At 55.4% G+C, this 57,671-nt stretch carries 39 protein-coding genes (1 of these 39 running past the window's edge); 10 read left to right on the forward strand and 29 right to left on the reverse strand.

The features are described from left to right. The 3 genes from EGT74_RS19470 to EGT74_RS19480 all read right to left on the reverse strand — a co-directional run. Positions 1–1,214, reverse strand: partial view of a Gfo/Idh/MocA family protein gene (locus EGT74_RS19470; RefSeq protein WP_123848232.1) — the 5' portion only. It extends 214 nt beyond the left edge of the window; the window shows 1,214 of its 1,428 coding nt (coding positions 1–1,214); its start codon is at positions 1,212–1,214; its stop codon lies off the left edge, out of view. A 268-nt stretch (positions 1,215–1,482) separates the two neighbouring features. After that, positions 1,483–2,592: an alkene reductase gene (locus tag EGT74_RS19475; protein WP_123848233.1), complete on the reverse strand. Its 1,110-nt coding sequence runs from the start codon at positions 2,590–2,592 to the stop codon at positions 1,483–1,485. 12 nt (positions 2,593–2,604) lie between these two features. Further along, positions 2,605–3,726, reverse strand: a complete 1,122-nt coding sequence (locus EGT74_RS19480; RefSeq protein ID WP_123848234.1) for an alkene reductase — start codon at positions 3,724–3,726, stop codon at positions 2,605–2,607. A 100-nt stretch (positions 3,727–3,826) separates the two neighbouring features. Here EGT74_RS19480 and EGT74_RS19485 point away from each other — a divergent pair, with 100 nt between their 5' ends. Both EGT74_RS19485 and EGT74_RS19490 read left to right on the forward strand, forming a co-directional pair. Further along, positions 3,827–4,726 (forward strand): LysR family transcriptional regulator, encoded by a 900-nt coding sequence (locus EGT74_RS19485; RefSeq protein WP_123848235.1) that lies wholly within the window; start codon positions 3,827–3,829, stop codon positions 4,724–4,726. 51 nt (positions 4,727–4,777) lie between these two features. Beyond that, complete coding sequence (locus tag EGT74_RS19490; RefSeq protein WP_123848236.1) at positions 4,778–5,794, forward strand: hypothetical protein; 1,017 nt, start codon at positions 4,778–4,780, stop codon at positions 5,792–5,794. A 44-nt stretch (positions 5,795–5,838) separates the two neighbouring features. Here EGT74_RS19490 and EGT74_RS19495 read toward each other — a convergent pair whose 3' ends face one another. The 8 genes from EGT74_RS19495 to EGT74_RS19530 all read right to left on the reverse strand — a co-directional run bounded on the left by EGT74_RS19495 (position 5,839) and on the right by EGT74_RS19530 (position 20,823). After that, positions 5,839–7,365: a DUF5689 domain-containing protein gene (locus EGT74_RS19495; protein WP_123848237.1), complete on the reverse strand. Its 1,527-nt coding sequence runs from the start codon at positions 7,363–7,365 to the stop codon at positions 5,839–5,841. 36 nt (positions 7,366–7,401) lie between these two features. Beyond that, complete coding sequence (locus tag EGT74_RS19500; RefSeq protein WP_123848238.1) at positions 7,402–8,922, reverse strand: SusD/RagB family nutrient-binding outer membrane lipoprotein; 1,521 nt, start codon at positions 8,920–8,922, stop codon at positions 7,402–7,404. A gap of 11 nt (positions 8,923–8,933) precedes the next feature. Next, entirely contained in the window at positions 8,934–12,200 is a 3,267-nt protein-coding gene (locus tag EGT74_RS19505) for a SusC/RagA family TonB-linked outer membrane protein (protein ID WP_123848239.1), read from the reverse strand. A 772-nt stretch (positions 12,201–12,972) separates the two neighbouring features. Then, on the reverse strand, positions 12,973–14,181 hold the full coding sequence (locus tag EGT74_RS19510) for a Gfo/Idh/MocA family protein (protein WP_123848240.1): 1,209 nt from the start codon (positions 14,179–14,181) through the stop codon (positions 12,973–12,975). Between the two features lie 357 nt (positions 14,182–14,538). After that, entirely contained in the window at positions 14,539–17,364 is a 2,826-nt protein-coding gene (locus EGT74_RS19515) for an FAD-binding and (Fe-S)-binding domain-containing protein (protein WP_123848241.1), read from the reverse strand. A 71-nt stretch (positions 17,365–17,435) separates the two neighbouring features. Beyond that, positions 17,436–18,203 (reverse strand): SDR family NAD(P)-dependent oxidoreductase, encoded by a 768-nt coding sequence (locus EGT74_RS19520; protein ID WP_123848242.1) that lies wholly within the window; start codon positions 18,201–18,203, stop codon positions 17,436–17,438. Between the two features lie 63 nt (positions 18,204–18,266). Further along, positions 18,267–19,979: an IlvD/Edd family dehydratase gene (locus EGT74_RS19525; protein ID WP_123848243.1), complete on the reverse strand. Its 1,713-nt coding sequence runs from the start codon at positions 19,977–19,979 to the stop codon at positions 18,267–18,269. A gap of 85 nt (positions 19,980–20,064) precedes the next feature. Beyond that, entirely contained in the window at positions 20,065–20,823 is a 759-nt protein-coding gene (locus EGT74_RS19530; RefSeq protein WP_123848244.1) for a bestrophin-like domain, read from the reverse strand. Positions 20,824–20,898: 75 nt separating this feature from the next. Between EGT74_RS19530 and EGT74_RS19535 the strand changes: the two genes are divergently transcribed. From EGT74_RS19535 to EGT74_RS19565, 7 genes are all read left to right on the forward strand, one after another. Further along, on the forward strand, positions 20,899–21,201 hold the full coding sequence (locus EGT74_RS19535) for a GNAT family N-acetyltransferase (RefSeq protein ID WP_123848245.1): 303 nt from the start codon (positions 20,899–20,901) through the stop codon (positions 21,199–21,201). Between the two features lie 159 nt (positions 21,202–21,360). Next, positions 21,361–21,972, forward strand: coding sequence for a sterol desaturase family protein (locus EGT74_RS19540; RefSeq protein WP_123848246.1), 612 nt, complete (start codon positions 21,361–21,363; stop codon positions 21,970–21,972). A 73-nt stretch (positions 21,973–22,045) separates the two neighbouring features. After that, positions 22,046–23,077: an adenylate/guanylate cyclase domain-containing protein gene (locus tag EGT74_RS19545; protein WP_123848247.1), complete on the forward strand. Its 1,032-nt coding sequence runs from the start codon at positions 22,046–22,048 to the stop codon at positions 23,075–23,077. A gap of 114 nt (positions 23,078–23,191) precedes the next feature. After that, complete coding sequence (locus EGT74_RS19550) at positions 23,192–25,558, forward strand: TonB-dependent receptor (protein ID WP_123848248.1); 2,367 nt, start codon at positions 23,192–23,194, stop codon at positions 25,556–25,558. 71 nt (positions 25,559–25,629) lie between these two features. After that, entirely contained in the window at positions 25,630–26,457 is an 828-nt protein-coding gene (locus EGT74_RS19555) for a helix-turn-helix domain-containing protein (protein WP_123848249.1), read from the forward strand. Between the two features lie 10 nt (positions 26,458–26,467). Next, positions 26,468–27,442: a metallophosphoesterase family protein gene (locus EGT74_RS19560; RefSeq protein ID WP_123848250.1), complete on the forward strand. Its 975-nt coding sequence runs from the start codon at positions 26,468–26,470 to the stop codon at positions 27,440–27,442. An 87-nt stretch (positions 27,443–27,529) separates the two neighbouring features. After that, positions 27,530–30,046 carry a phosphocholine-specific phospholipase C gene (locus EGT74_RS19565; RefSeq protein WP_123848251.1) on the forward strand — a complete coding sequence of 839 codons (2,517 nt, stop codon included), beginning with the start codon at positions 27,530–27,532 and terminating at the stop codon, positions 30,044–30,046. Positions 30,047–30,080: 34 nt separating this feature from the next. On the opposite strand, the gene EGT74_RS19570 is transcribed toward EGT74_RS19565, so the two are convergent. Continuing rightward, positions 30,081–31,034 carry a YeiH family protein gene (locus tag EGT74_RS19570; protein WP_123848252.1) on the reverse strand — a complete coding sequence of 318 codons (954 nt, stop codon included), beginning with the start codon at positions 31,032–31,034 and terminating at the stop codon, positions 30,081–30,083. 117 nt (positions 31,035–31,151) lie between these two features. Here EGT74_RS19570 and EGT74_RS19575 point away from each other — a divergent pair, with 117 nt between their 5' ends. Beyond that, entirely contained in the window at positions 31,152–32,039 is an 888-nt protein-coding gene (locus tag EGT74_RS19575) for a LysR substrate-binding domain-containing protein (protein ID WP_123848253.1), read from the forward strand. A 53-nt stretch (positions 32,040–32,092) separates the two neighbouring features. On the opposite strand, the gene EGT74_RS19580 is transcribed toward EGT74_RS19575, so the two are convergent. The 17 genes from EGT74_RS19580 to EGT74_RS19660 form a co-directional block, all read right to left on the reverse strand. Next, on the reverse strand, positions 32,093–33,448 hold the full coding sequence (locus EGT74_RS19580) for a PhoPQ-activated pathogenicity-related family protein (protein ID WP_123848254.1): 1,356 nt from the start codon (positions 33,446–33,448) through the stop codon (positions 32,093–32,095). A gap of 27 nt (positions 33,449–33,475) precedes the next feature. After that, positions 33,476–35,182, reverse strand: coding sequence for a SusD/RagB family nutrient-binding outer membrane lipoprotein (locus EGT74_RS19585; RefSeq protein ID WP_123848255.1), 1,707 nt, complete (start codon positions 35,180–35,182; stop codon positions 33,476–33,478). An 11-nt stretch (positions 35,183–35,193) separates the two neighbouring features. After that, complete coding sequence (locus EGT74_RS19590) at positions 35,194–38,640, reverse strand: SusC/RagA family TonB-linked outer membrane protein (protein ID WP_220392911.1); 3,447 nt, start codon at positions 38,638–38,640, stop codon at positions 35,194–35,196. Positions 38,641–38,716: 76 nt separating this feature from the next. Continuing rightward, the gene (locus tag EGT74_RS19595; protein WP_123848256.1) at positions 38,717–39,742 is read right to left on the reverse strand and encodes a FecR family protein; all 1,026 of its coding nucleotides are present in this window, start codon (positions 39,740–39,742) and stop codon (positions 38,717–38,719) included. A 14-nt stretch (positions 39,743–39,756) separates the two neighbouring features. Beyond that, positions 39,757–40,311, reverse strand: a complete 555-nt coding sequence (locus tag EGT74_RS19600; protein WP_123848257.1) for an RNA polymerase sigma factor — start codon at positions 40,309–40,311, stop codon at positions 39,757–39,759. A gap of 24 nt (positions 40,312–40,335) precedes the next feature. Beyond that, positions 40,336–40,845 (reverse strand): hypothetical protein, encoded by a 510-nt coding sequence (locus EGT74_RS19605; protein ID WP_123848258.1) that lies wholly within the window; start codon positions 40,843–40,845, stop codon positions 40,336–40,338. Positions 40,846–41,493: 648 nt separating this feature from the next. Beyond that, on the reverse strand, positions 41,494–42,159 hold the full coding sequence (locus tag EGT74_RS19610; RefSeq protein WP_123848259.1) for a (4Fe-4S)-binding protein: 666 nt from the start codon (positions 42,157–42,159) through the stop codon (positions 41,494–41,496). A gap of 11 nt (positions 42,160–42,170) precedes the next feature. Beyond that, entirely contained in the window at positions 42,171–42,476 is a 306-nt protein-coding gene (locus EGT74_RS19615) for a GNAT family N-acetyltransferase (protein WP_123848260.1), read from the reverse strand. Positions 42,477–42,579: 103 nt separating this feature from the next. Further along, on the reverse strand, positions 42,580–43,566 hold the full coding sequence (locus EGT74_RS19620) for an FAD:protein FMN transferase (RefSeq protein WP_123848261.1): 987 nt from the start codon (positions 43,564–43,566) through the stop codon (positions 42,580–42,582). Next, entirely contained in the window at positions 43,563–45,401 is a 1,839-nt protein-coding gene (locus EGT74_RS19625; protein ID WP_123848262.1) for an FAD-dependent oxidoreductase, read from the reverse strand. Before EGT74_RS19625 ends, EGT74_RS19620 begins: the two co-directional genes overlap by 4 nt. Position 45,402: 1 nt before the next feature. Further along, entirely contained in the window at positions 45,403–46,503 is a 1,101-nt protein-coding gene (locus EGT74_RS19630; protein WP_181954761.1) for a hypothetical protein, read from the reverse strand. Between the two features lie 12 nt (positions 46,504–46,515). Further along, entirely contained in the window at positions 46,516–48,975 is a 2,460-nt protein-coding gene (locus EGT74_RS19635; RefSeq protein ID WP_123848263.1) for a hypothetical protein, read from the reverse strand. Positions 48,976–48,977: 2 nt separating this feature from the next. Continuing rightward, entirely contained in the window at positions 48,978–50,666 is a 1,689-nt protein-coding gene (locus tag EGT74_RS19640) for a RagB/SusD family nutrient uptake outer membrane protein (protein ID WP_123848264.1), read from the reverse strand. Positions 50,667–50,677: 11 nt separating this feature from the next. Next, positions 50,678–54,013 (reverse strand): TonB-dependent receptor, encoded by a 3,336-nt coding sequence (locus EGT74_RS19645; protein ID WP_123848265.1) that lies wholly within the window; start codon positions 54,011–54,013, stop codon positions 50,678–50,680. Positions 54,014–54,503: 490 nt separating this feature from the next. Beyond that, complete coding sequence (locus EGT74_RS19650; protein WP_123848266.1) at positions 54,504–55,679, reverse strand: FecR family protein; 1,176 nt, start codon at positions 55,677–55,679, stop codon at positions 54,504–54,506. Between the two features lie 72 nt (positions 55,680–55,751). Further along, on the reverse strand, positions 55,752–56,342 hold the full coding sequence (locus EGT74_RS19655; protein ID WP_123848267.1) for an RNA polymerase sigma factor: 591 nt from the start codon (positions 56,340–56,342) through the stop codon (positions 55,752–55,754). Between the two features lie 92 nt (positions 56,343–56,434). Continuing rightward, positions 56,435–57,472 carry an amidohydrolase family protein gene (locus EGT74_RS19660; protein ID WP_246008258.1) on the reverse strand — a complete coding sequence of 346 codons (1,038 nt, stop codon included), beginning with the start codon at positions 57,470–57,472 and terminating at the stop codon, positions 56,435–56,437. Positions 57,473–57,671: the final 199 nt, after the last annotated feature.

A 57,671-nucleotide genomic window follows, 5' to 3' on the forward strand; every position in this document is an offset into this window, starting at 1 on the left:
AGGAAGTTCGCAAAGTGATTGGACGGGCTTTGGGGCACCTCAGGCAGCCTGGAAGCCATTTCCTTTCCTTTTTCTTCCGGGATGATAGACAGCGTACTGCCGTGTGAACCGCCTTTAAAAGTCAGATCCTTGCCGTAAATGATTTTACCCGGGTTGAGCTTGGCCGGTTTGATAGCGCCGGTGCTCGGCGGGGGGATGTTCGGGTCGAGGCCGGACACGCCATAGCCTGCCGGAATCGGCGGAAGGTTGTCCACACCATCGTACCACATCACCTCTACCGCCGGCAGCTTGCCGCGTTTCGGAAATTTGAAGGACAGCGTGGATGAAGTGGGATAGAAAAAGTTATTATGCCCCGTCAGTTTGACGGGCGTCACTTCCGAAGGCAGGCCCATATCGAGGAACTGGTGGGCAGTGTCGAGGATGTGTGCACCCCAGTCGCCCAGCGCGCCCATACCGAAATCGAACCAGCAGCGCCATTGGCCGTTCACAAAATCTTTGTTGTACTGGTGGTTGTTCGTGGCCATTTGCCAAACGTCCCAGTCGAGGGTAGCCGGCAGCTGCTCGGCCGGCGGAAAGGCTTTGATGTTCGTATCCCAGCCGTGCCAGCGGCGCGGAGAGTTCATGTGGGCGGTGATGCTGGTCACATCCTTGATGATGCCCGCGTCCACCCAAGCCTTGAACTGGAAATAATTAGCTTCGGAGTGCCCCTGGTTGCCCATCTGGGTTACCACCTTGTTATATTTTTTGGCGGCCTTCATCATCAGCTCCACTTCCTGGAAGGTGCGCGCCATGGGTTTTTCCACGTACACGTGTATGCCCAGGCCCATGGCCATCATGGTAATGGGAAAGTGGGAGAAGTCCGGCACGCCGATAGACACGGCGTCTATCTGTTTGCCCATTTTATCGAACATTTGCCGGAAGTCCTGGAACCGCGGCACGTTCGGGAATTGTTTCAGGATTTTTTGTGTATGCGGCGCACCCATATCCACATCGCACAATGCCACGATATTGGCCAGGCCGGTTTTGTAAAGCGCCTCGGTGATTTCCGCGCCGCGGTTGCCGATGCCGATGCAGGCCAGATTTACTTTCTCATTGGGCCCCAGTTTGCGGGGCGCCGGCATTCCCTTTGCCATCAGGAGCCCCGGTGTGGCTACGGCCGCAGACGCCAGCATGGCCTGCTTCAGGAACCGTCTCCTCGAATATTCGTTATTCATAACTCAGCGATTTATTAAAGCTTGAACGGCCAAAATACTAAAAAAATGCACTTTTTCCATCGATTGCAAAAAATTATGAAAGGGAGCCCGGAGGCTCCCGCTGGTGTTTTTTATCCTGTCTGACGGTAAGATGATTCTGTTGGTGGTAATTTGCTCGCCGCGACGTTTTCCGGCGGACGAGGACCGGGGCTCCCCGTTGGCGACTCCTGTCTGCCTCTATTTTGCCGGCGCCAGGGGCATTATCCGGGCGGGGCTCAATGCTGCCGTTTCATTTATCCGCCGTCGCACTTTCCCTGTACGTTTCATAATCTGTATAACCATGCGCTGCCCCACCGTAATGGAGGTTCCGCTGAGGAGGTGTGAGCGCCCAGCCGTAACGGAGCCGCTCGGGCAGGTCGGGGTTGGCGATGAAAGGCTCCCCAAAGCCGGCCAGGTCGATCAGGCCGTCGTTAATGTATTGTTCGGATTTGGTGCGGTCCATCCCTCCTGTCAGCAGCAGCACCCCATTGTACGCTTTGCGAAAACGGGCGATGAACCCGTCGGGCAACGCGAAGCTGCCGCGCGACTGCTGGTCCATGATATCGATGAACGCGATGTGGCGTTTTCCCAGTTCCCGCGCCAGGTACTGATAGGTGTCTTCCAGTTCCGGGTAATGCGGCATTTCATGAAGGCCACCGTACGGGGTGAGCCGGATGGCCACTTTCCCCGCCCCGACGCGCGCAATGCAGGCATCGATAGCCTCCAGTAAAAAGCGGCTGCGGTTGTGAATGGAGCCGCCATATTCATCGGAGCGGATATTCACGAAAGGATTCAGAAACTGCTCGATGAGGTAACCGTTGGCGCCATGCAGTTCCACCCCGTCGAAACCGGCCGCGATGGCATTGGCCGCGGCGTTGGCGAAGTCGTTCACCACCTGCGCGATTTCCGCTACCGGCAAAGCTCTCGGTTTGGAGCAGGGCACAAAGTTCTCTTTACCCTGCTCGTCGTATGCCCAGGCGCTGGAATGCAGCGCCTGCAGGTCGGAAGCACTGACCGGCGCAATGCCGCCCGGCTGGTTGGTGATGTGCGACACGCGGCCCACGTGCCAGAGCTGCGCGAATATTTTCGTGCCTTTTGCATGCACCGCCTCCGTCACCAGTTTCCATCCTGCCGTTTGCGCCACGGTGTACAACCCGGGTATATGCAGCACGCCCGATGCGGTGGGAGAGATCGCCACCCCTTCGGTAATGATGAGGCCGGCGCCGGCTCTCTGGCGGTAATACAGGGCGTTCATGTGGTTGGGAATACCGTCCGGGTTACGTGCGCGGGTCATGGGCGCCATCACGATGCGGTTTTTCAGTTCGAGCCCTCTCTGCTGAAATGGTTCAAATAGTTTCATTGTCCGGGTGGTTTATGCGTTCAGTGTTGATGCTTTCTGGTAAGTGGGATAATCGGTGTAGCCGGTTTGGGTGCCACCGAAAAAATGGGCCCTGTCGGGTTCGTTGAGTGCCAGGTTATGCTCCAGGCGGTACGGCAGATCGGGGTTGGCTATAAATGGCCGCCCGAAAGCCACCAGGTCTGCCCAGCCTTTCTGAACGGCCTCTTCCGCCCGTTCGCGCGTGTATTTGCCGGCGTAAATCAGCGTGCCGTCGAACGCCTCGCGGTAAGCCTCCTTGAAAGCCGCCGGCATCACCGGTGCGTTGTCCCAATCTGCTTCCGCGATATGGATGTAGGCGATACCGATGCGATTGAGTAATTGCGCCGCCGCGATATAGGTTTCTTCCGGATGATCGTCTACCGCGCCCATCAGCGTGGTCAGCGGCGCCTGGCGCACGCCCACTTTCTCTTTGCCGATGGCGTCTGCTACGGCCGACACCGCTTCGCGGAGAAAACGCAGCCGTTTTTCCAGCGTACCGCCGTATTCGTCGGTCCTGCGGTTGGTTTGTGAGTCGAGGAACTGCTCGATGAGGTACCCGTTGGCGCCGTGCAGCTCCACCCCGTCGAAGCCCGCCTGCATCGCATTTTCAGCGGCGCGGGCATAATCGCGGATAATACTATGGATTTCAGGGACAGTCAGCTCACGCGGCATGGAGTGCTGGAGCATTTGTCCCGCCCCACCGTCCGGGCCTTTGCCGTCCGGGTCCACGAATACTTTGACGCCTTCCGCGAGTATGGCGGACGGAGCTACGGGTGCCTCGCCGTTCCGCTGGAGACTGGTGTGCGACACGCGCCCCACATGCCAGAGCTGCGCGAAAATCTTCCCTCCTTTATCGTGTACGGCAGCCGTCACCTTCTTCCAGCCTTTCACCTGGTCCGGCGTATAGATGCCCGGCGTCCAGGCATATCCCTGTCCCTGGCGGCTGATTTGTGTGCCTTCCGTGATGATGAGGCCGGCAGTCGCCCGCTGGCTGTAATACCTGGCCATCAGGTCCGTCGCCACATCGCCTGTGGCTGCCCTGGAGCGGGTCATGGGGGGCATTACTATCCTGTTCCGTAAAGTATGAATGCCCATTTGATAGGGTGAGAAAAGCATATTGTGATGTTTTTGTTGTTGAACACCACAAAATTCCGCTAACTTAGACTATTATAAAAATAACTTAACTTTGATACTTGTATCACAAAACTGATATATCATGTTACTGAACCTGGAGTGGCTCCGCACTTTTAAAGCGATTTATGAACACGGCACCCTTACCGGCGCGGCACAGGCGCTGTATGTGTCCCAACCCGGGGTAAGCCTTCACCTCAATTCGCTGGAAGCGTTCACGGGATATAAACTGTTCGACCGCTCGGCAAAAAAAATGGTGCCGACGGAACGGGGAAAAGTGCTTTATAATTTTGTGCTGGAGCCCATGACGAAACTGGAGTCAGCGGAGCAGCTGTTTCACAGAAGCACGATAGCCGACCGGGCAACGATCAGTATCGGGATGTGTTTCGAAACATTCCAGTTCACGCTGGAAGAGCACGTGTCTACCCTCCCGTTCAATGCCATCATCAAATTCGGTGAGTACAAACAGATGATCCATGATCTGGACAAAGGGTTGCTCGATCTCATCATCACCCCGCAACGGAGCGACGATTCCAATCTTGAATACAAGGCCTTTGCGCGGGAACGCATCGTGCTGGTATGCGGCTCAAAAACGGATACTAAAGGGTTGCTCCCGCTGCTGAAAAAAAACAAACTGGCGGAAGCGCAGGAGTGGCTGAAGCAACAGATCTGGTATAGTACGGCGGCCGATATGGAACATCTAAGAAAATTCTGGCAGGTGAATTTCCGTCATCATATCGACTTCAAACCGAACTACATCGTACCCAACATCAGCTCCATCGTACGCTGCCTGAGCGGCGGCGAAGGTTTTTCCGTGGTGCCTGATTTCCTGTGCCGGGCCGAAATCGAAGCAGGCGGCCTGAAACTGGCATGGGAAGGAAACAACGTACTGGAGAACACGCTACATTTCGGCACGCGCAAAAAGACTATTTATGCCAACGAGATCAACCTCGTGAAAGAGATTTTTATGAAAAAGATGGTGTAATGGGCTAAATTGTATCTTATAACCTAAACCTTTAACCCACATCCCTTGCAGATGAAAACAACACCCATCTTAGCTGCGCTGATGTTTGCCGCAGCGGCAACTTCCGCCCAAAACACATTCCCCACTTCCGGTCCTGTTGGTATCGGCGCAACATCCCCGGATCATTCACTGACCGTAAGGGGCACCCACCATAATTCCAGCATTCATGTGAATTACGACCACTGGGGCGACGCCCTGTACTCCGCATCGCTTTTGTTATGGGCCAGCGAACCAGGCATTAGCTACACCGGCGCAGGCATCGGTAACAATATATATAACGGGCCTACCGGCATCACCCGCAAATCAACGGCGCGCGGCGGTTCCTATATCCGTTTGCTAGACGGGCAGGTGAAAATACATACCGTCGATGTCAACGGCACACATTCCAACCCGCTGCACATGAGTACCGACGGCAAGGTAGGCATCGGGACGGAATACCCATTTGAAAAACTCTCCGTGATCGGCAACATCATGACCTGTTCGCCCTATCCGGGCTCCGGCCTTACGCCGCAGGCTGCCTGGGTAGGCTCGTACGCCACCAATGCCAACAGCTCACAGGTGGGCTTTGCCGGCATGAAAGTGGAATACGGCCGCCTTGGAGACCTGGATTTTAGTTCAACGCTGAAGTTCCTGACTTGCCGCGACAATGAGCCGGTGGAACGGATGACGATCGATGCACAAGGCAACGTGGGCATCGGCAAAGCGGCACCTGCGAATTACAAACTGGCGGTAGAGGGCACCATAGGCGCCCGGCGCGTTAAAATAACGCAGGAAACATGGGCCGATCATGTATTCGACAAAAGTCATCAACGCCCCTCACTGGCCGCACTGGATCAATACATCACCGCGCACCGTCATCTCCCCGGCATACCCACTGCAGCAGAGGTCAAAGAAAATGGCGTTGATGTGGGTGATATGCAGGCGAAATTGCTCGAAAAGGTGGAAGAGTTGACCCTCTACCTGATCGAAGAGCGGAAGCGGAATGACGCGCTGGAGAAGCGGATACGGCAACTGGAAAAAAGAAAATAAAAAAGCGGGCTGCCCTGATAGAGCAGCCCGCTTTTTTATTGATCTTATGGCAATTTCAGTTTAGTAGTACCCTCTCCTTCGATCTCCGTCAGTGCGGACGTTTTAGTGAGCATCTTATTGTTCTGCGCCCGCAGTTTGGTCCACCTGCCGAGCGATACATTGTATTCACCGCCGAGCATGTACCATTGCCCTTCCGTCGAGTATCCAAGGTTGAGCGTGTTGGTGCCGCTTCTGTAAAACGGCTGATCTTCCTGCGTGATGGGATTCTTCAGATCGTACCAGTCTGTATTGGTAATGCGATAACCGATGGCCGGAGGGCCGGCAGCATACAAACTTCCGCCCGTTCCTACCCAGATCACGTCTACCGGGCGCGACGTACCGGTTACCGTTGTGCCTGTAAATACCGCGATGCCGGATGCGTTGCCGCTGTTTGCGAGCAGGTTGCTGGTTTTGGTGCCAAAACCTTCGCCATTCAACGCTACGTAATCAAATGCCTTTATCCAGTTGGCTTCGGCAATGCTCGTGGAAGCGTCTCCATTGATCATTTTACGGGTGCCGCCTACATAAAAGATGGACCCCTTCGTCACTTTGCCACTGGTCAGGTTCATTTTATAGCTGCGCACACCGCCGGTGGCCCATCCGTTGGGGAGGAAGCCGGTAGGCGTGGCCGCGTTGGCGTTGTTGGAGGTAACGATGGAAAACGGCGTTACGGCGAAATCAATATCTTTGGTTGCCATGAACTGCATGTACTCATAACCACCGTCGGTGATGATGGTGGGATCCGCCAGGAAACCGGTGATCAGGATGGGAGATACCTCAATGGTAGAGCTGAGCGCCACCATATCTGCTGCGCTGCGCATGCGTAATTCAGGCACCGCCTTACCGTCTGCCCCTTCGGTATAAAAAGCGATACCGTATACGTTGGCCAGCACCGGCAGCTGGGTATTGGCAAACGAAGCGCCGGCTTCGGTATGCACTTTAATATAATCAAAACCGTCGTTGAGCACTTTGTTGCCGCTTAACACGTCGCCCGGCTGCGGTAACGGATCAAACCCGCCTTTCACCACCACGAGCAGGGTGCTCTCATAAATTTGCGGGTTGGCCACCAGTTGGGCGGTAGTGACGCGGTTCAGCGGGAAAGTGATATTGCTGGCCGCCTTTTTAATGTCGTCTTTCTTGACACCGGTGATTTGCAGCATGCCGTTTACTTTTTTCAGCGTGGCGCCTTCCACCTTTATGACCAGCGAGTCACCGGCCACATAATTGGCGGCTTCTTCCGTCGCAATGGCGATACCACGCAGGATATTGAGCCGGCGGCGGTCCTGCACGATCAGCAGGCCGGGCACCATGTTGCCGGCTCTGAAATCGGAGATCACGGTCACGGCAATTTTGTCGGAACCGAACATGTTTTCTTTGGTCAGAACCACATCTTTCCCCTTGTACATATTCCGGATATCGAATAACGCGATATACGGGGCGACATCGCCGCCGGGGTATGTATCCAGTTTGGCGCATCCCCAGAAGAAGACCAGGGCGGGCAGCAGGAACAGGTATATTGCTGATTTTTTCATTGTGCGATTTTTAAGATAATACCATGCTTGTTGCAGTTATGGTTTTTGCCACCATACCTGTGTTGAAATCACATCCGGGCCCTGGACAGCTATTGCCTGCCGGTAGTGGGTGGCGTTGGTCGACTGTACATACACCGGATAGGTCATACGGGCAGGCATCACTCCGTTGTTACGAAGGCCGGCGCCTTTCGGCAGAATCGGGTGCCCGGTGCGGCGGTATTCAAACCATTGCTGCAAGTCTGTTAAAAACAGCGCATAGTATTTCTGCAGATGAATCAATTCCATCTTCTGGTCCAGCGTAAAACTTTCCGACCAGTCCATATCGGCGGCTGCGAGATATGTTACAATGTCTACCGTCCAGTTGGGCAACCACTGTTTGATACTGGCCTGCGCACCGTTATTGTAATAAGTACTGGCAGTTCCGGTAATCCATCCTTTGGCAGCTGCCTCCGCGAGGATCAACTGCACTTCCGCATAAGTCAGGATCATGCCTGTCTGCGCTTCGGTCATCAGGTTAAAAGCGGACGTGGTGGAATAGAAATAAGATTTTTTGACCGGTGTTTCTCCCGGCACATATCCACTGGGCACGCCGAGATAGGCCCCTGAATAAGGCGCGATACGCCACCTGTTAAAGGAGTTGTTGCCCCAGGTAGGAATATCGATACGGGGATCGTTCCAGGTAGTGAGGTTGTTGATGAAAAACTCTGCAATGCCGGGCGCCCTGAAGTCCTGCTCCCGCACGCCCATCAAAGGAGAAACGTAAGGGCCCGCACCTGTCCAGCGCAGTATGGCCGACTCTTCTATTTTAGAGATAAGCGGATAGGCGGTGGTCGTAGCGATCTGTTTGATTTTGTCGATACACTGCTGCGCTACCTCTGCTTTCCCGGAAATTCTCATCAGCAAACGCAGGTACAGGGAGTTGCCGAATCTGCGCCATTTGGCGATATCACCGGAAAATACAGGATCGCTGTCTGCTTTCATCGGGTAGGTAGTTGTATTTACCGTCGCAAGAATCGTGTTGGCTTCTTCGAGTTTTTTGAAAATATCCAGGTAAATCTCCTTTTGCGCATCGAAAGGCGGTTCCACGATGGCGGAATCTTTGGCGAGGTTCGATTTGAAGTAAGGTACATCTCCATAGGTATCCGTGAGCAGGGAATATACCCACGACTGACAGATCAATGAAACCGCCTGGTAGGTGGGCGTTTTCGTCAGCGGCTCGCCAGCAATCCGGTACATATCCTTGAAGTTGCTCAGTTCCGCATACCAGGCATTGTACAGGTAATCGGACCAGGTGGCGCGGTAATCGTAGCGGAACACTTTGCCGTCCGCATCGCTGATATCTACCGTCACCTGCATCAGTTCATTGTTAAAGTTCCGGTTACGCAGCAGGTTGGCGGTGAGCACGTTCACCAGCGCCGGCGCCATCAATTGGGCGGGCGTTGCCTCTGGCGAGTTGTTCGGGTCGGTGTTGGTTTTCGTGAAATCCTTGGTGCACGAAGGCAATAAAATGCCCAGCACCAAAACAACAACCGTGATTTTATATATGATCTTCTTCATTGTTTTTCAGATTAGAATCCAACAGTTAAGTTAACGCCCAGTGTACGGGTAGAAGGGAACTGCCCGATCTCGAAACCCTGTACGATGTCGGTGCCGTTGAGGGTACCGAATTCCGGATCAAATACCGGCCAGTCCGTCCACATAAAGAGGTTACGTCCGTACACACCAACGTTGAGCCGCTGCAGGCGCAATTTTTTGGCAAGCTTGGGGCTCAGCGTGTAATCGAGGCGCGCTTCACGGAACTTGATGAAGTCGGTGCTGAAGGTGCTGCCTTCCGCATTGTCCTGACCGAAGTGCGAACGGTAGTACTCGTCAATGTCTGTAGCAATGACATCATTGGGGCGGTATTTACCGTCTGTGCCCATAATCACGCCCTTGCCGATGATACCGTTGTACCTGCCGGGCAGCGTTTTGGTGAGCTTGCCCTGTTCGGACAGTTTATAATGTGTCAGGGAATGGCCAACGGCACCAAACTGGCCGTCGAACAGGATATTGAGACGCCATTGTTTGTAGGCGAACTCGTTGCTCCAGCCGAGCTTCCATTTGGGAATGGTATTGCCGAGATAGATCACGTCTTCGGTCAGTTTGGCCCAGCCGGTTTGTGCATCGTAAATCACCTGGCCGTCCGGCGCGCGCTGGTAGCCCCTGCCATAAAGGTCGCCCATGCTGCCGCCTACGGTGGCCACGATCTGGCCGCCGGCTACAGGGCCCGTCTGCAACACTACAAAGCTGTCTACCAGTTCTTTGATGCGGTTGCGGTTCGCGGAATAAACAACGTTGGTATTCCAGCTGAAACCGTTTTTGTTCTTCACCGGCGAGCCGTTGAGGGTTACCTCGATGCCCCTGTTGCTTACAACACCTGCGTTGATGTAAGCCCGGCCGTAACCGGACGAACGGTCGATGATGCGCTGGAGGATCTGGTCTTTTGTATTGGCGGTGTATACGGTCAGGTCGATGCCCACTCGGTTTTTATACATCTTGATAGCTGTACCCGCTTCGTAGGTAATGGTACGCAGCGGTTTCAGGTCGGGGTTGGCCAGGGTGGAAGGCAAACGCAGACCGCCATTATACAGGCTGCCGGCAGTGGGATAGCTGTACGAGGTGAGGTAAGGAATGGTACCGCCGCTGCCCACGCTTGCCACGGAGAAGCGCAGCTTGGCGAAACTGATGGAATTCGGCAGCCTGAATGCATCGGAAGCAACGAAACTCATGGCAGCCGACGGATAGAAGAAACCGGCGTTGGTGGTGCGGGACGGTGTGGCCAGCACACTGTTCCAGTCCTGGCGGGCGGTCACATCCAAAAAGAGATACCCTTTATACGCTCCGGAAATCAGACCGTAGAAACTGTTAACGGCATATTTACTTTTCCAGGGCATGGACACCAGCGGACCGGCGTTGTTAGACATGGAATATACGCCGGGGTAAGTGAGCGAGTCGGCCCGCACCTCATCCCGGTTGTAGGAGTTCCGCAGCAGACTGCCGCCGGCAGTGGCCGAGATATCGAAATCCTTGTTGATCTTTTTGCTATAGCGCAGCAGGAAGTCTGAACTGGCTTCCTGTGAAAAGATGTTCTGCGTGCGGTAGCTGCCTTTCTGGAACTTCGCACCGGCGTCGAACGGACGGCTTTGCGCGCGCTGGTCATAAGAGAAGTCCATCGAGGTGCGCACCTGCAGGCTCAGTTCTTTGGTGAAATTATAAGAAGCCTGGATGTTACCGGTAACGCCATGACGGTTGGTGCTGTTGATAAACTCATACGCCACCGCAAACGGGTTTTCCGGGAAAGTGCTGTACGGGTAGCTGAGCTTCAGGTTCTCCTGGCCAAGCTGCCAGTAATTGCGCAGCCAGTCGAGGCTTGCATTCGGCTGCCAGAATATGTACCAGTACATAATGGACTGGTTGCCGTATCCCGCACCCGGTAGGTTATCGCTTTGTTTGTTAGTATAGTTTATTTTGGAAGAAATCGTGAGTTTGTCGTTGATCTTCGAATTCACCGCCATTGCAACCGTATTCCGTTTATAGCCGGTATTCGGGATGATCCAGGTATTGTTCACGTTCGTTACGGAGAAGCGGGCCGTCGTTTTATCGGTGCCGCCGTCCACGCTCACGGAATTGGTGTAGGTTTCTCCCGGTCCGAAGAATTTATTCGCCCCATTCACATACGGTACCCATGGCGTTCTTTCCGCACCCTGTTTTTGCGTAACGGGGTCGTACTGGAAAAACTGCTGGCCGTCGAAACGCGGGCCGTAGGCGGAGCTGGTGCCGCTGGTGCTGCCCCCGTCGGCACTGGCGCCGTATGAGTAGTAGGGAGCCCCATCGGTGCCCTGTCCGTATTCAAATTGCAGGTCGGGCCAGCGGTTCACTTCTTCCCGCGATGCGTTGGAGTTGATCGTTACGCCGAGGCCTTTTCTTTTGGAACTGCCGGATTTGGTGGTGATGATGATCGCGCCGTTAGCGCCGCGCTGGCCGTACAATGCTGCCGCGCTGGGCCCTTTCAGGATGGTGAGCGATTCAATGTCTTCCGGGTTGATATCATTGAGCCCGCTGCCGTAATCCGCCGGCATGTTATCGCTGCCGGTGCCGTAGGCAGATTCACCGCTGATGGCGCTGCGGCGGCCGCTACCCTGGTTCACCACCACACCGTCTACCACAATCAGCGCCTCATTGTCGCCGGTGAGATTATTTTCCCCACGGAGAATGATTTTGTTTGATGCGGTGGGGCCGCTGCCGGAGCGCACGAGATTCACACCGGCCACTTTACCGGACAATGCGTCCGACCAGTTGGAGGGCAGCGCTTCAGTGAGCTGCTCACCGTTGATCACCGGCGCCGAATAACCCAGCGCTTTTTCGTCGCGCTTGATACCGAGCGCGGTGGTGATTTCCACCTGTTGCAGCATTTTAGAGTCGGGCAGCATCTGTACGTTGAGGCGTTGCGTTTGCTGAACGGTGATTTCACGCGGCAAATAACCGAGGAAAGAAAATACGAGTACGCTGCCGGGACCGGAAAGCGTAAGCTGGAAATTCCCGTCTTTATCACTGGCGGTGCCCCGGTTGCTGCCCTTCTGCCGGATGGTAACACCAATCAAAGGTTCCCCCTTTTCGTCAGTCACCTTCCCCCGCACCACTACCGCGGAGTCGGCGCGGGCGGCGGGTTGCAGGATACGTTCTTTAGTTGTGTTTGCTGGTTGTAAAATGGCTGGGTGCCTTTCTGCAGGCTTACCCAATGCGGTGCCAAGGGCACACAATTGGAGGCCGGTGATAAGTAGGAAAAAATGTTTCATTCAACAAATTTTAAGGTAATGAACCCCTTGATATAGATAAACTGATCGCAGCGCGCCTGAAGTGGGCTTATTTACATGCGGTATCCTTTTGCCTGGAAAAGCCCGCGCGCTCATGTCCGGTATGCCAATAATATTTCTGGATTTTTTTCACGCAACCCTCGCGGGTGCAGTAGCGGCACAGGCAAATTCAACATACGACGATGCTCCGGCGGTACGGCAGCACTTGAAAAAAACGGTCGCACCACATGGCATGCAACAACACAACATCCTTTTTTCATGATGTTTCTGATTTTGGTCAATACACAAAAAAGCGTCCCCTTTCCGATGTTTATGCAAAACACCGGAAGGGCCGGCCAGCGGCCAACCTGAAAACGTAAATGCTTTTTGAAAATGCAGATCACCGGCATCGCTCCGGAGACCTCTTCTGAAAAAACCTGGCTAATAATATACCCGGCTTACCGGCCGGATATCGGTGGAATCATCATCTGTTTCTCACAATCCTATGGAACTGCCGCTAAAGTAGAGAAAAAAAGAAATTCAACAAAATTTAATTAAAGGTAAATAATCGTAACCTAAATGAAATATAGTGAAAGAAGTGATTGGTTGAGCTTTTCGCAGGCTACACGACGATGAAATACCTTACTATAAAGCATTTAGACGAACACTCCACTCTCCTGCCCATATTCTACAGGGTATCCGAAGGTTTCAAAAAGAAAATCCCGCGTTTGCAATGGCAAAGCGGGATGTCGAAAAAATTATCTACAGGGAAAAATCAGCCGTTATACTCGGGTTTCCAGACCTGCTGTTGGTGCGTATCCGCCGCAGTATTGCCCATAATGATGGCCACGGACGCCATATGCGCGGTAGCCGCGCTGGATGCGGGCTTTTTCCCGTCGCGGATGCAGGCGGCAAAATCGGTCAGGGCATAGATGGTCGGCTCGGGATTGGCCTCTCCAGGCGCCCGGTATACCAGCTCCTCCCCCGCCACCGGCACTTTCACGGTAGCGTTGGTCACCCCGTCGATCGTTTCCCGTTTGACGGTCCTGGGTTCAGGGTAAATCAGTGCTTTGGTGCGGGAAATATCTATGGTGGCTCTCGTGCCGAGGATGCGGATGTTGTAATCGCGATAGGCGTTGGACAGCATGGATGATACACTGGCCTGCACCCCGCCGGGATATTCGTAGACCGTGCGGATGCTGTCGTAGGTGTCGCGGCCGTCTTTCCAGAAATTGATGCCACCGGTGCCCACCACGCTCACAGGGTGCGTGCCGAGGAAATAATGCACCATATCGATCTGGTGCGCACACAGTTCGGACAACGGCCCTCCGCAATACTCCCGGTACATTCTCCAGTTGATCTTCCGCTCCATGGCCGGATCATTGTTCGGCCGCCGCCAGTTGGAATTCTGGTGATACTGGCATTCAAAGCCCGTGATGGTGCCGAGCCACTGTTCGTCGATCGCCTGTTTCACGCGTTTATACAGATCATAATACCGGTACTGGAAACCCACCTGGAACACCAGTTTGCTGTCTTTCACTTTTTTCAGCAGCGCGAGCGATTGTGGAATATCGTAGGTCATGGATTTTTCGAGGTATACATGTTTCCCTGCGTCGAGCGCGGCGCTGGCAATTTCGAAATGCGTATACAGCGGCGTGGCGATGATCACCGCATCAAGGTCTTTGTTGTCGAGCAGCGCTTTGTAGTTGTCGTACGACTTTGCATTGGGCGCAGCCTGTTCCATGCCTTTGGCAAGGTGGGCCGGGATGGGATCACAACACGCCGCCAGCTCCACTGCCGGTATCTGCTTCAGCAAAGTGGCCAGCCCCGTGCCCCTGGAACCGGTGCCGATCAGGCCGATGCGGACCTTCGCGGCCCGCGACGCGCCACGGAGTATCGAAGGAAGCCCCAAAGCGGCGCCTGACAAGAGGATACCGCCTGCCGTAATAAATTTTCTGCGTGAAAAAGAGACGTGTTTTTCCATGTGAATTACATTTTCCGGGTACGTAACCGAAAAATAAACAATTTCTTCGGTTTTCTATAATATTTTAACCCGGGCTGATGGGATTTTCCGCTGAAGTGGGACTGGAAGTTAGCCCTTCCCGGAAACGAACCGATCTGGCCCAACCGTACTGTAACGTAACTACAGACTTGTAACAGGTCGGGAAAATAAGGTTCCCTGCAAACAACGCATGGAGAAGTTCATTATTAAGAAAATCTGCAGAAAAGCCCCCTCTAAAACCCAATCGGGCTATCAGAAGAAATACCCGGAATACATTCCTTCCCTGAACAAAAAAGGAGCTGCCGCAGCAACTCCTTTTAATATTGTATCCAGTCATGTTTACACAGTGCACTCATTCACCATGTACAGGATCGATTCGTAGTTTTTATTCACCGCTTCCGTCATTGCCATTTCGCAGGTTTTGGTGGAGGAATAATACCCGGTGTACTCGTTGGCTTTTACTTCGCTGGCCTCGTGGAAGGTGGCGGATGCCGTCAGTTCAGGGAATAAAAAACCACGGTCGCCCGCCATCCCGCAGCAGCCGGCCTGTACGGGCACCGTTACCTTCTCCGCAAAGCGTTCCGCTATTTTCCGGAACTTCGTTTCCGTACCCATTTTCTTCAGAGAGCAAACGGGGTGCAGCACGATGTTTTCTTTTTTCACGCCCGGTTTGCAGGCGTTCATCACCATGTCGTGCAGGTAATCAACACTGTCTATGATCCGCAACTGATCGAAGCGCACCTGGTTTTCCGGCGTCAGGTGCGGACGGTGCCCATGCAGTGTGTACGCGCAGGAGCTCACGTCGATCACCACGGGGAAGCGGCCCTGCTCCGTGCTGTTCCACAATTGTTCGATAATACGGTTGGCAGTGAACTGGTAAGCGCCGCCGAACCCCTTCGAATGGAAGATCTGCCCGCAACAGCTGCCTTCCGCATTCTCCAGCACCTTCACTCCTATACCCGCCTTCGCGGATACCTCCAGGAAGGTTTCCATGATGTTCTTTTTACCGGTATGGGAACTGCCCAGCAGTCGCGAAATACAGGCGGGGAAATACACCACCGTCCCGTTATTGCCTCCGGCAGGCGCATGTTTCAGCGCCTTCAGGCTTGGCGGCGTAACGAACTGGTCAGACCATAGGGGTATGGCGGGGGATATTTTCCGCAGCAGCCGGGTAATGCCTGTCATGGCCTTGTGCCCCAGCACCGTGCTGAAGCCCATCGCTACTGTAAGACCGATGCGGGCGGCCTTTTCCGTCGCCCTGAAATGGCGGGCCACCCAAAGAGCGGTCTTGTTCGCCGAAACGGAGTGGTTTTCGCGGCGCAGGCGCTTCACCAGGTCGCCGGTATTGATGTCAACGGGACAGGCACCCGCGCATAATCCATCCACGGCGCAGGTATCCAGCACGTCGTACTGGTATTGTTCCAGCAACGTCTTACGATCCTCTTCCTTATGCGCCAGCTTCATCGCCTCCAGCGAACGCCGCACCACGATGCGGCGGCGGGGCGTGGTGGTCAGGTTACGGCTCGGACAAACGGGCTCGCAATACCCGCACTCGATGCAGCGGTCTACTTCAGCTTCCACCGACGGCAGCTGCTTCAGGTTTTTGATGTGCACTTCCTTGTCGCTGTTGATGATCACGCCGGGATTGAGCAATGCCAGCGGGTCAGCCGCAGCTTTGATGCGCTGCATGATCCGGTAGGCATCGCCGCCCCATTCGGTTTCCACGAAGGGCGCCATATTCCTGCCGGTGCCGTGCTCCGCTTTGAGGGTACCGTTATATTTTTTTACCACCAGTTCTACCACTTCCCGCAGGAAGCGGTCGTAGCGGTCGATTTCAGCGGCGTCGTTGAACGACTGCGTCACCACGAAGTGGATGTTCCCATCGCGGGCATGACCGAAAATGATGGCGTTATCGTAGTTATATTTTCTAAAGAGATCCTGCAGTTCGAGGATGGCGTCGCCCAGGGTATCGAGCGGGAAAGCCACGTCTTCGAGGATGACGGTGGTGCCGCTGGCCCTGACGGCGCCTACGGCCGGGAACATGCCTTTGCGCACCTTCCACAAAAACTCCCGTTCATCCGGGTCGATCGTAAATACCGGGGCGTTGAGCAGGGAAAGGCGGCCTGTTTCGGCGAGGAAACCGTTCACCCGCAGCTCCAGCTCCGCCACGCCGGGTTCCTGGAATTCGATCAGCAGGGCGGCCGCACCGGGTGGCAGCGTTTTGACGAAAGGATCCATGCCGGGCAGATGTTCTACGGCGCGCAGGGAAGCCCTGTCCATCAGTTCCACCATCAGCGCACCCGCATCCTTCAACGGCTGGATGGCCTGGCAGGCTGCGTAGATGTCGGGGAAATACAGCATGGCCGTGCTTTTGTACGGCTCGTCGGGAATGGTTTCCAGTACGGCTTCGGCAATAAAAGCCAGGGTGCCTTCCGCACCGATCAGGAGGTGCGCAAAAACATCGAGCGGATGTTCGTAATCGATGAGCGAATTGAGGGAATAACCCACCGTGTTTTTTGTTTCGTACTTGCGGCGGATAGTCTGGTACAACGTTTCATTCGCCAGGATCTCGCGGCGCAGGGCGGTCAGTTCGCCCGCCAACGCGGGACAGGCCTGCAGAAAACGGTCGTAGTCGCCGGGCGTTTCGGTGGAAAACGTCTGCCCGTCCGCCAGCATAAACCGGATAAAACGGGTGGTATGGTAGGAGTTGTATTGTACGCCGCAGCACATGCCGCTGGCGTTGTTCGACAAAATGCCGCCCATCATGGCCGCGCTGATGCTGGATGGGTCGGGCCCTATTTTGCGTTTGTATTTTTTCAGGTAAGTATTCACCATCGCCCCGGTGATGCCGGGTTGTACGCGCACCAGTTTCCCTTCTTCCGCGATGTTCATGCGGTTCCAGTACTGGCTGAGGTCTACGAGGATGCCGTCGGTGATCGACTGACCGGACAGGCTGGTGCCGCCGGTGCGGAACACCATCGGGATGTTGTGGGTATGGGAGAAACTGAACAGCGCCGCAATTTCGGTTTCATTGACAGGCTGTACGATGGCCTGCGGCACCAGGTGGTAAAAACCGGCATCCGCAGCATAGGATACCCTGTCAATCAATCTCGTTTTGATACGTGCTTCCGGTAAAATTCGTTGTAATCCTTCCGCTGGATGCATATGTATGTTGTTTTGACCTGCGTTCATCAGTCATCAAAGATCATAAAATTTATGTGAAAAATCCGGCTGTTTCAAAACGGCGAAGGGCTGACGGAAGTCCAGCCGCCATCGATGATGAGGCACTGGCCGGTGATATGCCGCGCCTTGCCGGAAACGAGGAACAGTACGGCATTGGCGATATCGGCGGTGGTGGCGGGGCGGCCCATGGGCGTGATTTGCGACCACACCTTTTCATAGCCGGGATCATGGAGGGTTCTTTCGGTAAGGGTGGCGCCGGGCGCAACGGTATTAACGTTGATGCCGTGGGCCGAAAGTTCGATCACCAGGTTTTTGGCCAGCATCTCGAGGGCCGCTTTGGTCATGCCATAAGCCGCAAGGTCTTTATGCGCCTGGTGGCCGGTTACGGAAGATGTGAAGAGCAGCGATCCCCCGCCGCCCTGGCTGATCATCTGTTTGGCGGCTTCCTGCGCAAGAAAAAAAGTGCCGCCCAGGTTCACCTGCAGCACCTGGTTGAATGATTCCTGCGGGTAGGTGAGAAAATCCCCGAACAGTGTAATACCCGCATTGGCGATGGCGACATCGAGCCGGCCGAAATGCTGCACCGCAGCGGCGATCATTTGCCGTATCACGGCGATGTCTGCCGTGTTACCCGGCACGGCCACGCAGGCACCGCCGGTGGCGGTGATGGCGGCGGCGGCTTTTTGTGCCAGCAGAGCGTCGATATCGTTCAGCACAACGCCGGCTCCTTCCGCCGCCAGCTGCCGGGCAATTTCAAAACCGATGCCCTGTCCTGCGCCGGTAACGATGGCGGCCTGTCCTTTGAATGATGCTATATCCATGCTTGTTGTGTTAGCGTTTCTCCACCCGGATGGTGTTATGAAACCGGTTCTGCATTTACCCGCTCAATGCGAATCCCGCAGCACTTCACTGCCGGAGCCGCCTTTCAGAAAATCTAAATCTGCGCCGAGGTGCGCCTGCTCCACGTGTTCCACGTACAAACGCGTATAACCGCGCATGTATGGATTCTCAAACGCCTTCCTGGTGTTTCTTCTCTGCTCCAGCACCGCGTCTTCCACCAGCAAACTCAGCGTTCTGCCGGCCACATCCAGCCGGATAAGATCACCGTCTTCCACCAGCGCCAGCGTACCGCCCGCCGCTGCTTCCGGCGACACATGCAGCACCACGGTGCCGAAGCCCGTACCGCTCATCCTGCCATCGGAAATACGCACCATATCGGTTATACCGCGAGCCAGCAGCTTTTTAGGCAGGCTCATGTTGCCCACCTCGGGCATGCCGGGGTATCCTTTCGGCCCCACGTTCTTCAGCACCAGTATGCAGTTTTCATCCACCGGCAATTCGGGATCGTCTATCCTTGCTTTATAGTCTTCAATATTTTCAAACACCACGGCCCTGCCGGTATGCTGCATCAGCTGCGGGCTGGCGGCGGACGGCTTCAGCACCGCACCGGCCTCGCACAGGTTACCACGCAGCACCACCACACCGGATTGCGGGTTAAATGGAGCATCCATGGCGGCAATGACTTCGCGGTTGAGGGAGGTGCAGCGCTGTACGTTTTCCTGCACGGTTTTCCCATTGGCCGTTACCGCGTCGCCGTGCAGGCAAGGCAACAGCTCTTTCATCACTGCAGGCAGGCCGCCGGCGTAAAACATGTCCTCCATGAAATATTTCCCGGAAGGCTGCAGATTCGCTATCAGCGGGATGTTGGCGGAAAGCCGGTCGAAGTCGTCCATATCCAGCTCCACCCCTATCCTGCCGGCGATGGCCAGCAGGTGGATCACAAAATTGGTGGAGCCGCCGATAGCGGCATTCACACGGATGGCATTTTCAAAGGCGGCGCGGGTCAGTATGTCGGACGGCCGCATGTGCTCCCGTACCATCTCCACGATGCGGCGCCCGGATAACTGCGCCAGCACTTTCCTGCCTGCATCGGCAGCAGGAATGGCGGCGTTGCCGGGCAGCGACAGCCCCAATGCTTCCACCATGCAGGCCATGGACGATGCGGTGCCCATCACGGCACAATGCCCGCGGCTGCGGCACATCCCCGCTTCGGCGAGGTTCAATTCTTCTTCTGTCATGATGCCGGCGCGCAGATCGTCGGTAAACCGCCAGATGTCGCTGGTGCCGATATCGCGGCCGTTGAATTTGCCGGTGAGCATGGCGCCGCCGGATACTACGATCGACGGCAGGTTCACGCTGCAGGCGCCCATCACCAGCGACGGCGTGGTTTTATCACAGCCGCATAGCAGCACCACCCCGTCGAGCGGATTGGCGCGGACGGACTCTTCCACGTCCATGCTTACCAGGTTGCGGTACAGCATCGCAGTAGGTTTGATCAGCGTTTCGCCTAACGACATCACGGGAAATTCCACCGGGAAACCGCCAGCCTCCAGAATGCCGCGCTTCACGGACTCGGCAAGCTCGCGGAAATGGGCGTTGCAGGGCGTGAGCTCAGACCAGGTGTTACAAATGCCGATTACCGGCTTCCCGGTGAACTCATCGGCAGGAATGCCCTGATTCTTCATCCAGGCGCGGTAAATGAATCCGTCCTTTCCCTGCTTTCCGAACCATTGCCGGCTTCTGAGCGATTCTTGCATGGCTTGTACTGTTTACGTGTTCCTGTAAAATACGATATACCCGCACAATTTTATAGCGGTGTTTGAAGGCCGTTGCCGGCATACACTATACAGGTATCTGGTAAGTATCCATCACCTCTTCTATATCGTCGAATTGCGGCTGGATGAAGCCGAACGCCGGATTGTCGAGGTCCTGGATGATATTGACCGTGACCACGCTCATAAAAACGAAGATGATGGCGGAAATAAAAAAGCGGTTCTGGTTCACCCGGCTGATAAACCCGATCAGGAAACTGATGGTCATCGAAAACAGGATCAGTACCAGCAGTATCATTTTGGGAAGTTTGCGATAGTAGGAATGCAGGAAGCGGTAGTACACGGATTCCATCCGGTCTATCCGCGAGAGCAGGCTCATGATCTTGTCGCGCTCCGCCGGCTGGTCTTGCAGAAACCGGATCATCTGCCGGTCGAAAGCAGCATCCAGGCTGTCGATCCGTTTTACTTTCCGCTCCACGCTCTCCCTTGTAGCACCGAATGGCTCCCGCATCAACCGGAAAAAGTGGGTAAAATAAGTTCTCACCTCCCGGTGGGCGGCGGAATCGTACATCGCCGAAGTACGTAAGATTTCAGAAATGTCGCCTGCGATGGAGTGTATCATCACGCTACGCTCCTGCGAGTGCGTGCCGGATTGCACCAGCGTGAACGATACCAGCAGGGCGTAGAACCCCACGATGCCGTTTTCGATGCCCAGGGGTTTCCAGAAACGGGCGTTCTTTCTCAGCCGCGCAGCGAATCTATAACCGGCATACACCGATCCGATCAGCAACAAGGGGTATACCAGCAGATAAAAAAAGTAAAATAACATGGTGTTTGGTTGAGGCTCCTTCCCGGAATTTATATAATTTCCCGCACAGGCACAAATATCAACGCCCGGCGCAACATGGAAAACGACAGCATCACAGTCATCAACAACGAGGAAAACCAGCAGCTGGAAATACGGCTGAACGGCGAAGTGGCGGTGCTGACCTACCGCTTTTACAAAAAGAACATCGCCTTCATGCACACCACCGTGCCGGATGCCCTGAAAGGCCGCGGCATTGCCAGCACCCTCGCCCGCCATGCCTTTGCCTGGGCGAAGGAGCTCAAAAAACCCGTGATGGTATACTGCCCCTTCGTAGCCAAATTCGTAAAAGAGCACCCGGAGTACCGCAGCCAGCTCGACCCGACGCTCTACGGTAAATAAACAGCGTCAATATATCCCCCGCATTCAACAACTCAACCCCTCCATCCCGCAATTCAACGGAAAATTGATGGCTGCCAGCCGCAACAGGTGCATTTTTGCCATATGCTGTTGTTGGTATTTTTTGCGCTGCGAAGCCTGCTGCAACCTAAAAAATAAAAGATGCAATTCGACAAGATCAAAAATAAAGGACAGGCCCGGCTGTTCGAGAACCGTTACCTCGAAATGCTGACCAAAACACATCCCCTCGTGATCTGGGGTATGTACCTGCCCGTGATCGGTTATATGCTGTACCGTGCCTACGCCGTCACCGGGTTCTCCCTCCCGGCCATGGCCCTCATTTTCACGGGCGCGCTGCTGTTCTGGACGTTTTTTGAATATATCATGCACCGCTTTGTGTTCCATATGGTGAGCGAAAACCCGCGCCTGCAAAAGATCGCCTACACCCTGCACGGCAACCACCACGAGTACCCGCGCGACCGGCAGCGGCTGTTTATGCCGCCCGTGCCCAGCCTCATCATCTCCTCGATCCTCTTCGGTATCATGCACCTCTTTCTCCGGGAAGCGGCGCTCGTTTTCTTTCCCGGCTTTTTACTGGGCTATCTCCTCTATGGCAGCATCCATTATGCCATCCACGCCTGGAACCCGCCCTTCAAATTCATGAAACCGCTCTGGCGCAACCATCACCTGCACCATTACAAAAGCGAAGAAAAAGGGTTCGGGGTCAGCTCATCCCTGTGGGACCGCGTATTCGGCACCTTCTACCAACAGTAGCGGGGTTTAATTGGGAAAGTTAATTTATCTGACTACTTTCGGATAGTTAATCGAGCCCTTAAAACCACGCACCATGAACCGGAGAACACTGTTGAAAATGCGGCAGCTCGGCATCGTGATGCTGACCTGGCTGGTCATAGGAATCCTCATCGCCATTTACGACCACCTCGTTTTACACACACAGAATTCTGCGGGCCCCTCGTCCCAATATTCCTTCACCACCTCCCTGCTCCTGAACATGAGCCTCGGGCTTTTTGGCGCATTGGTGGGCGGCGGCTTCCAGGTGTTTTTCATTAACGTCAAGTACCACGACAAACCCTACGGCAAAACCATCCTGGCCGTAACGGTCTCATTCATCCTGATCATCATCACCATCAATATCGTGCTCCGCGCCATTGCCATGCCTGACTCCGCCCGCCTTGCCAAAAACGGGCTGGTATGGGCCGTGGTAGTGGCCATTACACAACTGATGCTGCAGATCAACAGCAAATTCGGACCGGGTACTTTCTGGAACATCCTTCGCGGCAAATACAACACCCCGAAGGAAGAACGGAAAATATTCATGTTCCTCGACATCAATTCCTCCACCACCATCGCGGAGCACCTCGGCGATAAAAAGTATCACGAACTGCTGAAAGACTTTTTCAACGACATCACCAATCCCATCCTCGACAGCAAAGGCGAGATCTACCAATACGTGGGTGATGAAGTGGTGATAGCCTGGCAGTATGAAGACGGGATCCAAAACAGCAAGTGCATCGATTGTTTCTTCGACATCAAGCGCCACCTGAAAACAAAGGAAGCGAAGTACCTGCAGTATTACGGGCTGCTGCCTTCCTTTAAAGCCGGCATCCATTGCGGCCACGTGATTGCCGGTGAAATAGGCGTCATGAAACGCGACATCACTTACTCCGGCGATGTGCTCAACACCACCTCGCGCATACAGAGCCTGTGCAAGGAATTCAATGAAGAAGTGATCGTATCCGCCGATCTCGCGGCCGGCCTCCGGCTGAACAACCATTATAAAGCCGAAGCCCTCGGCGGCATCAAACTGCGCGGCAAAGAAAAGGAGATGCAACTGATCGCTCTCCGGCCGGCCTCCTGAACAAACACCACAGCACAATTTTTCCCGATCTCGTAAATCAATTTACGGAATGTATAAATGACGCGCCACTGTGTGCATGTAATTTGCGCTGCGAATCAACAACACATACTTACCATGCTGCGCTATCTATACATACTGCTGGCAGTCATCACGCTGCCCCATTTCCTGTATGCCCACGACGATAAAGGCAACGGGCATATCCGCGGGAAAGTCACCACATCCGACGGCCACGCCGCGGCGGCCGTATCCGTGGTATTGAAAGGCACGGCCAAGATGGCTATCACACAGGAGAACGGCGACTTCTACCTGCGCGATATCAAACCCGGCGAATATGAAATCGCCGTATCGTATCTCGGCCACGAAAACGCCTCGCAGACCGTAACGGTGGTGGGCAACAAAACCGTACAGGTAACGGTGGTGATGACGATTTCCGGCGTCAACCTCCAGGAATTTACGGTCACCAAAAACAGAAACCCCTACAAAGATCACCTCAACTCTCCCACCCTGCGGCTCACCACGCCCCTGCTGGAAACGCCGCAGAACATACAGGTGGTGACCAACAAGGTGCTGGCCGACCAGCAGGTGACCAGCATGAGCGACGGCCTCATCCGCAATGTGAGCGGCGCCACGCGCCTTGAGCACTGGGGCGACCTCTACGCCCGTGTGAACATGCGCGGCTCTCGTGCCTCCGCTTTCCGCAACGGCATGAACGTAACCTCATCGTGGGGACCGCTTACGGAAGACATGAGCTTCGTAGACCATGTGGAATTCGTGAAAGGCCCCGCCGGCTTCCTGATGTCGAACGGCGAGCCCAGCGGCATTTACAACGTGGTGACGAAAAAACCGACCGGCACCACCAAAGGCGAAACCTCGCTCACGCTCGGCAGCTACGACCTGTACCGCGCCACGCTCGACCTCGACGGGCAGCTCGAAAAAACGGGCCGGCTGCTGTACCGCTTCAACCTGATGGGACAAACCAAAAATTCTTTCCGCGATTACGAATTTACCAACCGTTACAGCATCGCACCGGTACTGAGTTACAAGGTGGACGATAAAACCACGTTGACGCTGGAGTACGTGCTGCAGCATGTAAAGATGTCGAACGTAGGCACGTACTATGTGTTTTCGGCAGACGGGTATGCCGTGCGGCCCCGCGACTTCACCACCGCGGAACCGAACCTTGATCCGACCGTGATCGACGATCAGAGCGTGCTGGTAAATATGCAGCACCGTTTCGACGACCGCTGGAAACTGACCGCGCAGGCCGCGTACTTCAATTACCGGCAAACCGGCAGTTCCATGTGGCCCGGCGCTGTCAACAAAGACGGCACGATGATCCGCCGCGTCAGCATCTGGGATGCGTCGAACGAAGGCAAATATGGCCTGCTGTTCCTCAACGGCGATGTGGCGACAGGCGCTATCCGGCACCGCATCCTCGCCGGCCTCGACCTGGGCAGCAAGGAATACGTGGCCGACTGGAACCAGGGCCACAACCTCGATTCCGTGGGCGGTTTCTTCAATATTTTCAATCCCGTTTACGGCAAACCAGCCAACGGCCTCCCCCGCTTCGACCGGACCAAAAGCCTCCGCGTAAGGGCGGGTAGCAACATCATCAACCAGTCGTACACCGGCTTCTACCTGCAGGACGAGCTGGGCTTCTGGCAGAACCGCATCCGCCTTACGTTGGCCGGGCGTTTCACTTATGTGGAAGAATCGTCTTACGGCACCAGGGTATCCGACAAAAAATTCACCCCGCGCCTGGGCATCAGCGCTTCCATCGATGCCACCACCGCGGTTTACGCCCTGTACGACCAAAGCTTTGTGCCGCAGACGGGTGTGCTGAGGAGCGGCGAGAAGGTGAAACCCATCACGGGCAACAACATCGAATTCGGGGTGAAAAAAGACTGGTTCGGCGGAAACTGGAATACCACTGCCTCCGTATACCGCATCCTGAAAAACAACCAGCTCTCCAACGATCCGGATAACCAGGCCGGTGAAAATTATTCGTTGCAGTTAGGCCAAACCAAAACGGAAGGCGTGGAATTTGACCTTCGCGGCCAGCTGGTGCCGGGTTTGAGCCTCATCGCCAATTACGCCTTTACCGATTCGAAGATCAATAAAGCCACCAAAACGCTGGCGGTAGGTGCGCCTGTGCCCGGTTTCGCCAAACACAACGCCAATGCATGGCTCAACTACCGCGTACAGAACGGTGCCCTGAAAGGGTTCGGCGTTTCCGGCGGATTTTCGTTTATGGGCGACAGAAGCACCTGGACCTGGGGCGCCGCCAACCAGAAAGACCTGCCGGATTATTTCAAGCTCGACGGGGGCCTTTCCTGGGAAAAGAATCACATCACCCTCAACGCCAATATTTTCAACATCCTCGATACTTATCTCTACAGCGGCGCCGCCTATGCCACGTATTATTACTGGCAGGCGGAACCCGGCAGAAACCTGCGCGTGAGCGTGGGATATAAATTCTGATCGTCTCCCGTGAGCGAATACGCCCGTTTCCTTTGCCGGAAGCGGGCGTTTTTGTTTATCTTCAACACCGTATGCAAGCCACCGGTACATTTTACGAAGCGCCAGCCGCATTGTCGTCCGCCATCCAGCACTTCTACCACATAAAAGGGGTAGCGGATGAAGTGGCACACCTGGCTCCCAACTTCGACATGCTGCTGGTGTTTAACTTCGGCGCGCCGATGCCGTTTGCTTTCGCTGATGAATTCCCCTCGAACCAGGTGGTAGTTAAAACGGCTGTACTGGGGCCGCTGAAAAAAATGTTCAATTACCGGCTGACGGCGGAAAGCGATACACTGGCCGTGGTATTTGTGCTGGATGGCTTTTACCGGCTTTTCCAGGCCACGCCCGATGAAACGGACGCCGCCAAGTTGGCGGAAAGCGAGGGCTTGCAGGAATTGTGGCAAACGCTGAAAGACACGCCGCATACCGAAGACAGGGTAATGCTGCTGGGCGAATACCTGCAATCGATGCTGCGTGCACCGGAAGAAGGCGCCATTCCACTGGTGAACGGGTTGCCCTATTTCGACAACCCGCTGGTGCAGCCCGCCAAAGCCATTGCGCAGGACACCGGCGTATCGGAACGCACCGTGCAGACGAGGTTCCGGAAATACACCGGGTACAGCGCGAAAGAGGTGTTGCGTTTCATCCGGTTCAAACAGGTGCTTCACCGCATCCGCGAGCAGGTGGCCAACGGCACCCGGGACATCGACTGGATGGATATGGTGCACGACTTCGGTTACCACGACCAGAGTCATCTCATCAAAGACTTCCGGTTTTACATGGGCATGGCGCCGGAGCATTTTATGAAAGAAATACGCGAAAACGGCTTCTGTGTAAGCAGGCCTGGTAAATACTACTAAACACGTTTGTATGATAGCACGCAGAAATTTCCTCCGGCAGCTGGGCCTCTCCGCTACCGGTCTCCTCGTTGGTTCCCGCAGCTGGGCCATCGCCCCCACCACCGCACCCAGGCCGCTCAGGATCGGCGTCATCTCGGACCTGCACCATATGCAGTTCGGCAAAAATGAAGTGCCCCGCATGACGGCCTTTATGGATGCGGTGCTGAAATCCTCGCCGGATTTTATCATCCAGTGCGGCGACTTCATCACCCAGCTCAAACAGACGGAGGGTATTCTCGAACAATGGAACCGCTTCTCCGGACCGAAGTATCATGTGCTCGGCAACCACGACATGGATTTCTGCGATAAAAAAACCATGATGCAGCTGCTGGGCATGGAGCAACGTTATTATTCCTTCGACCGGGGCGGTTATCATTTCGTGGTGATGGACCGGAATTTCCTGAAGCGGGACGACGGTACCCTGGCGGATTACGCCAGCAGCAACTGGGGCCCGCTGCCCGCGCCGCAGCGCAGTTTTTCCGATGCGGCGCAACTCGCCTGGCTGCGCGATGACCTGGCCGCCGCGAAACATCCCGTGATCGTATTCATGCACCAGCCGGTGTTCCTCAGCGATTATTATGACGAATTGGGGAATGCGGACGAGATACTGGCCATTTTTGACGAAACAAACCTCCGCGCCCGGGAAGCCGGTCGGAATAACGAGGTGACGGCTGTATTCATGGGGCACGATCACGACGACCGGCATGCCGAGCGGAACGGGGTGCATTATTTCATCATCAACAGCGCCAGTTATCTCTATTCCGGCAAGGCGCTCTACTACGCCGATCCGCTGTTCGCTTTCATCACCCTTCACCCCGCCGGCCGGCTCACCATCGAAGGAAAGGCCAGCACCTACCGCGATCCCGTGCCCGACAAGATCAGGGCGCGCTACCCGGTCAAAATCAGCAACTATGCAGTGGGGATCCCGAAAATAACACACCGTTAATCACTTTTTTATACACCGGCATCCATATTTTACTATTTTACCGTGGCTTTAAAAATGTTTAATTCCATTTAAAAATACTTACACTTTATGGATACCAGACGGGATTTTCTCAGGAAATCTATTCTCCTTTCCGGTGCGGCGGGCATGTCGACCGTGCTGCCCGGCTCCATCCAGCGGGCTTTGGCGATCGATCCGCAGCCCGGCAGCACTTTCCTCGATGCGGAGCACGTGGTGATACTGATGCAGGAGAACCGCTCCTTCGACCACTGCTTCGGCACCCTGCGGGGCGTAAGGGGCCTGAACGATCCCAGGGCGATCACCCTGCCCGACCGGAAATCTGTGTACCTCCAAACCAATGAGCAGGGAGAAACCTATGGTCCCTTCCGGCTCGACATCAAAGACACGAAAGTGACCTGGATGGGCGCCCTGCCGCACTCGCGCGCGAGCCAGGTAGACGCCAACAACCTCGGCAAATACGACAAATGGTTGCCGGCCAAAAAGCCCGGCAACAAACAATACGCACACATGCCGCTCACCATGGGGTATTACACGCGCGAAGACCTGCCCTTTAACTACGCCATGGCGGACGCCTTTACGGTCTGCGACCAGAATTTCTGTTCGGCCATGACGAGCACCACGCCCAACCGGTCCTTTTTCTGGACCGGCAAGATCATGAGCGAGGAAAACGGCGCGCCGAAAGCCAACATCCGGAACGACAACTTCAGCTACGGCAAATTCAACTGGGGTACCTTTCCCGAGCTGCTCGAAGAAAACGGCGTGGCCTGGAAATTTTACCAGAACGATGTGAGCTGCGGCGGTGGTTTCGTGGGAGAAGAAAGATCCTGGCTCGCCAACTTCGGCTGCAACCTGCTGGAATTTTTCGAGCCGTACCAGGTGAAGTTCACGGAGCGGTATGTAAAGAATCTGCAGTTGCAGATAGATACCCTCCCCGCTGAAATCAACGCACTGGAAGAAGCCACGCCCTCCACTGAAGCAGCGGCGAAAAAAAATAAAGCGGCCATCGCCAAAAAACAGGAAGCGTTAGCCAGCGCCCGCGCCGAGCTCGACAAATGGAACGCCCTCACCCGCAGCAAACTGACGGGCAAAGATAAAAGTCTGCACGAGCGGGCCTTTGTGATCAACTCCGCCGACCCGCAGTTCCGCAAACTGTCCAAAATGAACTACCAGGACGGTAACGCATCGCGCGAAGTAACGGTACCGGCTGGTGACATTCTCTACCAGTTCAGGAAAGACGTGAACGAAGGCAAACTGCCCACCGTATCCTGGCTGGCCAGCCCGCAGAATTTTTCCGACCATCCCAGCGCGCCCTGGTATGGCGCGTGGTACGTGTCTGAAGTGCTCGACATCCTGACCAAGAATCCTGAAGTCTGGAAAAAGACCATCTTCATCGTTACCTACGATGAAAACGACGGTTATTTCGATCATGTGCCGCCGTTCTCCATCCCGGACGATGCGAAAACCGGCACCGGCAAATGCTCACCGGGCATTGACACGGAGATCGAACATGTACGGCTCGAAAACGAACTGAAACAGGGCGTTCCTCCCAAGGCCGCCCGCGGCGGCGCGGTGGGGCTCGGTTTCCGGGTGCCGATGCTGATCGCTTCTCCCTGGAGCCGCGGCGGGAAAGTGTGCTCACAGGTATTCGACCATACTTCTACCCTCCAGTTCCTCGAAACATTTGTGAACCGGAAGTTCAACAAGAACATCTGTACGGAAAATATCAGCGCCTGGCGCCGCACCATCTGCGGAGATCTCACATCCGCGTTCACGCCGTTCGACGGCACCAAACCGCCGGCGATTCCATTCATTAACCGCGACCAGATCGTGAGGGATATCTACAACGCCAAATTCCGCCAGGATCCCGGCGGGTTTAAAAAACTCTCAGACGAGGAAGCCCGGCAGCTGACGCTCAAGCCCGCCCTCTACCAGGAACCGGGCCAGCGGCCTTCCACAGCGCTGCCCTACGAGCTGTATGCCGACGGAAAATGGAACGCGGAGAAAAAGACTTTCGATATTGAAATGGCCGCCGCCCTGCATCTCGGCGAGGAAGGCGTTGGCGCGCCGTACACGGTATACGCGCCGGTGGTTTACAAGGATGAGAACGGGCAGGAAGATGTTTGCCGCAACTGGTATTTTGCGGTGAAGCGCGGCGACAAACTCAGCTACAGCTGGCCCGCCGCTGCGTTCGACAAAGAACGGTACCACCTGCGCCTCCATGGCCCGAACGGTTTCTACCGGGAATTCAAAGGAAAAGACCCGGTGCTGCAGGTGGTGTGTGAAGATGAGCTCGATCCCAAAATCAAAAAACCGACCGGCTACCTCCAGCTCTCGCTGCTCAACACCGGCAGCGCGGATACGATCACGGTAGTGATCAGGGATAATGCCTACGGACAAAAAGACATCGTACGCAAAGTATCCAGAGGCAAAAAGGAATCCATCGTATTACCATTGAACAAAAGCAACTACTGGTACGATTTCAGTGTGTCGGTACAGGGCGACGATCACTTCGAACAACGTTACGCCGGCAGGGCGGAGAACGGCCGTGAAGGCCTCAGCGACCCCGCCATCGGCCGTAAAGCATAAAAGCAATGCCCCGGACATTCCGGGGCATTTTTATTTAAAAGAAACGCACTACCGCCCACAACACCACGGCTGCCACCGCCACCCACAATAGCACGCCCTGCAGCAAAGGCTTCCAGCCCATGGCCCGTATTACTTTCGGGGAGAGACTGCTCCCGATCAGGAACAGCGTCAGCGTCAAACCCGCCTGCGCCACACCGGTGAAATAATGGCTGACCCGCTGTACCGCCGGCACATAAGTATTCAGCAGCATCGCCGCGATGAACAGCAGGATAAAATACGGTACACTGAACCGGAATCCCTTACTGCGGAACGAAAAGGCTGCCAGCACCACCACCGGAATGATCCAGAGCGCCCTCGCCAGCTTTACGGTAGTGGCCACTTCCAACGCCTCGCTGCCGAAGTGGCCTGCTGCGCCTACCACTGAACTGGTGTCGTGAATGGCTACGGCGCTCCATAACCCGAACTGTAGCTGGCTTAAATGCAGCAACCGCCCCACGAAAGGAAACACAAACAAAGCCACGGAATTCAGCACAAAAACGGTCCCCAATGCCAGCGACACCTGTTTCTCTTCCGCCCTGATCACAGGTGAAACGGCCGCGATGGCGCTGCCGCCGCAAATGGCGGTACCGGCGGAGATCAGGAAAGAGGTGTGTTTGTCCACCTTCATCCACCTGCCCAGCAGCCAGCCGAATAACAGCGTGGCCGCAATGGACAGTACCGTCAGCAACAAACCTTCCCGGCCCGCTTTAATGGCGTTGGCGGCGTTCATGCCAAAACCCAGCCCTACGATGGAAACCTGCAGCAATACACGGGTGAGCCGGTGATTGAGGTGGAGATAAGGATGCCCGATAAAACCGGCAATCCCCCAGCCCAGCAGCAGCGCCACCGGCGGGGATATCAGCGGCGATACACACAAAACAGCGGCCAGTATGAAAATCAGCTCCCTCGTCGTAATACTTCTCTCCAGCAGCGCGTTGATATTTTTCATGGCCCAAAGGTCGCGCTACGGCAGGTAAAGGAGAAATTGCCTTTGGTAATGCATCATAACTTCAGGTTATGATACCTTCAACTAAAAATCATCACTGGTTATGGGTATATTTGCCGTATGTTCGACTTCAGGCTGAAAGTTTTTTACACGGTGGCCAACCGTCTCAGTTTCACACGCGCGGCGGAGGAGCTGTTCATTTCGCAACCGGCCGTCACCAAACATATACACGAACTGGAACAGCAGTTGGGCGTGGCGTTGTTCGAGCGCAGCGGCAACAAAATCCAGCTGACGGCGGCGGGCAATGTGATGCTCCACCACGCGGGCAACATCTTCGCCTGTTACCGCAACCTCGAGTTCGACATCAACCAGCTGAAACATGCGCAGGGCGGCGTACTGCATCTCGGCGCCAGCACCACCATCGCCCAGTATTTCATCCCTCCCCTGCTGGCCGCATTCAACCAGCAATACCCTCACATCCGCACGTCGCTCCTATACGGCAACACGGAACAGATCCAGCAGGCCCTGTTGCAAAAGACCATCCAGCTGGGCATCACGGAAGGGCATTCCAAAGACCCCGCACTGAAGTACGTGGAATTCGCCAAAGACGAGATCGCACTGATCTGCAACGCGGATTACAAATCGTACAAACAGGGCATTACGGCGGAAGGCCTCAAAAAAATACCGCTGCTGGTGCGGGAGCACGGCTCCGGTACGCTCGAAGTGATCGTGGATGAACTGAAGCGGCTGAAACTGAAACTTTCCGACCTCAACATTCTCATGTACATGGGCAGCACGGAAAGCATCAAATCATACCTGCGCCACGCGCCCTGCGCGGCGTTCATTTCACTGCAGGCGGTGCAGCACGAACTGGCCGCGGGCGATTTCAGGGTGATACCGGTGAAGGATTTCCGCGTACCCCGGAAATATCATTTTGTGTATCCGCAGGGCCAGCAGGACAAACTCGCGCAACTCTTCATGAAATTCACCCGGCAGCATACCGCATAAAAAAGGCGTACCGGTATGGTACGCCTCTGTTGTGCAGGTTGATGGCCGGTTGGCTAGAGTATCTTCTTCGTATCCGTCAGGTACACGCGCGTGCTCACGGTATAACTTCCGCCGTTGGTATCACGGTATTTAAAATCGACATAAAACGCACCGTAGCCGCTGGCCGGGAATGGCTGCGTCACGGACACTTTCGAGGTCTGCGCAATGCCCAGGCTCTTCGACGACCATTTGTCGTTCCGGAAATCGAGATCGGTGGAAGTGGCCGTCCACACGATCACATCTTCCAGGCGGTCGGCGGACGCGGTAGCGGTGAGGTTCACGCCTTTTTTGCTTTCTTTCGCCGTGTATTTGCATTCCGGGTAATTACCACCGTTGAGCGTCATCCCGAAAAACGAACTGAGCCCGTTGAACACCTGCTGCCCGTTGCCCATGCTATGTCCTTCGTTGGGCACATAATTCAGGAGGTATTTGCCCGGAATGTCGTTGATGTAGTTCTTCACGTTGTCGATCACCCAGTATTCATCATTCGTGCCCATGAAGAGCATTTTCGGCATGTTGAGATTTTTACGGTATGAATACGGGTCCACCATCACGTTGATCGCTTCGCCGCTGGGCGTATGCGCCTGCTGGGGGATGCCGAGCTTCACGTAATCCTCGATCTGGATGCTGTATTCTTTCCAGGTTTTGATCTGGTAATCGAGGCTCACGGGCATGTTCAGGATGTCGATCACCATCGGCGCGATGCCGGCCACGCGGTTGTCGTTGGCGCCGGTGAGCCAGGTGGTCCAGCCGCGTTTGGAAGCGCCCGCCACCACGAACTTCTCTACCTTGGGCGTGCCCTGCTGCGCGGTGAATTGCTGCACGGCATCCATCGCCCGCACGGCGCTTTTCACCATCGGGAACAGCAGCGGCCAGGTGTAGTCGTTATCCTTTTTGAAATTATGCAGCGTAAAGGAAATCAGGGCGTCTTCCGTAAGATTGTCGAACAACGGCTGGTTGGGCGTTTGGCGCAATACCGCCGTCACCGCCTTTCTTTCTCCGGCCATCTTGCCGATACCCTGGAACAGGTTGTCTTTTTCGCCGTTCCATTTCGGCTCGCCGTCTTTCAGCGACCCGCCGGTGATGAACAGCAACGCACCGTTGTGTTTGATCTCGGCAGGAATAAACACCATGAGCTGGTGTTTCCAGGTAAATTCCCGCCATTGCTGCGACACGAGCGCCAAACTGTATGCTTTGACGTCCTGGACCATGAACGAGTCCTTCACCACCCAGCTGAAGGTCTTGTCGCCGTTCTGCAGGTAGCTCTGCAGCGCCGTTTCGGGCGTCACCTTTTGCTGCGCACCGGCCAGCAGCGTAGTCATCACGGGAATAAAAAGCAGTGCGATCTTTCTGACGAATAGTGTTTTCATTGTTGAACGGTTATTTTGTACATTTTTTTACCATGGTTTGCCGGTTCCCTGCAGCACCCAGGGTTTGGACCAGGGGCTGTTTTGCGGGCCGTTGGCGCCGTACGGGGAAAACGGGGTGGTTTCCAGTTTGGCGGAAGCCGCGTCCACGTTTACCTTATTCAAATTTCTTTCATCGAGCATGTAATAAAAACGCACCGGAACGGCAGGCGCTTTGGCATTCGGCCCGCCTTTCATCACGGGGAAACCGGTCCTTTTATAATCGAACCAGGCCTCGGTGGCGGCGCTCCAGGCCGCGATCCATTTCTGTTCGATGATCTGCTGCCGGGTGTTTTTAAATGCCACGGCGGGGCTCGCCACATAGGCCGCGTACTTGTCGGCCACGCCCCAGGCGCTGAACGACGCCTGGATGCCGGCTTTATAATGCCCTTCGGCGTCGCCGGCCGCCCAGCCCTTCACCGCGGATGCTTCCGCCAGGATAAAATGCACTTCGGCGGCTGTGATGAGGCGCGCTTTCAGCAAAGGCCCTTTGGCTTCCTTGTAAATATCGCTCAGCCACGACACATGCGGATTGGTTGACGCCTGCGCCGCGTCGTTGCTCAGGTTGTACACCGCCGGGCCGGCCAGCGCGGGCGGAAGGCCCACATAATTCACGTCCTGGTTGATGTCATTCAAAGTTAACCCTTTTGACGTGAGCACATCGGGGGAAATGTACCGCACCTTGCGCTTTTCGCCCGCCACCGTAGTGTCGGACGTTTTGTACACGTTCCCCGTACCGGAGGGTTTATTGGGATCCACCACCAGAAACACGTCCACCTTTTTGGCCCATACGCCGAGGCGCGGATCATTGAGCGCCTGCATCGCCTGCACGAGGGTATTGCACATTTTGATGCGGCGGTAACGGCTGCCGTTGTCGCGGTCGTAGTTGCTGTTCGTAGGCCAGGAATCCGCGTCGCTGGTACCGACGAAGGCCATCGTGGCATCTTCGGAAGCATTGGGATTGGAGATGATGGGGTATTTGTCCGGGCTGGCCACGATCTTTTCGATGCCCGCCTTCGCCACCGCCGGCAGTTTTTCGGAGAGGCGCATGTAATACCGCAATGCCAGCGAGTTCGCCATCTTCCGCCATTTTACCGGGTCGCCCTGGTAATAAACATCCACGGCGTCGATGGGGCTGGTGTATTGATTTTTCGGTTTCGACAGCAGCGTATTGGCTTTGTCCAGATCGGCCAGGATGCCGGTGTAGATCAGCTCCTGCGGGTCCAGCGGCGGGGTGGCGTTTTCGGCGCCTTCCTTATCGCCCTTCAGCGCATGGGTGTAAGGCGCATCGCCCCAGAGGTCGGTGATCAGGCCGAAGAGCATCGACTTCATCACCAGCGACACACCCTGATGCAGCTCAAAGCCGGATTGCACCGACTTTTCGTACACCAGCTGGTTGTTCCGCAGAATATCGTAATAGCCGCTCCAGCTGTTGGAGCCGCCCCAGTCGTATTCATTATGAGAGCCCACCCAGCCGTCTTTCTGCGTGTGCTGCATCACGCCGGCCACATCGTTGAAACCGAGGTCCACATAAGCGCGGCCCGTTTCTGTGAGCACGGTGGACAATACGAACGACGGGTTGGTGTTGGCGGGATTGGCCCCGTTGGGATTGTCGTTCAGCGATACCAGGTTCTTTTTGCAGGATACCGCCAAAGCTGCCGCCAATATGATGACCGAAAATGTTTTGATGCTTTGCATTGTTCCTTCTTTTAAAAAGTCAGGTTCAGTTTCATGCCCAGCGGAATGCTCCAGGGCGTTACGTTATATCTTTCAATGCCCTGTTTGAACTGGATGCCGGAGCCCTGCACCGCGGCGGCCGGCTGGTAGGCATTCTCGGGGTCGATGCCGATTTTGGCGGCCGTCCAGAGAATGATGTTGCGGCTGTACACGGCGAAGCTGGCATTGCGCGCCCGCACGATTTTCGCGATACTGGCGGGCAGTTCGTACGCCAGCGATACTTCCCGCAGCTTCAGGTAAGAAGCGGGGAATAAAAAGGCCCGGGTAAACGACCACGTGGTGCTGCCGGCATACGGCAATGTGAGTGTGCCGGGGCCGCCCAGGTTTTCGATGTACCCGGTGGGGTTACCTTGTGCGTCGTAGCCGCTGGCCCGTACGCCGGGGATGAATACGCCGCCGTAGGGCAGCGTGTAGGAACCGTAGGTAAAGGGATAACCGTTGTACTCCGGCGTAGGGCCGCCCACCAGCGGGAAATAATTGCCGTTCACCAGGATCATGTTGTTGGCGTTGCGTTGCAGGTAGTCCGCCAGCTCCTGCCCGCGCAGGTTACCGGGGTTGATGAGTTTGTCGAGGAACCGCTGCGAGTTGCCGTGCTCTTCGCCGTAACGGTAGGTCTGCGATACAAAATCGCCGCCGTTGCGCCAGTCGAACGTCATGCTCAGGGTAAAGTTTTTGTAACTCAGCGTGGTTTGCGCGCCGAGGATGAAATCGGGGTTGAAGTTGCCGATCTTGTTTCGGGTATTCTGTGCGTCGATGGCCTGCCACTTGCCGTTATTGTCGAGCAGCGGGTAACCGTAATACTTTGATTTTTCATCTTTCACCGTCACGAGCGCGGCGTCGTAAATATCGCCGATGTCTTCGCCCACGTACGTCCAGGCCCCGCCCCTGGCTTCTTCCCAGAGGGTGTAATACGGCATGTCGTTGGTGAGGCTGACGATTTTGGTGCGGTTGCGCGTGAGGTTCGCATTCACTTCCCAGCGCCAGTTTTTCGTTTGCACCGGCGTACCGCCGAGCGATAATTCAATACCCCGGCTGCGGAGCAAACCGGCGTTGATGTTTTTAGACGAATAACCGGACGATGGCGGCGTTTTGGTGCTGAAGATCTGGTTTTCGTTTTCCACCACGTAATAGGTGCCGCTGAAGCGGAGGCGGTCGTTCAGCAAGGTCACATCAATCCCGCCTTCGTATGAGGTAGCCGTTTCCGGTTTCAGGTAAGGGTTCAGCAGGGTGCCCGATGTGGAAAGGCGGGGAATGCCGCCCCAGGCGCCGGCGTTGGACAATACCGCCGTCAGCTGGTAAGGGCTCGCGTCGTTCCCCACTTTGGCCACGCCGCCCCGAACCTTGATCATGTTGATACGCTGGCTGGTAATGCCCGCCATTTCATTGACGAGCAGACTGAGCGATGCGGACGGGTAAAAATACGGCTCCGCATCCGGCAGGGTGCTCGACCAGTCTGTACGCCCAGTCACATCCAGGTACACCATGCCTTTGTAACCCAGGTTCAGCATGCCGTACACGCTATGCACGCCTTTTTCGAAAGTGTTGCTGTTGAAATTGAGGTTTTCGGGAAGGATGTTCTGCAACGTATATACACCCGGCACCACCAGGCCGGTACCGGGTTTGCTGGCGTTGGTCACGTTTTTGCCCGTCTGGTAACGGAGGTTGCCTCCTCCCGAAACGGAGAAATCAAAATCACTGAAGCGGTCTTTATAGGTCAGCAACGCATCGGCGTTGCGTTCGTAGTTGCTGATGTTGATGATACCGTATGCGCCGTTCCGTGAATCGAGGTAACTGTTGGCGATCTTCGTTTCCCTTTCCTCCTTGTAGTTGTCGAGAGCGTAACGCACCATCAGGCTCAGCTTGGACGTGATGGCCCAGTCGGCGCGGATGTTCCCGAACACCCGGTCGCGCACAAACCCGTTGTTCACTTCATGGGCAAGGAAGTACGGGTTGTTGAACACGCCGTTGTACTGGGTACGCTGCTGTATGCCTTCCTGCCCCGGCATCCAGTAATTGCGCAGGTCGCGGATGTCGATATGCGGCGATACGCTGTACACCCACTGCAAAGGGTTGGTGCCGCGGTCGCCCGCCGCCCGGTTGTTGGAGTTACTGCGGCTGAAATCCACGTTGGCGGCGAGCGTCACGCGCTGCGTCACCTTCAGGCTGGAGTTAAGGTTGAGGGCGTTCCTGTACAGGTCCGTATTCGGCAGGATGCCTTTGTTGGTCATGTTGGCGTACGACATGCGGTAAGCCAGCATATTGTTATTATTGGCCAGTGAAATAGCTGTAGTAGAAGTGATACCGGTATTGACGAAGTTTTTAGCGTTGTTTTTATGAGAAACGAGCGGCATGGGAATGGGTTTGCCGTTGGCGTCTTTCGGGCTGTTCCATTGCACTTCTTCATATCCCATGTCGAGTTGCGCGCCATAGGTGGCGTCTATATTTTCCTGTATGATGGAACCGAAAGGATTGGTAAGCAGGTTGCCGCTGCGCGAAACGGGAATGGCGGAAAATTGTCCCGGCCCGAATTTCGTTTGCCAGTTGAGGAATTTGTAGGGAATATCGAACACCACGTTCTGCGAGGCGTTGACGGTAAGCCGGTCTACCTTCCTGCCGGTTTTGGTGGTGATGAGCACCACCCCGTTGCCCGCGCGCGAACCGTATAGGGCCGCCGCGCTGGGGCCCTTCAGCACCGTTACGCTTTCGATATTATCCATATTGATATCGGAAATGGCGTTGCCGTAATCCACCTTGTTGTTGCTGCCGATTTCGCTGATGTTGTTGAGCGTATTGGCCAGCGGCACCCCGTCGATCACGAAGAGCGGCTGGTTGTCGCTGCTCAGCGAGGTGGCCCCGCGGATGATCATGCTCACAGATGAACCCGGCGCACCGGTGGAGTTAATGGTGACGCCGGCGAGTTTGCCGGACATCGCATTGAGGAAGTTTTCCTGCGCCACGCGGTTGAATTCCTTCCCGCCCAGTTCTTCCACCGAATATCCCAGCGACTTCGTGGCCCGCCGGATGCCCAGCGCCGTTACCGTCACGGCGCCCAGTTCCCTGGTTTTGTCTTTCAGCACTACCGACAGCGACAGCCGGGTGGTTTCATTCACCTGGTAATTCCGCAGCGTATCCTTGATATACCCCACGTGTGAAAACACAAAATAATAAGGCCCGCCGGCCGGGATCCTGGAGAGGGAGAACACGCCTTTGTCGTTGGTGATGGTGCTGGCCAGCGCTTTGCCTGTTTCGGAAAACAGCTCCACCGCCACCCCTTCCAGCGCCTGCATCGACTCGTTGCGCACAATGCCCGCGGCAGACGGCGCGACGGTCTGGGCGGGCGCAACGGCCGGCAGGAAGAGCAGCAGGCAAACGGCCCGGGGCGCGTACCGGTGCATTGACAATCGGAATACAGCTCGCATTGTTTTGTTTTTTAGGGCAAATGATTCCCCGGCGCCCATTTGCGGGACGCAGGCAAGGAATTCATCACCAGTCTTGTTACGGTGTTATGTGAATCGTTTTATTATCGATGCGGATCGTCACATTGTTCAGTAATGCAATGGTGTTCAGGAAATCGGGCAGGGATTCTTTCTCACTGTTGAACACGCCGGTGAAATACATATTGTCCAGCGAGCCTTTTTCGTACCGCACTTTCATGCCATATTGCGCTTCAATCGTCTTAAACAGGCCGGTGAGCGGTTCGTTGCTGAACTCCAGCAATACGGCCGCTGGCGCAGCCGCCGCCACTTCCTCCACTGCCGGCGGGGCCACAGCCGGTTTGGGTTTCAGCGGTTCCAGGCGTACAGTTTGACGCAGGGCGTCATAATACAGTTTGTCGCCCGGTTTGAGGTACACCGGTTTGCCTGTGGCCGCAGCGGGGCGCACCACGACCTTTCCGCTGACCAGCTGCACCCATACTTTGCCGTTGCCTTCGTCCACGCTGAAAACGGTGCCCAGCGCCGTAGTGCCGAGCCTGCCCGCGAACACGGTGAAAGGTTTGCCGGCATTGCTCTTTACATGAAAAAGCGCCTTGCCCTGCAAATGCACTTCGCGGTCGGTTTCCCCGAATGGCCGGCGGTAATGCAGGCGCGCAGCGGGCTGCAGCTCTGCAACGGTACTGTCCGGCAACGTGATCCGCATCATGCGCGCAGTGCTGTTCACCACTTCTTCTTCAGGTATCGGTTCTGCTGTTGCTGCCAGCGTTTCCTGCGCGGGCGGGCGGCCGAGAAAATAAAATCCCGAGCCCGCGGCCAGTAAAAGCACCGCTGCGGCAGCGAGGCGGATGAATATGACGGGCCTGTTCCAGCGGCGGTGATAAGTCAGTTCTTCGATGGCATGCAGCATTTTTTCCGAATCGGCCGCCGTGAGGTGATCGGCCGCCTGGAAACCGTTCCAGCTTTCTTCCGTCAGGTATTTTTCCAGTTCCTGCGGATGTTCCAGGAAAAACGCGCGCACGATGGCCTTCTCCTTTTCGCTGGAGCCGCCGTTCAGGAACCTGTTGATGATGTCTTCAGAAACACGCATACTACATATTCGTTTTAGAACAAAAAATCCCTCACTGCCGCGGCATACATTAAAAACAGCAAAGCTTTCTTCAACTGGTGCACCGCGCGGAGAATATGGTTCTCCACCGTTCTGGGCGATATAGAGAGTTGTTCCGCAATTTTTTTATGGGAGAGCCCTTCGAAGCGGCTCATTTTAAATACATGCCTGCGCACGGGCGACAACTGTTCGATGCAGTGATATACCCGCTGAAGCTCTTCCTTTTTGGAGAGATCGAACTCCATGTGCAGCGCCGCCGATTCTTCCGTAAACAGGCCCATATGCCGGTCCTGCACGCTCTGCTTGCGCAGCAGGTCGATCATGATGCTCCTGGCGATGCGGAATACCTGGAACGACAGCTCATAGTCGCCCGACAGCGATTCCTTTTTCTCCCAGAGTTTGATGAACGTCAGCTGCACCGTTTCCTCCGCGAGGTAAACGCTCTGGGTATGCTTCAGTACAAAAAAATAGAGCTTGTTATGGTACTGGTGGTATACCATTTTAAAAGCGGCTACATTCCCGTTCTTAATATCCTGTACGTTGCATTGCATAAGCCATCGTAAAGTGAGCAGCGGTTATTTTTTTTCAAGTATCAGCGTCAGGGGCACGGATGCTACGTTGGGGATAGCGGCCGTGATGGAGATCTTCATGGAGGTATTGGTCACTTCATTGATCCAGTGCGGGTCGGGGTCTCCTTTTTTGGATTTGAGGAGCAGCACGGCGTCATAGATATCCAGCCTCCAGGTGCCTTCCTTACCGGTCACAGGCAGAATGAGGTCGGTACACCCTTCCACCTGCATGGTACTGTCTTTATTAAAATTGTACACGTTGTTCTTGGTACAGGTAAAATACTGTCCGGCCGGCCCCAGCAACGGCGCGATGGTGATGATGCTGGTGCCCTGGGGGATGGTTTGCCCGCCAAATTTCACAGATACTGCCAGCACCAGGTCTTTCTGGGCCCATTTGCCCGCCACCATCTCATACTTCCCCGACCCTGCCGGTTTGGAGTTTTTATCTTTTTTGCAGCCGGAGCAACAAAAAACCGATAATGCGCTGAAAGCGATAATTGCGACCGCAGATTTCATAACGATTATGAATAGTAAATTAAGGAAATAAACCGTGCTTTTATAATATTCGTTCGCCGGACAAAAACCCCTCACTGGTTAACAATTCGATAATACGGTGAACCGGGTTGACGTGCCGGAAACCGATCGGGGACTTTCAGATGAGCCCGTCAAACTTTTCCGAGTCACACATTTTTGTTTGTGTCGCATCGGCCATCCTTCTGTGATCCTCCTACGATCCCTTAGCGATTCTCCTGTGATCCTCCTGCGATTCTCCTGTGGTGTCCACGACCCTGGCGGTTTTGACGGTGTTTGACAGGAGGATCACAGGAGGATCACAGAAGGATGGCAGGTTTCAGCCACATGCATGGCAACAACTATTTGATTGCCAATTAGTTCAAGGCACCATTTCTGGCAGGCCACGGAAAAGGAAAGAAAACGGAGCAAAATAAGACGCAGGATCAGATGACGGGGAGCAAGTGAGGGTACTGCTCAAACAGGGCACAAAACGCCGTAAAAAGCCGGATAATAGCAAACGCGGGGAAGAAGGGAGCATCCACCTGAAAGATGCGGTTTACCGGTAAATGGTACCGGAATACGGCAAGCGGTTAACGTGTACAAAATACGCAGTCAAATCAAAACGGGAGCGCCCGGAAGGGCAAGGGGCGCTCAGCCCCCTGCAACACTATCAGGGCCTTTATCATTGTAAAAATATCTTAGCGCGCCGGAAGGGCAGCGCTTCACCTGTTCCACGATGCGCTCGGTAGTGGCGCCGCCGGCATTTATCCAGGGTTTGGCTTTTACGTCGAACACCTCGGGCAGCTGGCCCACGCAGCGGGCAGCGTGTTTGCAGAACTCGGGCTTCCACACGATGGTCACTTCCCCGTTGGTGTAGTGCAGCTTCTTTTCGATGTCCTCATCGCGGAAAACGAACGTGCGGAGTTTGATCTCACCTTCCAGTATGCGGGAAATGGGACAGGCCTTGGCAATCTCCAGCAGGCGGCTGCGCTTTTCCTCGTCTACATGACTGATGAATTTGATATCCCGGTCGATGACCGACACGGTCTGATCGTTTTCCTTTTCCTGGTAAAAGTTCGCATTCACCGCGATTTCGGGAATGTCCCATCCCTTCCGGTCGATGTACATCCGCAGCGTGGCCAGCGTGCACGACGCCAGGGAAGCCATCAGCTGGGTGAAGGGATCGGGCCCGAGGTCTTTCCCACCGGAGCTTGGCGGCTCGTCGGCAATGAACGTCCCGTTGCGCCATGTAATCGTAACCTTGTATTTCTCCGTACCGATAGTGCCGTGAACCGGCTTTTCCAACTTATACTTCATACCGTAATTTTTTAAATTTTAACATCATCATGCACAATCCGCTTCCATTCCGGGTGCCGCTTGATGTAAGCCAGCACGAACGGACAAAGCGGCACCAGTTTATCGCCCTGTTCCTCGATGTAATGCAGCGTTTTTTCCACGATGGCATTGCCGGCGCCCCTGCCTTCGAGCGCTTCGGGCACTTCGGTATGTATCAGCGTGGTTTTGCCGGGCACATGCCGGTAAAGAATAAATGCGGTATGGCCGTCTATGACCAGTTCAAAACGGTGTTGGGCGGTGTTGTTCACCAGCGGGAGTGCCTCGTATTCTGCATGCATATTTATCAGATTGACTGCGGTAATTTATCTTGTTTCCGCGAATGCACCAAAAATGGTGCGCCAACCCGTATCAGCATACGGGAGAATTTACAGGGAAGCAAAGTTATTTTGAAACGACCATCGCCTTCAGCCGCTCTGTCAGGAAGATGCCCAGGCTGCCGTCTGCCTTCCGGTACACGAGGCAGGCGTCGAGCGAAGGTTCGCGGGCGAGCAGTTTTCTGCTTTCTTCGAACCCCATGGCGAGCAGCGCGGTATCGAAACCGTCTGCCGTGATGGCATCGGCAGCTACTACGGTAGCGCTTAAGAGGGAATCCGGTTTTGCAAGGCCGGTTTTGGGATGAATGATGTGCCGGTGGGTCTGACCGTTCTGCACATAAAAATTGCGGTAATTGCCGGCGGTAGCAATGGCGGCATCGTGAAGCCGCAGCTGTAATACTTCTTCGCCGGGCTGCGCGGGATTTTCAATGCTGACGGTATGGCTGCCGCGGCAGCGCAATTCACCGCCCACTTCGGCCACGTACGCCTGCACGCCCTGCGCTTCCAGCCACCGGGCCAGCACATCCACCGTATACCCCTGCGCAATGGCGTCGAAATCGAGGCGCACGCCGGGTTTGTTTTTGTGGACGGTTTCACCGTCGAAAGCGATGTAGCCGAAACCGACGTATTGCAGCAACGAATCCACCTGGTGCAGCCAGGGTTTGCCTGTTCTTCTGCCGTTACGGTAAGCCTCGGTGATGGGCGCCACCGTAGGGTCGAACGCGCCGTTGGTGGCGCGGTAAATTTCGGCGGAGCGTTGCAGTACGGGGTAAAAATGACCGGACTGAAACCGGAAGTCGTCGAACGCGTTAAAGGCGGACACTTCCGAATCAGTCCGGTAGGTTGACAAACACAGATCGAGGGCGGCCAGGATGGAATCCACCTGCCGGGAAAAATCCCGCTGCTGCCCATCGGTATATATCATATGCCAGGTGGTGCCCTGTGCGGCTCCTTCAATGCGGATGGCGGGCGACGGGCGGCTGCTGTCCGGCAACATCCCCCATGAGGAGAACGGCCATACCAGCGCCAGCGCTATCGTCCGCCAGGCATTCATTGTTTGCCGGTATTGGTATTCACCGCCTGTGCGGGTACTTCATCGTTCAGAATGCCTACCAGTTCCTTAAGGTGCTGTTCGTACACACCACGCGGGGAGGTTTTATATTTTTTTCCGAGGAAGGCGGCAAAACCCACCACTTCGCCCATCATCCCGCAGGTACGCATTACACGCGTACTGCCGAAGGCCACGTGCGTGGTGCTGATGTTACGCCCGGCCATGAACAGGTTGCTGATGTTCCGGGAATAGAGGCAGCGGTACGGAATGGTGTAAGGCGCCACGCGGATGTGCTTGGTGCTGGCGAAAAACTCCTGCCCTTCGAAATACTTGCTGTTCTTTTCGTTGGGGAAATGCAGGTCGATGGTCCAGGTGGCGGTCGCCGTCCCGTCCGGGTAACGTTTCCCTTCCTGGATGTCCATCTGGGTGAGGATGTGATCGCCCAGGATGCGGCGCGATTCGCGTTTGCCGCCGATGTAAGCCACCCAGGCCAGCTGGCGTTTGGCGTATTTTTCGGGTTTGTTCTTTTTCAGGTACGACCAGTTGCCGTAGATCGCACGCAGGTTGTGGTCGCGGATCTTCTCCGCATCGGTGATGGTGTTGAAGTTACCAAAACCGGTTTCCCATTCCCAGTCGGAGCGGTCCTGGTCGATGTGATATTCATCGGAGAACTGCAAGGCCCAGGGCGTTTCAGGGAAAGAATTAACGGAATCCTTTTCCACGGAAGCCCAGAGATTGGAAGTACCGAGCGTGAAACTGTCGGATTTTTCCGCAGCCAGCGATTCGCCTGTTTCCGCTTTGCTTTCACGGCCCATGCGGAAGTCGGCGCCCGCGAGGTAACCCACCGTACCGTCGCCGGTGCAATCGGAGAAGTAGGTGCCGCTGAAGCGCTGTTCCTTGTTGGTCATGATATTGCGGCCGATCACGGCAACGATGCGGTTGTTCTCTTTCTCCACTTTATGCACGTGGGTATTGAGGAACAGCGAAAGGTTCTTTTCCGCCTTGACGATCTGGATCTTGCGGTCGTCGCCATACTCAGCGCCGTCCGGGTGGCCGTTGCCGGGGTCGCCGTTGTCCATCTCGCGTACGATACGGCCGAGTTTGGGGTAATGATTTTTATCGACGTCGCCTTTGAGGTGCACCCTTACTTCGGAACTGTTGTTACCGCCGAGCACGGGTCGGTCCTGGATCAGCGCGGTTTTCAGCCCGAGGCGCGCAGCATTGATCGCCGCACAGGTGCCGGCGATGCCGCCGCCCACCACCACGAGGTCGTATTGCCCCGCATCCGCCACGTCCGATGACGTGTGCAGCGCTTTATTCCGGAATGCGTTGAGCTCTTTGAGGGTGTTCGGGGGCGTGAACTTCATTGCATCGGTGAACAGGATGGCGTCGCAACGGCCGTTGAAACCGGTGAGGTCTTTCATCACCAGCTGGGCGGACGTTTCTTTCACGTCCACCATCCCGGCGTCGTACCATTTCCATTCATCGGAGCCGTTCTCTCCGAACACTTTGCCCACCTGCTGCCCGTTGAGGTGCAGGGTGAATTTACCGGGACCGGTAGGGAACGGCGCCCAGTCTTTGGTACGCACCCACATGCGATATTTGCCCGGAGCGGGGAACTGCACGGTGGTAGCCGCATCTTTCACGGGGCGGCCCATTCCGTGCGCCATCAGGTAGGAGGAGCCGATCACTACGAACGACTGTTGGTCTACCACCCAACCGCCTTTCTGTTCAAACGATTCGGTTTCCACGTACACATGTTTCTGCGCATGCGCCGGGGCATTCATGAAAATTATCAGCAACATGCCTGTCACAAGGCGAATCCATCTTGCTTTCATATCAGTTTTCTGTTTGATGAGTGGTTTGTTCGTACCGCAGCATCTGCTGCCGTACGGTTTTATCTTTGCTGTTCATTTTTTGCAATGACGCATACATCGCCGCCGCCAGTGAAGGCTCGGCATCCGCGAGCTGCGCGGCGAGCTGCCGCTGCACCTTCCCGCTCGTTTTACCGGGCCCGGCCAGCAGCGACAGTTTGGCGTCGAACTGCTGCCGGTTGCCGGCCGTTACCGCCGATGCGATCTTTACTGCCACGGCCTCCCCCAACCGGATGCTCCCCATCTTTTTGAGAATGGCCATCTGCAGCGGGTAAGCGGCGGCGGTGTAAGTATCCCACAGCCATTGCTGTCGGGCGGGGGTAAAAAACCCGGGGTGAATTTTCTGTAGGGCGAAACGCGCGGTGAAAATGTTTTTCCCGCGGATGATGCCGGCTATATCGTTTTCGTACGCGGCTTTCACTTTGCCTTCGGCATCCATCACTTTTTCCATCGCCCAGTATTGGTAGTGATGGTTGTTGCTTTGCAGGAAATCGTGCAGCAGCGCGGGACTGCTATAACTTTCCATGATGCCGCGCATTTCCTCCACCACCCTGCCGTGCGCGAGGTGCCAGAGCGTGTAGCAGGTATACACGGCGCCTTCGATCACTTCGTTTTTGATGGTTTTGAGCGTGGCGCCGGTTTTGATATTGGCGGAATCGGAGATCTTTTCCGTACCGGTCACCACGAGATCTTCCATTTTCAGTTCGGAGAAAATGGACGTTTCGCGCAGCAGGATTTCCTGCAGCTTGGCGTACTCATGCGGCTTGAAATCGCGGTGGTCGGTTTTGGTGAGCACTTCCCCGGCCGGCATATCGAAGCGGGTGTAGTTGCCCAGCAAATCCCAGTAGAAGTTGATGTACACCGGTTTGCATTCCCCCGTGTTACAAACGGGCGTATAAATGTTCCGGAAAAAGTACTGTGGTTTGCCGCCCTCGTCCAGCATGAGGTTGAGGGTGTAGGTAGCGCCGCTGCTGTCTTTCAGCTCGAATTTGCGGACACGTTCCTTCCCTTCCCCGGCATTGGCCAGCGAGGGCAGCAAACATAATATCAACCATAACAACCGCATAGTTCCGTTCTGTTATTTATATTCCAGCCAGGCTGTGGCCGTACAATCTTTATTGGCGGTAAACCTTATCCAGCGGGCCTGTATGGCCGCGGGGAAAGTGTACCGGAACGTTTGCCCGGGCGTCACCGTTACTTCGCGGTACGGCATCCACACGCCGTTGCCGGCAGGGTCCGCCTCGATGGTAAAGGTCACGGGGGCTTTGGCATCGTGTTTCAGTTCAAGGCTCCGCTGGTCGTAAAACCCGATCAGGTAAGGATCCGAAGGCGTCCCTGCTTTTACTTCGCTGTTTTTCCAGGGCCCGCCGCGGCCGGTGGGTTTGCCCAGCTTCCAGAGATCGTCTATCACGCCGGCCCATACGGCCGCCTGTTTGTCGGCGGAGCGGATGATGTGGGCGCTGTTGCCCGCACCGGCGTCCACACCGGTCATGATCAGCAGGCCGCGGTACGACGCATAATCCTGGATGCGGAAAGCATGCGACGCAACGGGACGGATTTTTGCGTAACCGTCTGCGTTTTCGGCGGGCAGTTCGTAGAACGTACCATGACAGTTAAACAAGTCCCTTTCCGTGGCCACTTCGCGGCAAATACGCAGCGCCGCCTGGTTGGTGGGCGCGGTAAACGCATCGCTGCCGAGCGGCAACCGCCAGCGGCGGCCATTGTCGTCCGTTACCAGTACCGATGCTTCATCGATGGTGACTACTTTTTCCGGGATGGCAAATTTTTCGCGGATGAAACCGGCGGCCGCTGCATCGTTTTTCTTCACCAGCTCCATTTTTTCATTGAGTTCGTAATAGCCCAGGTCTGTAGACGTGGAACCTTTCCAATGCAAAGCGTTCATGCCTAAAGTACGTTTATTATCCCCAAGGCCGTAGATTAATCCACCACTGGTATTTGCAACCGTTCCCACCTTCGTTAAACCGTTAAAAACAGCATCCGGCACCGTTTTACGGCTGTCTTTCCCGGTATAGGCGAACCATACCGTCGCCTTTCCGCCCGTGGTTGTTTTCACCCGGATCCATTCACCGGGCTGCTGCGCATCGAACACCTGCGGTATCGCTTCACCCGCAGCCAGCGAGATGGTTTTTACCACGGTCCATTGTCCGTTACCACGGTCTGTTTCGAAAGTGAACGAAGCCGGTTCGGTACCGTTATTTTGCACCCATGCGGTACGGTGGGGCCAGCCGGCAAACAAAAACGGCTCCGACGCATCGCCGGGCTGCAGCGTTTCCTGCAGCCATACAGCGCCTTCGGCGGAGTTGGGGCCCAACTGGTCGGGCAACTGGAACGAAGTGAACCAGAGGTTGGAATTGGATTGCCCCGGCCCTTCGATATTGCCTTTCGCCTTGCGTTTGTTGAGGAACTCGCGCTGCGCTGAATCGTCGCAACCCAGTACCAGCAGGTTATTCCAGCGGGCAAAATCGCCGATCACCCGGAGGTAGGCGGTACGGGGACGAATGCCTGCCGTTTGCGCGGAGGAAAAGCTGGCGGGGAAACGCCAGAACAGACCGTGCATCGTCATCAGGTAATCGGGTTTATCCGGTGTGCCGATGTCGCGGATGCGCGGCCATTCCGTATTCCAGCCGTGCGCGCCGTCGTAGCTGTGACTGGCTTTGGGCAGGCGGTAAAAATGCCACGCGCCTTTATCGCGCACGCCCAGCAGCACCGATTTATGATCCCAGCCGGTCGCCCAGATGGGATCCGTGGCGGGATTTTTATTGCCGTGAATACCACCCGGACCGGTGATTTCCACAAACTGGTTGCGGCGCACCACCTTCCAGTTTTTGCCGTCCCATTCACTGAGCGAACCGGCTTCGATATCGAATTGTTTCAACGCCTGCGGGCCGGACTCTCCGTTGTTGGAATAAACCATCACACCCTGCCCGGAATACAGGCCCTTGCCGTGCGCGCCGGGCAACAGGTCTGTGGCCTGGTTGGCGGACGCATCGGCCCCTTTTTTCTTTTTGATGTTCCCGTCTTCATACAACATCACCGGCGCCAGCGTTTTGACGTCCACTTCATAAAACCCTTCTTCCATGGTGCCGTAATAAATTTTACCGGCAGGGTCCGTCAGATGCCGCGCGTTGCCGGTGTGACGGCCAGGCATCACCTTGTAAGGAATGGTCCGCACGGTCCCTTTCCCGTCAATCGCATAGGGACCGATGAAGAGCTGGTTGCTTTCCTTGTGCACCATCCGGTTGGCCGGTGTGCCGCCGATGCTTTCGGGGCGCACGGTTTGCTGCAGCGACGGTGAAATTTCGTAGAGTTTGTCGGAAGAGCCTTCGGGCAGATGCGGCCCGTAAGTGATCACCCAGAGTTTGCCGGCCCAGGGCACCACCGCCCCGGTACCGCACTCGCCTTCGTTATTGTACATGGCCAGGTGCGGGTATACGCCGCTGAAAGACCGCTGCTGGGAGTGGCCCAGCAGCGGTGAGAATAAAATGCTGTATGTCGCGATATATCGGAGAATGCGCATGCCTAGTAGTTCGGATTTTGAATGAGATTACTGATGAGTACTTCGGTCGACGGGATGGGCCACACGTACTGGCGGCTCTCGTCGAATTTGCGGAGGGCGATCTGTTTGATCTGGCCGGCATTGTACATGGCGGAGAAATCGGCCACGCCGTCTTCGTCAACCGGCGGAACGGACGGGAAGAACCAGAGCCCCGGGCCGGTCACTTTCGCGCGCAGGTCTGCCGGGTCGAGCAGGCCGAAATTGGGTTTGTTCAACACCTTGCCGGCGATTTTCCAGCGGATGATGTCCATGTACCGGACACCTTCCATCGCGAACTCCATTCTTCTTTCCGTACGGAGAATCCTGCGCAATGCGGTCCGGTCGGTAGTGGTCACAGCAGGGTATGATGCGGTGGCGGTGTAGGCAACGCCATACGCGCGGGCGCGCACCATGTTGATGGCGTCGAGCACCGACTGGTCAATTTCATTCAGTTCGATTTTCGCTTCGGCATACATCAGCAGCACATCGGCATACCGCACGATGATCTTGTCAGGCTCCGCCTGCCAGGAATTCAGCAGCCAGTCGCCATCCACGCCTTTCTTCCAGATCAGCCCGTTGTACGAGGCAAAAATGGCTACTGAGCGGGTGTCTTTGTTTTCCACGTATTTGTTGTCCGCCACTTTGTAAACCTTCAATGTATCCGGGTGCGGCTCGTAGGTGTAACCGAGATGGATGGTCTGGAATTCCACGATGGTGGCGGCACAGCGCGGGTCGCGGTTCAGGAAGGGTTTGCGGGGATTGAACAGCGGCGATTCATCGATCGGCAGGCCGTCTTTGCAAAGGAATGCGCAGAACAGATCCCAGGAAGGGTCCTTTGCGCCCCAGCCGCCGGCGTTGCGGGTCACATAATCCTGTAAGCCTCCCAATGTAACTTTCAGCGCCACGGAACGCGGCAACCCAAAAATCGTTTCGGGTGAATTTTTGGTTTTGGAAATAAAGAGGTTGCTGAAGTTGTCGTGGAGCCGGTACACTTTCTGATCCATGCAGGCTTTGGCCGCATCACGGGCGGTTGCCCAGTCGTTCATCTGCAGCGCAATGCGGGCTTTCAGCGCGAGCGCCGCGCCCGATGTGGCCCGTTTCAGTTCTGAAGCGGCATAGGATTTCGGCAGGTTCGCGATCGCGGAATCAAAGTCTGCGTAAATCTTTTTCAGCACTTCCGCTTTATCCATCTGTTTGAGCTTGAGGGCTTCCTCGATATCGAGCACCGCTTCGGTGTACACGATGTTGCCGTAGTGCGACAACAAACGGGAATACATGGCGGCACGCACAAAACGGGCTTCCGCGGAATAACGGCTGATCTGTGTTTGCGACAATGAGCCGGCCGCCCTGTCTACACTCTGCACCACCGCGTTGGCGCGGGCAATGGCTTTGTAGGAGTTCGTCCACCAGTTCTTCACAAAATCCGTTTCACCGTTGATGGTAGCGCCGGCAATGGGAGAAGTGGCGTCGCGGTAAATAAAATCGTCCGTCCAGTCGTCCTGGTCCGTCATCCAGAAAGCATCTTTATAGAGGCCGTTGAGCGACATCACGATTTCTTCCGGCGTGGAGTTCCAGGTATCGCCGGAGCCGTCAGACAGCGGGTTCAGATCCAGGCTCCCGCAGGAAGACATGAGCAGCAGGCCAAGCGAAGCGATGAGTATGTTGCGTTTCATGAATATCAGTTTTAGAATTTAACAGATGCGCCTATCAGGTAACTCACCGTGATCGGGTAACCCAGCGTGCTTTGCTCGGGGTCCCATCCTTTCGGGAAGTTATGCGACGAGAACAGGTCGGTAACGGTGCCGTAAATACGGACGCCCTGAACATGGGCTTTCTGTACCAGGTGCCTGGGCAGCGAATAACTGAGGTTGATATTTTTAAGGCGGAAATAAGCACCGTTGATCAGCCAGAAATCGGACACGGCGTAGTTGTTACCGGCGGAAGTATTGGTATAACGCGGGTACTTGGCCTGCAGGTTCTGCTCCGGCGTGTTGTACCGGCTCCAGGTATGCCCGTCGATGATAGCCGGGAAGGCGCCGAAGTTTTCACGGAGCGGGCGTACGATATCCTGCCCCAGCAGGCTGTTCTGTTTACCCACACCCTGCAGTACGATGCCTAGGCTCCAGTTTTTATACCCGCCCTGCAATGTGGCGCCGTAGGTGTAGCGGGGCAATGATCCCCCCAGCAGCACCCGGTCGTACTCTGGAGAAATTTTCCCATCGGGCTTGCCTTCCGGGCCGCTGATATCGCGGTAGCGGATATCGCCGGGCCGCGTGTTGGCGTTGAGCTTGGGAGATTTATCCACTTCATCCTGCGTCTGGAACAGCCCTTCGGAGATGTATCCATACCATTCGTTGAATTCGCTGCCCTGGATCTTGATCTGGTCGCCGATGAACTCGGTGCCGCCCAGATCGCCCATACGGGAGCGGAAATCGGAGAGGTTGGCGGACACGCTGTACGAGAAGTCACCGACTTTATCACTCCAGCTTGCCATAAACTCCCAGCCGGTGGTGTGCATTTTACCGGTGTTCTGATCGGGGTTGTCGAAGCCGATGAAATCGGGTATTTCCAGCGGCAGCAGCATGTCGCTCGTGGTTTTCTTGAAATAGTCCGCCGTAATGCGCAGGCGGTTATCGAGCACGTTCAGGTCAATCCCGAAGTCGGTAGAGGCCGTCGTTTCCCAGGTGATGTTGCGGATGGCGTATTGCCGCTGCGCAGCCGCCTGGCCGGACAGCACGGTGTTACCCTGGTAAAAGAGGGAATTGTTCTCGAACGTAAGAATGGCCTGGTACGGGTAGTTCCCGATCCGCTCGTTGCCGAGCGTGCCCCAGGAAGCGCGCAGTTTCAGGAACGACAGCCAGGGGGCGAGATCTTTCATGAACGGCTCCTCAGACACGATCCATCCCGCAGACACAGAAGGGAAAGAGCCCCAGCGGTAATCGGACGCAAAGCGCGACGAGGCGTCGTACCGGATGTTGGCCTGCAACAGGTAACGGTCTTTGAAGTTGTACATCACCCTGCCGAACCAGGAGCGGTAAGCGTTCTCGTAGGCCGCTCCGGCATTGTCCCTGAACTCCAGCGGACCCAGATTCAGATAAGGGTAAGAGGTGAGCAGGTATTGCCCGCGCGAAGCATCAAGATCTTCGTTGAAGGCGCGGAAATATTCATACCCGGCGAGCAGGTTGATATCGTGTTTACCGAACTTCTTGCTGTAATTGGCGAGAAACTGGATGGTGTAGCGGTAATTGTCGTCGCGGCCTTCGTCGAGCCTCGTTTCAGCCGCGTCCTGCACGTAACCGCTGACGGAGTTGGGATTGTTCCACGAGGTATACGGGATTTTACGGCGGAATACTTTGGTTTTATTGAAGTTCAGGAAGGGCGACACCACCCCGCTGAATTTAAGGCCTTCTATCGGCGTGAAATCCAGCGCCACTTTACCGCCGATCTGGTTATACCACTGGTGGTTGAAGCCGCCGTATTTCAGCTGCGCATATACGTTCGTGCCGTCTTTCCCTGCGCCCACGCGCCCGTCCGACCACATGGCCGCATACAGCGGCGGCAGGATGGCCATCCGGTAAATGGGATTCAATGTGGGCTCTTTCACCGTGGTGCGGCGGAAGTTCAGATCCACGGTCGACGACAGGTATCTGTTGATGGTGATATCATTGTTGAGACGCGCGGTGATGCGCTGATAGCTGCGCCCGTCGTACAGTGCGCCGAGATCGTCGTACCCGAAGGAAACTTTGCTGCGGATGTTTTTGCCACCCGCATTGATGCCCAGCAGGTGCGTCTGGCGCTGGGAGTTATCTTTCAGGATCATACCTCGCCAGTCTGTATTCGGATACTCATCCGGGTTCTGTGCGTTGAGCTGGTAGTAGTTATCGATCGTCGCTTTCGGATAGGTCGGGTATTCGTTGGCATTGTTGCCGTTATCATTCCAGCGGAGCTCGTTGGTGAGCTGCATATACCGCACCACGTCCACGTAGTCCGGCAGTTTGGTCGGTTTTTCGACGCCGTACTCGTAGGAATAATCCATGCTCAGCTGGTTGCCCTGCGCGCGTTTGGAGGTCACCACGATCACGCCTGCCGCCGCCCTCGAACCGTAGATAGACGCAGAGGCCGCGTCTTTCAGCACGGAAATGCTTTCCACGTCGTTGGGGTTGATGGAGTTGATATCGTCGATGGGCACACCGTCGAGGATGATGAGCGGGTTCGCCCCTTCAGACCCGATGGTGGTGATGCCGCGGATGCGGATGTTGGCCGTGGCGCCCGGGGCGCTGTTGGTGCGGGTCACCATCACGCCCGGCATAGAGCCCTGTAAAGCGGTAGAGATCTGCGCGGTTTTGCGGGCGGCCACTTCCTCTCCTTTCACAGCAGATACCGCACCCGTGAGGTCTGTTTTTTTCACGGAGCCGTACCCCACTACCACCACGCCTTCCAACGCCGTATCGATCGCCTTGGTGAGTTTGACGTCCAGCTTCTGTTGTCCGTTGAGTGCGATGCTGAATTTTTCAAACCCGATGTAAGTGAATACCAGCGTAGCTTTATCAGGCACGTTGGCCAGTTTGAATTCTCCTTTTTCATCCGTGGTGGTGCCCTTGGTGGTGCCTTCCACCATGATGGTCACACCCGGCAAAGGCTCACCCGTATCGTCGGTTACCCGGCCGGTGAGCGTTACCAATGGCGGCGGGAAGAATGCCAGCTGCGGAAAACCCTGCGGGCTCTGCACCTGTTTGCGGATAGAAATCGTTTTGTCGGTAATGGAATAAGTAAGGCCCTGGTTCTGCAGCACGTTTTTGAGCAGTGCGTCAACGGAAGCGTGCTGCACTTCCACCGTCACCGGTTTCGCCGCCTTTACCAGCTGGTTGTCGTAAAAAACGACATAGCCGGTCTGTTTGCGGATGGCATTGAACACTGTTTTCAGCTTTACATTTTTCCCTGAAAAGCTCACTGTCTGTGAATAAACCGCTGCGCTCACCTGGAGCATCGTCAGCATCATTAGCAGCCCTGTTAACTTCATCGTCAACAACATTTTGGTTGAATATCGCAGAAGGATGTCCGGATGCTCCAGACCTGCACGTGGGACAGGTAATGGCGTGGCGGCAGCCGTCCGCCCGCCGGGAGCGATAAATTTAAATTGCATACATTTGCATTGTTTGGTTGAATGAATAGGCAGTTCTAGCCGATTGTTTTGTTCATAGCCTGCCAAACGCCCGCCAGAGATGTTCGCAGCATTTCTGGCTTTTTTTTTGACAGACCGTTTTTGTTCAGTTTTCAGTTATCATAAAGCGATCATACTTTTCCTTCTTTTAGTTTTTCATTGTTCAGTTTTCAGTTATTGTAACGCGGTCCTGTGGTTCTTTCATTGTTGCGCCTGCGGTTATAATGCGATCATACTATTCACCACTGCTTCGTTTGCAGCAGCATCATACAATCATACGTTTCGTTCATTGTTGCGTCCGGTATTATTATAATACGACCATTCGTTTCTTTCATTGCTGCGCTCACGGCTATTTCAGCACGGTGATATTACGTCCTTCCACCCTGAATTTCACATCGTTTTCTTCGAGTATCTGCAATACTTTGGTCAGGGGCAGCGAGCGCTGAATCCCCCCACCGAAGCTTCTTTCCGGAATCTTACCGCCTTCATAGGATACGGTAACGTCGTACCAGTTTTCCAGCTGCCGCATCACGCTGGGCATGTCCGCGTCGTTGAACAGGAAGTAGCCGTTTTTCCAGGCCATCACTTCGTCCAGGTCTACGTTACTTTCCACGTCCATGCTGCCGGCGCTGGTTACGCGGGCCTGCTGGCCGGGGTCGAGCACGGCGCGGGAGAGGCGGCTGCTTACTTTAACGGAGCCTTCGAGCAGGGTGGTTTTCACCGCCGCCTCGCCGTTGTAGGCATTGATATTAAAATGGGTGCCGAGCACTTCCACCGTTGCGCCGCCGGCAGTTACGCGGAAAGGTTTCGACGGGTTGTGCGCCACCTCGAAGTACACTTCGCCGGAGATCTGCACGGCGCGGTCGTTGCCGCGGAAAGTAACGGGAAAGGTGATCGACGAAGCTGCGTTGAGCCATACTTTGGTGCCGTCCGGCAGGGTGAGGCGGTACTCCCCTCCCCGGGGCGTACGCATGGTATTGACGGCAGCGGGATCGGCGAAGCCGCCGTTGCCTTCATAGCTCAATTCCCCGTTGGCCTTTTTCATCACCTGTACCCGGCCCTGCTGCGCCAGCAGGCCGTTCGCCGCACTGTCGAGTGTGATGACGGTACCGTCGCCCAAAGTGAGCAGGGCTTTATTGCCGCCCGCCGGCACCTCGTTGCGGTACCGGGGCTGTTCCGCCACGTAATTGTGCTGTTCTTCCGGCTTCAGCAGGAAATAAGCAGCGCCGGCCAGCAACAACACCGCTGCTGCTGCCGCCACACTCCGCCAGCCGCCCAGCCGGTATTGGAGGTTCGTGCGCACCGCCGGGGGCTGTTTGAAGACGGCCGTGAGGATGCGGTCAGACATTTCCTCCGGCATCGCCGTTGCCGGCTGATACCCTTGCCAGGCTTCTTCCAGCAGTTCTTTTAATGCATCGTCGTTTTTTGCGTCGTCTATCCACCTGGCCAGTTCTTTTTGCTCGGCCTCCGTACAGGCGCCGGAAAAATACCTGTCCACCAGGTGTTGCAAGCGTTCTCTCAACATGGCGAGTGATTTATCTTCCTGGTAAATAGACAACCGGGAAAGAAATCATACCTAGTTCGGCGAAAAAAAATTTCAGGGTAGAAAAACAAGCATGAAAAGCAGCAGGGTACATGCTTCCGGGGAGGCGGTCAGTTGCTGGCGCAGCTGGCGGAGGGCCTCGATCATGTGATTATTGACGGTAGAAGGGGAAATATTGAGGAAAGCGGCTATTTCGTCGTGCTTCAGCCCCTGCTCGCGGCTGAGGGTGAATACCAGTTTCTGTTTGGGCGTGAGTTTGTCGAGGGCGGTGTGCAGGTGATGCTGGGCTTCTTTTTCGGACAGCTGTTCCTCGGCGCTGGACACGGCCTGCACCTGCGCCTTGCCGAGCTCCTCCAGGATAAGGGTCTCTTTCGCCATCCGTTTGAGCGAATTGATCACCCGGTTCTGGGCCATCCGGTATACATAACCGCCAAATTGTTCGATGTGAAGGAGATTTTCCCGGTCTTTCCACAGTTTCAGGAACACATCCTGGATAACGTCTTCTGTCGTTTCCGGGGAGCCGGTGGCCCGCAGCAGGAACCCGTACAGCTTGTGGCGGTACAGCCTGAATAGTGCGGCAAACGCGGCTTCATCTCCGGCGGATGCCCGTTGCAACAGCTCTTTTTCTTTGTATGCAGACTCCATGGAACAGGATGGTGGAATTTCAGAACATAACGTAGACTACCAACTAAAATTAGCAAATAACTTTGAATTCCAAATTCCTTTTTGCCCCCCTGCTACTCGAACAGACTTTTATCTATCCGGGGAATGATCTTCAGCGCATTTTTGTAATAGATCTTTTTCAATATGTCGTCCGGCAGGTTCATGCCGTACATCCGCCAGAAGGCATGGTACTTTTTGTGGTAAGGGAAATATTCGTCGGCCGTTTCGAGCACCCGGAAATAGGTGGCGTATTCCTCGGGCTGCCAGGAGTCTTTGCCGAAGAGGATCCGGTCCTGGTACTTTTCGAAAAACTGCCGGGCCATTTTGGGTTGCCGCCCCAGCTCCGCGATCACGGCGCCGAACTCCACGTACATGTTCGGCATCTGTTCCATCAGTTTGCTGAGGTGGGCGAGGTCGTTGGCGTACCAGCCGAAGTGGGCATTGATGAAAGTAGTGCGGGGATGTTTTTTGAACATGCGGTGCTCCTCGTCGATGATCTGCTGCCAGGGCGCGGGATTGTTATCGCCGCGTTTGCGGCCGGGATGGGTTTTGAGCTCCAGCCAGCGTTCGTTATTGCCGTCTTCCGGGTCCCAGAACGGTTTGGGATCCGCCGCATGGATCAGCACGGGGATTTTCAGCTCCCCGCATTTGGCCCATATCGCATCGAGGCGCGGGTCGTCGATAGCCACCCGTTTGCCGGCATTGTCTTTCACGCTGAGGCCAAGGTTCTTGAATACCTTCAACCCGTTGGCGCCGTTCTTCACGTCATTGACCAGCATCTCCACCGCTTTCTCCGTCCAGCCCTGTTCCCCGATGCCGTTAAAGCTGATGTTGGCGAACACGATGAAACGTTTCGGGGCATTGGCTTTGATATTGTCGGTCATTTTTTTCAGCCCTTCGCCGTTGCCGCCGCTCAGGTTCACCATCACCTTCATATTCAACGCGTCCATGTCTTTGAGCAGGCCGTTGAGGTTGGCGTTGCCCATCCCGTACTGGTGGTTGTGCACATCTATAAAGGGAAACTTTGATTTCTTAACAGGGTGCTCCGGCACCACCAGGGTGGACACGGGATTGTATTTTTCAAAATCCATCCCCTGGCTGCGGGCGTTCATGATACCTGCCAATAAAAGGGTGCAGGTTAGGATATTAGATTTCAGCATGCACTAAATCTATAAAAATATCCGGTACGGCGGGCGGTGAAATGATGAGCGGTTGGCATAAAAAGGGGGCTGTATCCCAAAGTGTGAGACAGCCCCCTTTTTATGCCGGTATCTGGTGGAGACCGGTCGTCATTTAAACGATCTTCAACAC

It is taken from the genome of Chitinophaga lutea (genome assembly GCF_003813775.1).
In the GTDB taxonomy this organism is placed as follows: Bacteria; Bacteroidota; Bacteroidia; order Chitinophagales; family Chitinophagaceae; genus Chitinophaga; species Chitinophaga lutea.

What these genes read in the sequence shown, in the direction of transcription:
- EGT74_RS19495 (WP_123848237.1), bottom strand. Translation starts at nt 7,365, where the DNA reads ATGAAAAAATCAGCAATATACCTGTTCCTGCTGCCCGCCCTGGTCTTC.
- EGT74_RS19520 (WP_123848242.1), bottom strand. Translation starts at nt 18,203, where the DNA reads ATGGATATAGCATCATTCAAAGGACAGGCCGCCATCGTTACCGGCGCA.
- EGT74_RS19595 (WP_123848256.1), bottom strand. Translation starts at nt 39,742, where the DNA reads ATGCGTGTTTCTGAAGACATCATCAACAGGTTCCTGAACGGCGGCTCC.
- EGT74_RS19505 (WP_123848239.1), bottom strand. Translation starts at nt 12,200, where the DNA reads ATGAAACATTTTTTCCTACTTATCACCGGCCTCCAATTGTGTGCCCTT.
- EGT74_RS19580 (WP_123848254.1), bottom strand. Translation starts at nt 33,448, where the DNA reads ATGAAAACACTATTCGTCAGAAAGATCGCACTGCTTTTTATTCCCGTG.
- EGT74_RS19565 (WP_123848251.1), top strand. Translation starts at nt 27,530, where the DNA reads ATGGATACCAGACGGGATTTTCTCAGGAAATCTATTCTCCTTTCCGGT.
- EGT74_RS19620 (WP_123848261.1), bottom strand. Translation starts at nt 43,566, where the DNA reads ATGAATGCCTGGCGGACGATAGCGCTGGCGCTGGTATGGCCGTTCTCC.
- EGT74_RS19550 (WP_123848248.1), top strand. Translation starts at nt 23,192, where the DNA reads ATGCTGCGCTATCTATACATACTGCTGGCAGTCATCACGCTGCCCCAT.
- EGT74_RS19545 (WP_123848247.1), top strand. Translation starts at nt 22,046, where the DNA reads ATGAACCGGAGAACACTGTTGAAAATGCGGCAGCTCGGCATCGTGATG.
- EGT74_RS19600 (WP_123848257.1), bottom strand. Translation starts at nt 40,311, where the DNA reads ATGCAATGCAACGTACAGGATATTAAGAACGGGAATGTAGCCGCTTTT.
- EGT74_RS19640 (WP_123848264.1), bottom strand. Translation starts at nt 50,666, where the DNA reads ATGAAACGCAACATACTCATCGCTTCGCTTGGCCTGCTGCTCATGTCT.
- EGT74_RS19540 (WP_123848246.1), top strand. Translation starts at nt 21,361, where the DNA reads ATGCAATTCGACAAGATCAAAAATAAAGGACAGGCCCGGCTGTTCGAG.
- EGT74_RS19485 (WP_123848235.1), top strand. Translation starts at nt 3,827, where the DNA reads ATGTTACTGAACCTGGAGTGGCTCCGCACTTTTAAAGCGATTTATGAA.
- EGT74_RS19585 (WP_123848255.1), bottom strand. Translation starts at nt 35,182, where the DNA reads ATGCAAAGCATCAAAACATTTTCGGTCATCATATTGGCGGCAGCTTTG.
- EGT74_RS19625 (WP_123848262.1), bottom strand. Translation starts at nt 45,401, where the DNA reads ATGAAAGCAAGATGGATTCGCCTTGTGACAGGCATGTTGCTGATAATT.
- EGT74_RS19515 (WP_123848241.1), bottom strand. Translation starts at nt 17,364, where the DNA reads ATGCATCCAGCGGAAGGATTACAACGAATTTTACCGGAAGCACGTATC.
- EGT74_RS19660 (WP_246008258.1), bottom strand. Translation starts at nt 57,472, where the DNA reads ATGAACGCCCGCAGCCAGGGGATGGATTTTGAAAAATACAATCCCGTG.
- EGT74_RS19480 (WP_123848234.1), bottom strand. Translation starts at nt 3,726, where the DNA reads ATGCTTTTCTCACCCTATCAAATGGGCATTCATACTTTACGGAACAGG.
- EGT74_RS19475 (WP_123848233.1), bottom strand. Translation starts at nt 2,592, where the DNA reads ATGAAACTATTTGAACCATTTCAGCAGAGAGGGCTCGAACTGAAAAAC.
- EGT74_RS19605 (WP_123848258.1), bottom strand. Translation starts at nt 40,845, where the DNA reads ATGAAATCTGCGGTCGCAATTATCGCTTTCAGCGCATTATCGGTTTTT.
- EGT74_RS19575 (WP_123848253.1), top strand. Translation starts at nt 31,152, where the DNA reads ATGTTCGACTTCAGGCTGAAAGTTTTTTACACGGTGGCCAACCGTCTC.
- EGT74_RS19610 (WP_123848259.1), bottom strand. Translation starts at nt 42,159, where the DNA reads ATGAAGTATAAGTTGGAAAAGCCGGTTCACGGCACTATCGGTACGGAG.
- EGT74_RS19570 (WP_123848252.1), bottom strand. Translation starts at nt 31,034, where the DNA reads ATGAAAAATATCAACGCGCTGCTGGAGAGAAGTATTACGACGAGGGAG.
- EGT74_RS19510 (WP_123848240.1), bottom strand. Translation starts at nt 14,181, where the DNA reads ATGGAAAAACACGTCTCTTTTTCACGCAGAAAATTTATTACGGCAGGC.
- EGT74_RS19530 (WP_123848244.1), bottom strand. Translation starts at nt 20,823, where the DNA reads ATGTTATTTTACTTTTTTTATCTGCTGGTATACCCCTTGTTGCTGATC.
- EGT74_RS19500 (WP_123848238.1), bottom strand. Translation starts at nt 8,922, where the DNA reads ATGAAGAAGATCATATATAAAATCACGGTTGTTGTTTTGGTGCTGGGC.
- EGT74_RS19615 (WP_123848260.1), bottom strand. Translation starts at nt 42,476, where the DNA reads ATGCATGCAGAATACGAGGCACTCCCGCTGGTGAACAACACCGCCCAA.
- EGT74_RS19655 (WP_123848267.1), bottom strand. Translation starts at nt 56,342, where the DNA reads ATGGAGTCTGCATACAAAGAAAAAGAGCTGTTGCAACGGGCATCCGCC.
- EGT74_RS19535 (WP_123848245.1), top strand. Translation starts at nt 20,899, where the DNA reads ATGGAAAACGACAGCATCACAGTCATCAACAACGAGGAAAACCAGCAG.
- EGT74_RS19490 (WP_123848236.1), top strand. Translation starts at nt 4,778, where the DNA reads ATGAAAACAACACCCATCTTAGCTGCGCTGATGTTTGCCGCAGCGGCA.
- EGT74_RS19590 (WP_220392911.1), bottom strand. Translation starts at nt 38,640, where the DNA reads ATGCGAGCTGTATTCCGATTGTCAATGCACCGGTACGCGCCCCGGGCC.
- EGT74_RS19635 (WP_123848263.1), bottom strand. Translation starts at nt 48,975, where the DNA reads ATGCGCATTCTCCGATATATCGCGACATACAGCATTTTATTCTCACCG.
- EGT74_RS19650 (WP_123848266.1), bottom strand. Translation starts at nt 55,679, where the DNA reads ATGTTGAGAGAACGCTTGCAACACCTGGTGGACAGGTATTTTTCCGGC.
- EGT74_RS19560 (WP_123848250.1), top strand. Translation starts at nt 26,468, where the DNA reads ATGATAGCACGCAGAAATTTCCTCCGGCAGCTGGGCCTCTCCGCTACC.
- EGT74_RS19525 (WP_123848243.1), bottom strand. Translation starts at nt 19,979, where the DNA reads ATGCAAGAATCGCTCAGAAGCCGGCAATGGTTCGGAAAGCAGGGAAAG.
- EGT74_RS19645 (WP_123848265.1), bottom strand. Translation starts at nt 54,013, where the DNA reads ATGAAGTTAACAGGGCTGCTAATGATGCTGACGATGCTCCAGGTGAGC.
- EGT74_RS19555 (WP_123848249.1), top strand. Translation starts at nt 25,630, where the DNA reads ATGCAAGCCACCGGTACATTTTACGAAGCGCCAGCCGCATTGTCGTCC.
- EGT74_RS19630 (WP_181954761.1), bottom strand. Translation starts at nt 46,503, where the DNA reads ATGCGGTTGTTATGGTTGATATTATGTTTGCTGCCCTCGCTGGCCAAT.